The following is a 56,505-nucleotide window of genomic DNA, read 5'->3' on the forward strand; positions in this document are numbered from 1 at the left end:
CAGGCAGAAGGAACATTCGGAGTATTAAAATGGGACAGGTCTTACAAAAGATTATTTCGAAGAGGTGAGAAAAATGTAATTCTTGAACTTACGTTAATCTCTTGTGGATTTAACATCTATAAATATCATAATAAAAAGCAGCGAAAAGAAGCAGCAGCTTAAAAGCAAAGAAAAGTTACCCACATAGGCTTATTAAGTGAACCATTTTTTACAAGTGAACATCAAAAAGCAGCTATAAAAACAAGGAATCACCAGAACCGGCATTTGCCGGAACTGGCGATTCCTAATTAGGGAGTTTTTTTACAGCCCCTTTTTCCTGTGGTGTGATACTGTCGCTAATTCATAATATTGTAAAGGGATTGACAGTTGAGTCCGGCTGCGAAACCGTGATATACTGAAATTCAGTGACAGGGACGGGAGGCACAGGAGATGGGAAAAAATAAAATTCTGATCATTGAGGACGAGGAGTCGATACGGGAGCTGCTCTGCATGAATCTGGAGGCAGTGGGCTACGAGGTGGATATGGCGGCGGACGGCGTGGAGGCGGAGAGAAAGATTTTGGCGGATCAGGGAAGCTATGACATGGCGCTGGTTGATGTGATGGTGCCGGGACCTGACGGGTTTGAGCTGATAGATGGGCTGAACCGGAAGGAGATTCCCTGCATTTTCCTGACAGCCAGGGCGGATGTGGCCTCCAAGGTAAAGGGACTGCGCCTGGGGGCGGAGGATTACATGGTGAAGCCGTTTGAGATGATGGAACTGTTTGCCCGGGTGGAAAATGTGTTGAAACGCAGGAAGAAACTGAAGGATTACATACAGATAGACGGCTGCCGGATTGATTTGGCCAGCCATAAGGTCTATGAGGACGGGGAGGAGATTGGCTTAAAGCCCATGGAATATGATTTGTTTGTGTTCCTCTGCCGGAATCAGAATGTGGCATTTACCAGAAACCAGCTTCTCGATCAGATATGGGGCGGTGATTACGGAGGAGAGACCAGGACAGTGGATGTGCATGTGGCAAGTCTGCGGAAAAAGCTGAAGGCAGGGATGCGGATACAGACGATTCCCAAGCTGGGCTACCGCCTGGAGGTGTAAAAATAGATGAAGTTGACGAAAAAACTGACAGTGATTCTGACAGCGGGCCTTGCCGCCGGTTTTTTGACCGTCAGCGGGGCGGCGGTGTGGCAGATGCGCTCCCAGAGTATTGCGGTGGCGGTGGACAATTATGGGAAACAGATGGATTCCATCGCGTATGCATTTTCAGAAATCGGAGCGAGGGAAGAGTTTGAGAATCTGGGGGATATTGCGGCGGAAGCCTATTTGAAATACCAGTTCCGGCGGTGTTATAAAGATGGGTATGCCCTGCTTAAGGGAGATGAATGCCTGGTAAATCTGACGGACTATGAAGTGTTGTCACCCTCGGCGCTGGAGGGCGCCTATATGATTCAGCATCTGGGGAAACAGTCGGTGCTTTTGATGAGGAGGGAAATCAGCCAGTTTCCGGGGTACCAGGTTCTGATGACTCAGGATATCACGCCCTATTATCAGGAGATAGAGCGGCGGGGGCTGTATCTGCTCCTCCTTTGCTGTCTGATCTGGGCCGTCACGGGGGCTGGTGTGTTTGCATTGGTTCACAGGGCGTTGAAGCCTCTGCGGCGGCTGACGAAGGCGGCCGGGAGTATTGGAGAAGGCAATTTAGACGAGCGTGTTCCGGTGGAGAGCCAGGATGAGATAGGAGAGTTCGCAACGGTTTTTAACCGGATGACGGAGCAGGTGGAGGCGCAGGTGGAGGATTTACAGCTGCTTCTGGGAGCATTGGCCCATGAAATCAAGACACCGATGACGGCGGTTATCGGGTATTCGGACAGTCTGCTCCATGTTAAACTGTCCGGGGAGCAGAAGGAGCGGGCGCTGGAGCAGATTCATCATGCGGGGCTGCGGCTGGAGCGCCTTTCCTCGAAAATGCTGAATTTTCTGGGGACCTATGAGAATGGGGAGATTCAGATGGAGGAAATTGCTGTTGAAGAGCTTTTCCAGGAGGTGCTTAAGGAGACAGAACCTCTGTGGAGGGAAAAGCAGCTTGTGATGATAGAAAAGGCAGGTGAGGAGAAGGCGTCCGAAGTTCTGGCAGTCAGGGGAGACAGAGGACTTTTAATCGCCCTTCTGTACAATCTGGTACACAATGCAGTCAAGGCTTCCCGGCCGGGAGAAAGAATCTGGCTGACGGCAGAGGATGGGATGATGGCCGTCAGGGATGAGGGATTCGGGATTCCGGAGAAGGATTTGTCTCACGTGACGGAAGCATTTTACATGGCGGATAAATCCAGGAGCAGAAGTGAAGGCGGCTCTGGGCTGGGGCTGGCGCTCTGCGAGAGAATTGCGCTGCTGCATGGATTTCGGATGGAGATTCGAAGTCCCTGGGACGGCCAGGCTCTTGGAGTGGAGAAGAAGGGGAAGGGGACGGAGGTAATACTTCTGTCTTCTGTTTACAAAACGTTTACACTTTGATGAGGACTTTGATGCATCAAATGGATACAATGGGCCTATCAAAGGATAAAGGAGTGTAAAGGAATGATATTTGGACGAGGAGAAAAAGGGATGGTTTTCCTGGCCGTGGTGCTGACGGTGGGGGTGATGGCAGGTTGTGGAGTGGGCGAAGAACCCCAGGTGCTAGGGAAGAAACAGGAGACAACTGCTTTCGGGGAGAGCAATTCCGGACAGGAAGACGACGGGACAGACACGGCGGCAAAGGCCGGCGTTTCCGTAAAAGAGCAGGTGCAGGCGCCGGAGCGTTATCAGTCGGAGATGTCGGGGGATAACGTGGCGCTGAGTGCGGATGCGCCGGTGTTGGTGCCGGAGGTGGAACAGGCGGTGCTTAAAAGAGCCCGGGCGGCAAATTTTACGGAGGAAGAATTCCGACAGGTGGAGAAGGTCCTGGCAAAGGAGTTGTCCGTGAAGTGGGGAGAGAGAACAAGGGAGAGCGGTGTGAAAGCGCCGGGCGAGATACAGGCGGTCACGACATCTGCTATGGGGACGGATAGTTCGGGGGCGGCATACAATCTTTCTTACCGGACATTTGAAGGGGATAGCAAGTCGGGTCTCTCCCTGATCTGGATGAAAAATGTAGCGAATGATGGCCGAAGTTCCTCCGGTTCCGCCCATCTCTATGAGGAAGGTGAGGAGGCTGGCGGCCAACAGCCGGGGACTGGCGCGAAACTTGAGGAGAAGGCCGAAATGCTGATAAAGGAAGCCGGTTTTACTGGTTATCAGCTGTATGAAGGCAGATGGAGAGAGTCCTACTACACGCTGCGTGAAAAATCGTGGGCGGAGCTGGAGTACTGGACAATTTTTACCCCGGTGGTGGAAGGCATTGGCTGTATCAAATCGACGGTCAGTCTGCTGGAAAATGATTCTAAGAATGGTTATATGAACGGGCCTTACATTGAAGTATTTTACAATGCTGACGGAACGTTGAACGAGTTTAAAGTGATCGGAAAGAACGAGGTGGAGGAGACGGCGGGGAAGGAGGAGTTTCTGTTGCCGTTTGAGGCGGTGCAGCAGCTTTTTGAGCAGTACTGCAAAGATTATTTCACCCCCCAAAATAGTCGGCCAGCGGCGCTTCCGCCGGAAGAAGGAAATAGTGCTGTTCTTGAGGACAACTCCGGGAAATCAAAGGGAACCACAGGCCCGGAGGCTCATGTCAAGGTGAAGAAGGTGAAACTGGAATATGCCTGCGTGAATTTAGGCGACAGCCAGCGCACTTTTGAGCAGGATTTGATTCCCGTCTGGAATTTCTATGGAAGCATCGAGAAATCCCCCCAGCTGCCCGGCCAGGAGGATGTCCAGATGACAGAATATGGGACAGCCAAAAAGGAGCCGGATGGGCTGCTGCTTTCCATCCGGGCGGATGATGGGCAGATTTTGACAGATGCACCATAGTTGGAAGGAGGCGAGTGATTCGCCTCCTTTTCAATTAATTATTTGTTTTTGAATTGACTTTTATGCTTAAAAATTATATAGTTATAAGTATAGAAGTTAATTACTAGGAGGTGATAAATATGGGAGCAACAGATATTATTCTGCAGCTGGCAGAAAAGAATAATGGAATCGTCACAACGTCAATGGTAAGTGCGGCCGGGATATCAAGAGGAAATTTGAATTATCTCGTTGATATGGGGAAACTTGAAAAGACATCCCGTGGGGTTTATATTCTTCCGGAAGCCTGGGAAGATGAATTTATAAATTTGCAGAGCCGCTTTAAACGGGGAGTTTTTTCTCATGAGACAGCATTGTTTCTGTACGACTTGACGGATAGAACCCCCAATCATTATGATATGACGTTTCCGTCCCATTATAATCTTACGTCGGCCAAAAAAGAAAATGTAAGATGTACCCAAGTGACAGAGCCGTTATTTGAAATTGGGATAGAACTGGCGTATACACCCAATGGAAATACAGTTCATGCATACAACCCAGAAAGGACTTTGTGTGATATTTTAAGGCCAAGAAGCCATGTAGATATTCAGATTGTGGCAGAGGCTTTTAAATCTTATACAAAACAGAAAAATAAAAATATCCCGCGCTTGTCAGAGTATGCAAGGCTGTTCAAGGTGGAAGAGAGATTAAGACATTATTTGGAGGTGCTGCTTTGAAAAATGCAATGCAGTTAAAGGCAATGATAAAGAGTCTGGCAAAAGAAAAGAATATTTCTGCGCAGCTTGTCATGCAGAATTTTATGCTGGAACGTCTGCTGGAACGTGTGTCAGTTTCTGAGTATAAAGAGAATTTTATCCTAAAAGGCGGCTTTTTGATTGCTGCAATGGTAGGGCTTGACAGCAGGGCAACGATGGATATGGATGCTACTGTGAAAGGCATTCCGGTAAATGAGAATAGTGTCAAAAATATGTTTGAAAAATTGTGCCAGATTGATTTAGAGGATAATGTCCAATTTTTATTTTGTCGTATCGTTGAAATTCGAGAAAATAATGATTATATAGGTTACCGGGTTTCTTTGACAGCCAATTATCCACCGATGGCAGTGCCTCTTAAATTGGATATTACTACCGGGGACAGAATTACTCCGAAAGAAATAGAATACAAATTTCGATTAATGTTGGAGGACAGGGATATTTCTGTTCTGGCATATAATTTGGAAACGGTGCTTGCTGAAAAATTGGAAACAGTGGTAACCAGAGGGGACCAGAATACAAGGCCAAGGGATTATTATGATATTTACATACTGAAAAAATTACAATATGCAAATATACGGACAGAAGAGTTGGGGGCCGCTTTGTCAGCTACGGCAGAAAAACGTGGTTCTATAAAAGTCATGGCCGAATATGAAATAATTATGAATCGTGTGAAAAATAGCGAAGTCATGCAAAGACAATGGAGGAACTATCAGAAGGATTTTAATTATGCGGCTGATATCGATTTTGCAGAGTGTTGTGACAATGTTGTAGAGATTATGCGGGAACTGGGGAGAGAGGCAGTTTAAAATAAAAATGATGATTGACAAATGACGCCGAAAGGGATACAATCAGTAACAATTACTTGAATCCATATAATATTACTATGAATTAAAAGACAGGGAGGAAAATGGCGATGAATGTTAGGAAGAGCGGGATGGAGCTGATTGGGAATACGCCTCTTTTGGAGGTGGTGAATTATGAGAGGGAGCATCAGCTGGCGGCGAAGATTTATGCGAAGCTGGAATATCTGAATCCGGCGGGGAGTGTGAAGGATCGGGCGGCGTTGTATATGATTGAGGACGCGGAGGAGAGAGGGATTTTGAAGCCGGGCGCTACGATTATCGAGCCGACTTCCGGGAATACGGGGATTGGGCTGGCGAGCATTGCGGCTATGAAGGGATATAAGGCCCTGCTGGTAATGCCGGAGACGATGAGTATGGAGCGGAGAATGATTTTGAAGGCTTATGGGGCGGAACTGGTGCTGACGGAAGGCGCGAAGGGGATGACCGGCGCGATTGCCAAAGCGGAGGAACTGCAGAAAGAGATTCCTGGCTCCATGGTGCTGGGACAGTTTGTTAATCCTGCTAATGCCAAAGCCCACCGGGAGACTACTGGGCCGGAAATCTGGCGGGATACGGACGGACAGGTGGATATCTTCGTTGCCGGTATTGGTTCTGGTGGAACGATCACGGGAGTTGGAGAGTATTTGAAGAGCCAGAAGCCGGAGGTGAAAATCGTGGCGGTTGAGCCGGCTGGTTCCCCATACTTGAGCAAAGGAACCGCGGGTCCTCACGGTATCCAGGGCATCGGAGCCGGCTTTGTACCGGAGATTTTGAACCAGGATATCTATGATGAGATTATCACCGTCGCCAACGAGGACGCCTACGACACCGGCCGCCAGATGGCCACAAAAGAAGGCATCCTGGTAGGCATTTCCTCCGGCGCCGCCCTCTGGGCCGCCACCGAACTTGCCAAACGCCCGGAAAATGCCGGCAAACACATCGTAGTCCTCCTCCCGGACACGGGAGACCGTTACCTCTCCACGCCGATGTTTGCGGCGGAGGAGAAGAATTAATTAAAAATAAGACAGTTGGCAGATAGACTGGAAGTAACAGAATCCGACTCCCTTGTATCACTAAAAGGCGGTCGGATTTTTTTCTTTTCTAATCTTTATCTGTAAATTGCCAGCACCTGAACCATAAATAGATAAGAATCTTGTCATCAACCATATTGATTTCAGTATAATTCGATATTCCAATCAGAAGGTTCAGGGAATGTGCCTCATCACAGGTCAGATATGATTTTGCTGTAATTGTTAGGTGAATGGCGTCATCATTTTCCCAAAAAGAAAAGTCGGCTTCATTTTCAAGTTCCAAAGTCAAATGTTCATAAACGGCTCTTATCATTTCTTTATAATCCGATAGCAATATTCGATTATGAGTTCGCTCATATTCTTTTAATTTAGCCACTAATCTGTTAAATTCATTTTCCATGCATATACCTCCATAAAACACCTGACTATATATCGCCTCACTGTATTATACCTCACTGAATAGTGAATTACTAGATAAAGATTCATTGGTTATAATTCTGAGTAGAAAGGTGGTGAGAGTGTGGGGCATTTGCATATGCGGATTAATGAGATTTTGGAAGAAAGAGATATCAGTAAAAATGCTGTCTGCAAGGCACTCGATATTCCACGCTCGAACTTCAATAAATATTGCAGAGATGAATTCCAGAGAATGGATGCCAATCTGATTTGTAAACTGTGTGAGTATTTTGACTGCGGTGTTGGGGATTTGATTGAATATATCAAAGATTAAAAGCAAACCGGGTACTTGAAAAAATTAAGTACCCGGTTTATAATGTGAATAGAAGAAATCAAAGGATTGAACCAATGATTACCTTCGGATAAGGCGTAATTTACAGTTACGGGCTATCCTCTAGTGCGATAGAGGATAGCCCAGTTTCTTTTCTAAAATGTCATGATATCTCCACTTCCCACTACCGATAATTCTTCGTATAATGATAATTAATCTCCGCCCCAATCAACAGAATACAGATACAGATATACAGCCACAGCATCAACAGCACAATGGCCGTCAGGCTCCCGTACATGTAGGAGAAGTTGCTGAAGTGGTCGAAGTACATGGAGAAGAGGTAGGAGAAGATGGTCCAGCCGGCGGCGCTGAAGAGGGCGCCGGGGACCTGGTTTCTAAGTTTCTGGTTGATGCTGGGCAGGTAGGCGTAGAGGGCCATGAAGGCCACAATCAGGATGGCCATGGCGGCCACGGAGCGGAAGCTGACGATGAAGGAAATGATTTCCCCAATCAGCGGAAACAGCCGGTCAATCAGCCGCTGCAGCGAGCTTCCCAGCACCAGGAAAATCAGGCTGCCAACGCAGGCGAAGATAAAGACAATGGTGTATCCCGCGCAGATAATCCGCCGCACAATATAATTTCTCTTTCTGGAAATCTCATTTACCCGGTTCAAACTCCTCTCAATGCTCAACATCCCCCTGGAGGCTGACCACAGCGCCGTGATGGCCGTAATGGACACAATCGTAGCCGGAGACTTTGTATACAAATCATCGATAATCCCCACCACAAAGGAATCCAGCATATCCGGCATGATAGCCACCGTGATGGTCATCAAATCCGATTTGCTGATGTTGGGAATAAACTGAATCAAGGTCAAAAGCAGCATGATAAATGGAAAAAATGACAGCACGATAAAGAACGAAGCCTGAGCCGCGTAAACGGTGACTTCGTCTTTGGTAAACTTGTCGTATATTCGTTTTCCCTCCACAATCAATGAAACCATAGGAGCCCTTTCTTAGCATCGTTATTATAGGTATATTAGCACGGGCAATAAAAAATAGCAAGTTGGTTATTTCCATTGTTATTTTCCGCTACATTTGGTAAAATTTAATCAACATGGGACGAGGACTAGAAACCTGCGTCCCTTTTTGAAAGGAGATGGACATGGAATACGTACCCGCCAAAACCATCGTGACCAAGGCAAAGGACACCAGCTGGTTCGGGATTGATTACAATATGAATATTTACCGGGGCTGCTGCCACGGCTGCATTTACTGTGACAGCCGCTCCGACTGCTATCAGATCGACAACTTTGACACCGTCCGCGCTAAGGAGGACGCCCTTCGGATTATCCGGGACGACTTGCGGCGGAAGGTGAAGCTGGGGGTGGTGGGCACCGGCTCCATGAGTGACCCCTACAACCCCTTTGAGGGGGAAATGCAGCTGACACGCCATGCCCTGGAGCTGATCGACGCCTTCGGCTTCGGCGTGGCCATCGCCACCAAGAGTACGCTGATGATGCGTGACATGGACATTCTGGAGAGTATCAAGGAGCATTCCCCGGTCCTCTGCAAGGTGACTATCACTACGGCCGATGACGCCCTGTCCAAGAAGGTGGAGCCCCATGTGGCCTGCTCCTCGGAGCGGTTTGCCATGCTGGACGCGCTAGGAAGCCACGGCATTTACGCCGGAATCCTGCTGATGCCGGTCCTGCCGTTTCTGGAGGACTCGGAGGAAAATGTGCTGGCCATCGTCCGCCGTGCCCACGAGGCAGGCGCCAGGTTCATCTACCCGGCCTTCGGCATGACCCTTCGAAACAACCAGCGGGAGTGGTATTTTGACAAGCTAAATGAAATCTTTCCGGGCCAAAATCTTCCGGAGCAGTATATCAAACGCTACGGCAACCGCTACGAATGCCACAGCCCCCGGGCCAGAACCCTATGGAATAAATTTACACAGGAATGCGCCAAATACGGAATTTTATATGACATGAAAGACATTACCCATTCCTATAAGAAGAACTACGAAGTGACACAATTGAGCATGTTTGATTAATACCCAAAGACCGGCACACATAAGGGAGAATGAGATGGAAAAGGCGAAACTGACGAAACTGGAAAAGTACTGGATTTTATACGATGTGGGCAACTCGGCCTTTGTGCTGCTGGCGGCCACCATACTGCCCATCTATTTTAATTATCTGGCGGAGCTTGGCGGCCTGTCCGAGGTGGATTACATGGCCTACTGGGGTTATGCCGCCTCCATATCCACGCTGCTGGTGGCGGTGATTGGCCCCATATTCGGGACGCTGGCCGACACCAAGGAGTACAAGAAACCGATTTTCATCATCAGCATGATGGTGGGGGTGCTGGGCTGTGCCGTGCTGTCGGTGCCCACATCCTGGGTCATCTTCCTGGCCGTGTTCGTGGTGGCCAAGGTGGGGTATTCCGCCAGCCTGATATTCTATGACTCCATGCTGACGGATGTGACCACCCCGGAGCGGATGGACATGGTCTCCTCCCAGGGTTATGCCTGGGGGTATATCGGCAGCTGCATTCCCTTTGTGGTCAGCCTGGGTCTGGTGCTGGGATATGAGGCGGTGGGCATTTCCATGACAACGGCCATGGCCATTGCCTTCGTGCTCAACGCGCTGTGGTGGGTGGGGGTCACGATACCGCTGTTAAAGACCTACCGCCAGATACACCATGTGGAGACACAGGGAACCCATGTGATGCGGGAGAGTCTGGGGCGGCTGGTTCACGCCTTCCGGGATTTGAAGGGGCATAAGAATATTCTGGTGTTCCTCATTGCCTTTTTCTTCTATATAGATGGGGTCTACACCATCATCGAGATGGCGACGGCCTACGGAAGCGCGCTGGGGCTGGATACCCAGGGACTGCTGCTGGCGCTTTTGCTGACCCAGATTGTGGCATTCCCGTTTTCGATTCTGTTTGGGGTGCTGGCTAAGCGGTACCGGACGGACAAGCTGATTGGGATGTGTATTCTGGCCTACACCGGAATTGCCATCTTTGCCATCCAGCTTGACAAGCAGTGGGAATTCTGGGTGCTGGCGGTGTTTGTGGGCATGTTCCAGGGAGGCGTGCAGGCGTTGTCCCGGTCCTACTTTGCCAGAATCATTCCGCCGGAGAAGTCGGGAGAATTCTTTGGCATTTACGATATCTGCGGGAAAGGGGCATCCTTTATGGGGACCGCCCTGATGGGACTATTCGCCCAGATTACCGGGAAACCGGGGGGCGGCGTGGCGATTCTGGCCGTCATGTTCCTGATTGGGTATGTGTTGTTTCGAAAGGCCGCGGCTATGAACGCTTCCAAGTTCCAATAGCCAGGATAAAGATAGAAAATCAAGAGAGAAGAGGATACCATTATGGAAATGAGAAAACTGATTCAGACAATGGAGCTGGCCGAAGCTCTGAAGAATAATACCCGCCATTCCTGGACTTCAAAGGGACGGCATGAGAGCGTAGCGGAGCACAGCTGGAGACTCTGTCTTTTCGCCTATTTTATCAGGGATGAATTCCCGGAGGCGGACATGGACAAGGTCCTCCACATGTGCCTGTTCCACGACATGGGGGAAGCATTTACGGGAGATATCCCGTCTTTTCAGAAGACGGAGGCCGATGAGGTGCGGGAGGCCCAAGTGGTCTATGAGTGGGTGGACAGCCTTCCGGCCCCTTATAACACGGAACTTCGCGCCCTGTACGAGGAGATGGACGCCCTGGAGACCCTGGAGGCCAGAATCTACAAGGCGCTTGACAAGATGGAGGTCCTGATGCAGCACAACCAGTCCGACTTATCCACCTGGCTCCCCTTGGAATATGAGCTGAATCTGAAATACGGTGTGGAGCAGGCCGAGTTTCACGACTACCTGCGGGAACTCCGCCAGATGGTTTCCGATGACTGTATAGCAAAAGTAAAACAGGAAGACCCGGAGAAATACCGGGAGCTGGGCTGGGAACAGCCGTGACGCAAAGAATCCCCCGCTGTATGAGGCAGCGGGGGATTCTTTGTGTCACGGATAACCCATATAGAAAAAATGACAAAAACGAAGGCATTTTCCGGGGAAAAACGGGAATAATTTTGTATATAGTGACGAAAATGGAAAAGAAAGAAAATTTCACCAAAAATGCTATTGACGAAATCAAAGAATCATATTATGATATAGACATCAGATGAAATTAAATTTCACCAAGACAAGGAGATGTGATGAATGATTTACACTGTAACATTTAATCCCGCGCTGGATTATGTAGTAAAAGTAAATCACTTCACGCTGGGAATGGTCAACCGGACAGTTCAGGAAGACATCTATTACGGGGGCAAGGGGATTAACGTATCCACGGTGTTAAAGAATCTGGGATATGACAACACCGCCCTGGGATTTGTGGCCGGATTCACAGGTGATGAGATTGTAAGGGGAGCGAAGACTCTGGGGTTTATCCCGGATTTTATCCGGGTGGAGCACGGGATATCCCGCATTAACGTCAAGATGAAATCCGATGAGGAGAGCGAGATCAACGGCATGGGTCCGGAGATAACGCCAAAGGACGTGGAAAAACTGTTTGAGAAGCTGGAAAAGCTGGCGGACGGCGATATCCTGATACTGTCGGGAAGCATCCCAAAATCCATTGACGATGACATTTATGAGAACATCATGGCAAGGCTGGACGGAAGAGGAATCCGGATTGTGGTGGACGCGGAGAAGAACCTGCTGTTGAATGTGCTTCAGTACCATCCCTTCCTGATTAAGCCTAACAATCACGAGCTGGGCGACATGTTCGGCGTGGTGCTGAATGGCGACGGGGAGATAACGGAGTACGCGAAGAAACTTCAGGAGAGAGGCGCCCGCAACGTGCTGATATCCATGGCAGGCGACGGGGCCATCCTGGTGGATGAGACGGGGAAGACCCACCGCATGGGAGTTCCCAAAGGAACGGTCCGCAACTCGGTGGGAGCCGGGGATTCCATGGTGGCCGGATTTGTGGCCGGGTACCTGGAGCGGCAGGATTATGAGCATGCACTGAGACTGGGAAGCGCCGCCGGAAGCGCCAGCGCGTTTTCGGAAGGTCTGGCCTCAAAGGAAGATATCATGAAACTTTATCAGGAATTATCAGGGGAAACAAGGAAGGTCCACGCCTGCACAGGCAGACCTGGAAATGAGTAGGAGGGATAAGCTATGAAGATTACGGAATTATTGAAACCGGAAAGCATTGCGCTGGGCATCAGCGCGTCATCCAAAGAAGATGCCATCAACCAGCTGGTGGCTCTGATGGAAAAGGGCGGAAGACTGAACGACAAGGCTGGCTATAAAGAGGGGATTCTGGCGAGAGAAGCCCTTGGAAGCACGGCGGTTGGTGAGGGGATTGCCATTCCCCACGCGAAGGTGGCGGCTGTGAAGGAGCCGGGACTTGCGGCAGCCGTGGTGCCGGAGGGCGTGGACTATGAGGCGTTTGACGGTTCCCTGGCCAACCTGATATTCATGATTGCGGCGCCGGAGGGCGAGGCGGATACCCATCTGGAGGCCTTGTCCAGACTGTCCACCCTGCTGATGGTTCCGGGATTTAAGGATTCTCTGATTGCGGCGAAATCGAAGGAAGAGTTTTTGACTATTATCGATAAGGCGGAGAAAGAGCGGTTCGGCGAGACAGAGGAGGCCAAAGCCGGAAATGCGGACGGCGCGGCCAGTGCAGCCGGCGGCAAAACAGCCGGAAATGCTGGCGGTGCATCAAAGACAGGAAATGCAGCCGCAGCAGACAGTAAAAATACATCCACAGGCAGCAGCGCTGCCGGCTACCGCGTCCTCGCGGTAACCGCCTGCCCCACCGGTATCGCCCACACCTTCATGGCGGCAGAGAACCTGGAGAACATGGGCAAGAAGCTGGGTATCCCGGTGAAGGCGGAGACCAACGGCTCCGGCGGCGCCCAGAACGTGCTGACGAAAGAGGAGATTGCCAGCGCCGACGCCATCATCATCGCGGCGGACAAAAACGTGGAGATGGCCCGGTTTGACGGAAAGCCGGTTATCATGACCTCCGTCTCCGAGGGCATCCACAAGGGCGAAGAACTGGTGCAGAAGGCAGTCAGCGGAACGGTTCCCATCTACCATCATGCCGGCGGCAGCGATGGCGGCGAGGTGTCCGGCTCCAACGACAGCGTGGGACGTACCATCTACAAACACCTGATGAACGGCGTTTCCCACATGCTTCCCTTCGTCATCGGCGGCGGTATCCTGATTGCCCTTGCGTTCCTGTTCGACGACTATGCCATCAACCCGGCAAACTTCGGTAAGAACACGCCTCTGGCGGCTTACTTAAAGACCATCGGCGAGCAGGCCTTCGGCATGATGCTTCCGGTTCTGGCCGGTTACATCGCCATGAGTATCGCGGACCGTCCCGGTCTGGCTGTGGGCTTTGTAGGCGGACTTGTGGCGAAGATGGGCTGTACCTTTGCAAATCCCGCCGGCGGCGACGTGAACGCCGGATTCCTGGGCGCGCTGTTTGCCGGTTTTGTGGGCGGCTACATTATCGTTCTGCTCCGCAAATGCTTCAGCAAGCTGCCGAAATCCCTGGAAGGCATCAAGCCGGTGCTGTTATACCCGGTGCTTGGCATCTTCCTGGTAGGCGTTGCGACCACCTTTATCAATCCTTATGTCGGTATGATTAATGACGCGCTGAGCGGCGCCCTGAACAGCATGGGCGGCACAAGCCGCGTGGTTCTCGGCATGGTGGTAGCCGGCATGATGTCCGTGGATATGGGCGGCCCGGTGAACAAGGCAGCTTACGTCTTCGGCACGGCCCAGCTGGCGGAGGGCAACTTCGAGGTGATGGCGGCGGTGATGGCCGGCGGTATGGTGCCTCCGATTGCCATCGCCCTGTGTACCACATTTTTCAAAAACAGATTCAGCGAGAAAGACAGACAGTCCGGTCTCGTGAACTATATTATGGGACTCTCCTTCATTTCCGAGGGCGCGATTCCCTTTGCGGCGGCTGACCCGCTGCGCGTGATTCCTTCCTGTGTCATCGGCTCAGCCGTGGCCGGCGGACTGTCCATGTTCTTCAACTGTACGCTTCGGGCGCCTCACGGCGGCATCTTCGTTCTGCCGACCATTGGCAATCCGTTCGCCTATCTGGCGGCGGTGCTGGTTGGCTCCGCGGTTGGATGTGTGATACTGGCAATGCTGAAAAAGCCGTACCAGGCGTAGGAAATACGACAGGTAACTGTCTTCGTGAAAAAAATATCAAATTACAGGCAGATATGCCGGCGGGGAAATGAAATCTCTGCCGGCATTGCCGCATTTTGAAGGGGACCCCGGCCGGAAGCATTTGACGGATGCCGGAAAACTGGTTAAAATAGAGTCAATATGGAAAGAATGCGGAGGACGGGATATGGTGAATTACAACTGGGCGATGGTGGGCGCCGGAGGAATAGCGTCGGAGATGGCGGAAGCGTTAAAGGAGCTGGGAGGCGGAGTTTACGGTGTCTGCGCGTCCCGGTATGAATCGGCGGAAGCATTTTCCCGCAAGCACGGTGTTCTTCATGCGTTTGGAAGCTGTGAGGAGATGCTTGGGGATTCCAAGGTGGATATCGTCTATGTGGCGACGCCCCACAATCTGCATTACGAAGTGATCAAAAAAGCGCTTCTGGCTGGGAAGCATGTGCTGTGCGAGAAATCCATCACGGTGGATGCGGGACAGCTGGAGGAGTTGGTGGCGCTGGCGGCGGAGAGGAAGCTGATCCTCCAGGAGGCCATGACCATCTACCACATGCCGCTCTACAAGAAGCTGCGGGAGGTGGCGGCGTCCGGCGCCATCGGCGATATCAAGATGGTGCAGGTGAATTTCGGCAGCTGCAAGGAGTACGATGTGAATAACCGCTTTTTCAATAAGGATTTGGCGGGAGGCGCCCTGCTTGATATCGGCGTGTATGCGGCGGCATTTGCCAGAAGTTTCCTCAGTGAGAGGCCGGAGGAAGTGCTGACCACGGTGAAATACTTTGAGACCGGGGTGGATGAGCAGTCGGGAATCATTCTGAAAAACAGCCGGGATGAGATGGCTGTCATGGCGCTGACTATGCGGGCCAAGCAGCCCAAGCGTGGCGTCGTTGCCGGGGAGAAGGGCTATATTGAGGTGAACAACTACCCGCGGGCGGACCGGGCCGTCATCGTTTACACGGAGGATGGCAGGACGGAGGAGCTGGCGTGCGGCGAGATGGGCCGGGCTCTCTGCTACGAGGTGGAAGACATGGAGGCCGCGGTGAGTCATGGCGGCGGCCAGCTGGAACTGGAGTATACGCGGGACGTGATGCATATCCTGACGGAAGTAAAACGACAATGGGAGATGAAATAATGTACAGATGCTGCATGTTTGATTTGGATGGAACGCTGATTAACACCATTTACGCGCTGACTTACACGATCAATCTGACTCTGAAAAAATATGGTCTGGGCCCCATCGAGGACGAGCAGACCAAGGTGTTTGTGGGGGACGGATATCAAAAGTTTGTAGAGCGGGCGCTCCGCTATTGCGGCGATGTGGAGCTGGCCCACCGGGAGGACGCTCTGATGACCTATGACGCCCTGTTTAAGGAGCATTGTCTCTACCGGATTGAGGCTTACGATGGAATGAAGGAGCTTCTGGATGCGCTGAAAGCCAAAGGTATCAAGATTGCCGTTGTCACGAACAAGTCCCACGACAGAGCGATTGAAAATGTGGAAATCGTGTTCGGGAAGGATTATTTTGACAGGATTACGGGGGAGCAGGAGGGCGTCCGGTGCAAACCGGACCCGGCCATGGCTTTAGGTACGGCGAAGGCCCTGGGGGTGGACCCCTCGGAGTGTCTGTATTTTGGCGATACCAACACCGATATGAAGACTGGAATCAACGCCGGCATGGACACGGTGGGCGTCCTCTGGGGCTTTCGGGACAGGGAGGAGCTGGAGGCGTTTCACCCGAAATATATCATAGAGCATCCGGGCGATATTCTGCCAGCCATCGAGGCGGCAGAGTAACATACCGGAGGAAGGAACAGACAGAAAAAACGAAGAAAAATGACGAAAGCGGAGCCAATATCGTAGAGGTTCCGCTATTTTTCTGTAAAAATGCATAATTTCTGCAAAGAAATTTATGGAAAATATAAGAAAATTTAAAAAAATTTCCAAATTATTAAAAATGTGTTACAATGATTAAGCTACTAATTACGAAATCATGTTACCAAAGATAAAAGGATAGGAATTGGATATGAAAAAAGTAATCTATTTATGGATTGCCTGTATGCTTCTCCTGGGCGGATGTGCCAGATACGAGAGGGCGGACAGTCCGACCACTCCGGCTCCTGTGGTGGTGAGACGAAGCTCCGACGAAGTGCCGTTGGAGACGGAGACCACGCCGGTGGAGAGTGCGGAGGAAAGCACCGAGGAGAGTGTGGAAGCGGCGAGCGCCAAACCGGAGAAGCCGCGGGTGAAGGTGAAGGGCATTTATGTGTCCGAGTATGTGGCGGGAACACCGGATTTGATGGACGCCATTATTGAAAATATTGACAAGACGGAGATCAACGCGGTGGTCATTGACGTGAAGGACGACAATGGCCGGATTTCCTACGCCATGGATTCGCCCATGGTGACGGAGCTGGGGGCGGTGAAGAAGTTTATTCCGGACATGCCTGGACTCATGGCAAAGCTGAAGGAGCACAATATCTATACCATTGCCAGGGTGGTGGCCTTCCGTGACCCCTATCTGGCGGAGCAGCGGCCGGATTTGAGCCTGAAACTGGCGGACGGAAGCATTTACCGGGACAACAAGGGGCTGGCCTGGGTGAATCCTTACAAGAAGGAAGCCTGGGATTATCTGGTGGAGGTGGGGATTGAGGCCCACAAGGCCGGATTTGATGAGATTCAGTTTGACTATATCCGGTTCTCCACGGAGAAGGGGATTAACGATGTGGTCTACGAGGAAGCGGATACCCACGGGCGGACGAAGACGGAGATTATCACCGAGTTTATCGGTTACGCCTATGAGAAATTGTCGGCGGAGGGCGTGTTTGTGGCGGCGGATGTGTTTGGCGCGATTATTGGCGGCGGGCAGGATTCCGATTCGGTGGGACAGTCCTACGGAAATATGGCCAAGAGTCTGGATTATATCTGTCCCATGATTTATCCTTCCCATTACGGGGACGGCAATTTCGGGATTGAGCATCCAGATACCCAGCCCTATGACACGATTCTGGGGGCGCTGAAGAAGTCAGAGGACGATTTAAAGACCTATGAGGCTGAGGGGGAGGACCAGGCGATTGTGCGGCCCTGGCTTCAGGACTTTACGGCGTCCTACCTGGCCAATTATATCCAGTATGGGGATAAGGAGGTCCGGGCCCAGATTCAGGCGGTCTATGACGCCGGCTACGATGAGTGGCTGTTGTGGAGCGCGGCCTGCAAATATCACTGGGGCGGACTGCTGACGCCGGAGGAGGCAGAGGCGGAGGCCGCCCAGATTGCCGAGTCCCGTGCGGCAGAGCCGGAGACGGAGCCTACGCAGGAGGAGACGACGGTGCCGAGGACTTATCCGCATGCGGGGGAGGAGTAATTTTCTGGAGGTTTGTAGTGTAGAAAATCTCGATTTTATATGGAAGATGTGGGGCGGTCGTGTTATAATAAACACGACTGCTTCTTGATTTCGGTGTTTTTTAAATCAAGAAGATGCACTGCGGACGCATATAGAAAATATAGAGCAGGAGTGAACATATCATGGATAGAACACCAAGACCAGGCGAATTTTACCGCCATTTTAAAGACAAATTATATCAGGTAGTAGCCATTGCGGAGCATTCGGAGACCGGGGAGATGCTGGTGATCTACCAGGCCCTCTACGGTGATTTCCGGACCTACGCCAGACCGCTCTCCATGTTCAACAGCGAGGTGGACCGCCAGAAATATCCGGACGTAACACAGAAATACCGGTTTGAGCAGGTAGAATTTGTCCGCGGAGGAAACACGTTCGCGGCCCAGCCGCCAGTTCCCGGGATTCCGGCGGCGGGAACTGCATCGTGCGTCACTGAAATTCCAGTCGCCGGGTCAGGGGCCCCAGGCATTGGCGCCCAGGCCGCCCAGCCCCCCATTTCCGAAATCCCGGTCATCACCCCTCCGGCGGCCCAGACCCCGGACGAGGAGGACGCAGACGACGACTTCCAGAGCGTCAGCCTGCGGGACGACATGATAAAAGTGGTGGACACCACCCAGTCCGTGGATATCCGGGAGGACGAGGAAGCGTCCGCCCCCATAAACCCGGCTCTCCTGTCCTTCATCGAGGCGGAGACCTATGAGGGCAGACTGGAAGCCCTGCACAACATGCGGGGCCGTGTCAGCCAGGATGACTTAGGCATTATCTATGTGGCTCTGGATATGAAAAAAGTGGAGGGCAGCGTGGACGCCCAGTTGGACGCCGTGGAACAGATTCTGAGCATGCAGCGTCACTACGACGGCGGACATTTGAGATAGCCGGGACTTAAGACCGGACAGACATTATAGACAGACGGAGGATAGAAATTCAGATGGAAGACAAGCCCGTGTTTGATATCGAGGAAGAATTAAAGAAACTGCCGGCCCAGCCAGGCGTCTACATCATGCATGACAAAAAGGACGAAATCATCTACGTGGGCAAGGCCATCAGCCTGAAAAACCGGGTGCGCCAGTATTTCCAGAGCAGCCGGAACAAGACGGCGAAGATTGAGCAGATGGTATCCAGAATCGCCCGGTTCGAGTACATTATCACCGACTCGGAGCTGGAAGCTTTGGTGCTGGAGTGCAACTTAATCAAGGAGCACCGCCCCCGCTACAACACTATGTTGAAGGATGACAAAGGTTATCCCTACATCAAGGTGACGGTATCGGAGGATTTCCCCAGAGTGCTGTTCGCCAGAACCATGAAGAAGGATAAAAACAAATATTTCGGCCCCTACACCAGCGCGGGAGCGGTGAAGGACACCATAGATTTGATACACAAGCTGTACAAAATCAGAACCTGCAACCGGAATCTCCCCAAGGATATCGGCAAGGACCGCCCCTGCTTAAACTACCATATCAAGCAGTGCGACGCCCCCTGCCAGGGTTACATCAACAAGGAGGATTACTGGAAATCCGTCAACCAGGCGCTGGAATTCCTAAACGGCCAGTACGGCAATGTGCTGAAGGTGTTGGAGAAGAAAATGCAGGACGCCTCCGACGAGCTGGACTTTGAGAAGGCCATCGAGTACCGGGAACTTCTCACCAGCGTGAAGAAGGTGGCCCAGAAGCAGAAGATTACCAGCAGCAGTATGGAGGACCGGGATATCATTGCCATGGCCAGAGATGAGTCGGACGCGGTGGTGCAGGTGTTCTTCGTGAGGGAAGGAAAGCTCATCGGCCGGGATCATTTTCATGTGAATATTGCAACGGCGGAGGATGAGAAGCAGATTCTTACCAGTTTTGTGAAGCAGTTTTATGCCGGGACGCCTTTTGTGCCACGGGAGCTTTGGGTGCAGACGGAACTGGAGGACGCGGAGGTGATCAGCCAGTGGCTGGAGACCAAGCGGGGCCAGAAGGTGAAGATTGTGGTGCCACAGAAGGGCCAGAAGGAGCGGCTGGTGGAGCTGGCCCAGAGAAACGCGGCCCTGGTGTTGTCCCAGGACAAGGAGAAGATCAAGCGGGAGGAGCTTCGCACCATCGGCGCCATGAACCAGATCGGGGAGCTGATCGGGGTGGAGGGCATCCGCCGGATCGAGGCGTTCGATATCTCCAACACCAGCGGTTTCGAGTCCGTGGGCTCCATGATTGTCTACGAGGACGGGAAGCCGAAGCGGAACGATTATCGGAAGTTTAAGATCAAATGGGTGAAGGGCGCCAACGATTACGCCTCCATGCGGGAGGTGTTGACGAGACGGTTCACCCACGGACTCAATGAGGCCAGCCAGCTGAAGGAAAAGGGCGTGGATGAGGCCTACGGCAGCTTCACCCGGTTCCCGGACTTAATCATGATGGACGGCGGCCGGGGCCAGGTGAATATCGCGCTGGAGGTGCTGGAGGAATTGAAGCTGGACATCCCGGTCTGCGGTATGGTGAAGGATGACAACCACCGGACGAGGGGACTCTACTACAACAATGTGGAGGTGCCCATCGACAAGCACTCGGAAGGGTTCCGGCTCATCACCAGAATCCAGGACGAGGCCCACCGGTTCGCCATCGAGTACCACCGGGCGCTGCGGGGCAAGGGACAGGTGAAATCCATTCTGGACGACATCCCGGACATCGGCCCCACGAGAAGAAAGGCGCTGATGCGCCAGTTTAAGGCCATCGAGGCGGTGAAGGACGCCACTGTCGAGGAGCTGGAGAGCGCGCCGGGGATGAACCGGAAGGCGGCGGAGAGTGTATACAATTTCTTTCATTAAAAACGTTTATTAAGAACATTCATTGGGAACAGACAGGGCAGGGGGAAACATCCTCTTGTCCTGTTTCACGTCCCGATGGAGACTGCATTTCCGGGAAAATGACGAAAATTCCCATCATTTCCCTCCCATACTTGGGCGCCGCCGGCAGGAAAAGTGTGGTGACAACCGCCCCAAGATGTGATAACATGAAAGGTAGATTTAAGATACGTGAAAAAAAGGAGAGATTGTCATGTATGGCGTAACCATTGAAGAATTAATTGAGAAGATGAATCTGAAGAATGTTACCCCCGAAATTGATGTGGAGAAAGCGGTTTTGACCCACCCGGACGTGAACCGTCCCGCACTCCAGCTGGCCGGCTTTTTCGACCATTTTGACAAGGAGCGTGTGCAGATTATCGGGTATGTGGAGCAGGCTTATATCAACAACTTAAGCCAGGAGCAGAGACGGACGGTCTACGACAAACTGCTGGCGGAGAAGATTCCCTGCCTGGTGTACAGCCGGGGCCAGATGCCGGACGAGGATATGCTGGAGCTGTGCAACCACTACGACGTGCCCTGTCTCGTCTCGGACAAGACCACCTCGGATTTGATGGCGGAGGTGATCCGCTGGCTGAAGGTGAAGCTGGCTCCCTGCATCAGCATTCACGGCGTATTGGTGGATGTATTTGGCGAGGGCGTGCTGATTATGGGTGAGAGCGGCATCGGCAAGAGCGAGGCGGCTCTGGAGTTAATCAAGCGTGGACACCGTCTGGTGACCGATGACGTGGTGGAGATCCGCAAGGTCAGCGACGAGACCCTGATTGGAAGCGCGCCGGATATCACCAAGCATTTTATCGAACTGCGGGGCATCGGCATTATCGATGTGAAGACCCTGTTCGGTGTGGAGAGCGTGAAGGACACCCAGGCCATCGACATGGTCATCAAGCTGGAGGACTGGAACCGGGATAAGGAGTACGACAGACTGGGACTGGAAGACCAGTACACGGAATTCCTTGGCAATAAAGTCGTATGCCATTCCATCCCCATCCGTCCGGGCAGAAACTTAGCGATTATCGTGGAGTCCGCGGCTGTCAACTACCGCCAGAAGAAGATGGGCTACAACGCGGCTCAGGAACTGTACAAACGTGTCCAGGCCAACTTGAACAAGAAGAGCGATTTGGATTAAGAAAAAGTTTTCTGCCGGAATCAGACAAGTTTCCGGCAGAAGTGGAATATGATTCCATATGGAAGTAAAAAAGATAAGAATTACAAAGACAGAGGTGGATACATGGCAGAGTTTCTCGAACAATTAGGCAGACTACTGGAGGAAGCGTCCGTGAAAACGGATGAACGGATGGCCAACCACACCACATTCCGCATCGGCGGCCCAGCCGATTACTACGTGACTCCAAAGAACGTCGGGGAACTGAGTGCCGTGGTGCAGTTGTGCAGACAGGAGCAAATGCCCTATTATGTGGTAGGAAATGGGAGCAATCTTCTGGTCAGCGACAGCGGCTACCGGGGTGTGATTATCGCCATGACGGACAGTCTGGGGTCGTGTCAGATTGATGGAACCAGGGTGACGGCGGGAGCGGGAATCCGGCTCTACCGTCTGGCCAAAAAGATAGAGGAGGCGTCCCTTACCGGCTTTGAGTTCGCGGCGGGGATTCCCGGAACCCTGGGCGGCGCCCTGGTGATGAATGCCGGGGCCTACGGCTCGGAGATGAAGAATATTTTAACATCCGCCGACGTACTGGACAGGGACAGACGAATACTCACCCTGACAGCGGAGGAACTGGAGCTTGGCTACCGCCACAGCTGCATTCCGGAAAAGGGTTATCTGGTGCTTTCCGGCACCTTTGAACTGAGTCACGGGGAACCGGCGAACATCCGGGAGACCATGGAGGAACTGTCCCGCAGAAGGCGGGAGAAGCAGCCCCTGGAATACCCCAGCGCCGGAAGCACCTTCAAGCGCCCGGAGGGACATTTCGCAGGAAAATTAATCGAGGAGGCCGGACTTCGCGGCTTTAGCGTTGGCGGCGCCCAGGTGGCGGAGAAGCACTGCGGCTTCGTCATCAACCGGGACCATGCCACCGCCTCCGATGTGAGAAACCTGTGCCGGGAAGTGGCAAAACGGGTGAAAGAACACTCCGGGGTGGACCTGGAGATGGAAGTGAAGATATTGGGGGACATAGAATAGAAAGTCTGTCAAGGCCACACAATCGCATTTGCGGCCACAAACAGACCAACAACACGGTACAAGACAGAAAAAACGGGAGGCAACAGAGTATGAGACTGGTCATAGTGACGGGAATGTCGGGAGCCGGCAAGACCATCGCGCTGAAAATGCTGGAGGATATGGGATTTTACTGTGTCGACAACCTTCCCATTCCGCTGATTGAAAAATTTGCAGAATTATCCCTCCGGGGCCAGAACAGCTTCAAGCAGGTGGCTCTGGGCATCGATATCCGAAGCGGGGAGGAATTATCCCAGCTGGACAGTATCCTTACCGAGTGGAATGCAGGCCAGCCGGGCGCCGGCGGCGGACGATACCCATACCAGATCCTGTTTCTGGACGCCAGCGACGCGGTGTTAATCAAGCGTTACAAGGAGACCAGGCGGAGCCATCCCCTGGCGGGTGTGGGCCGGATTGACCAGGGCATCGTGAAGGAGCGGGAGAAGCTGGAATTCTTAAAGCAGAGGGCCGATTTCATCATCGACACCAGCCAGCTGCTGACCAAGGAACTGCGCCAGGAACTGGAGAAAATCTTTGTGGAGAACCACTCCTACTACAATCTCTTTGTCACCGTGCTGTCCTTCGGTTTCAAATACGGAATCCCGGCGGACGCCGACCTGGTGTTCGACGTGCGTTTCCTGCCAAACCCCTATTACATCGAGGATTTGAGACCCAGGACCGGGGAGACGAAGGAGGTGCAGGACTTCGTCATGCAGGGGGACACGGGAACCAGATTCTTAGAGAAACTGGGAAGCCTGCTGGATTTCTTGATCCCCAACTACGTGCTGGAGGGCAAAAACCAGCTGGTCATCGCCATCGGCTGCACCGGCGGCAAGCACCGCTCCGTCACCATCGCAGGTGCGGTCTACGAGCATTTGAAGACCCAGCAGGAACTGGGCGTCAAGCTGGAGCACCGGGATATTGACAGGGACAACAAAATAAAAGCAAGAACCTGAGGTGGGATGAATGTCATTTTCTTCCAAAGTAAAGGAGGAGCTGTCGCGGCAGTTAAGCCCCGCGAGGCACTGCCAGATAGCGGAAATCGCCGCGATTATCAGCCTGTGCGGCAAGATACTCATCAATGAAGAGGACGAGTATTGTATTAAAATCCATACAGAAAATGTGGCAGTTGCAAGAAAGTACTTTACATTATTGAAAAAAACATTTAATATAAATAGTGATGTCTCCATACGGAGAAACGCATATCTGAAGAAAACCCGCACTTACTCCGTTATCATACAGGAGGACGGGCAGGCCAGAAATGTGTTGAAAGCCTGCAAACTGCTGGACGAATGTGGGGAGATTGGCGAGAATCTGAGTGTGGTGAAGAATCTGGTGATCCAGAATCCCTGCTGCCGGCGGGCATTTATCCGCGGAGCATTTCTGGCGGCCGGTTCCATCAGCGCGCCGGAGAAGTTCTACCATTTTGAGATTGTCTGCACCACGCAGGCGAAGGCAGAGCAGTTGAAGAACATTATTGCCACCTTTGATATGGATGCCAAGATAGTGATGCGAAAGAAGTATTATGTGGTATACATCAAAGAGGGCGACCAGATTGTAGACATTCTGAATGTGATGGAAGCGCCTGTGGCCCTGATGGAGTTTGAGAATATCCGGATTGTGAAGGATATGCGAAACAGTGTCAACCGTCAGGTAAACTGTGAGACGGCCAACATTAACAAAACGGTATCCGCTGCTGTAAAGCAGATAGAAGATATAACCTATATAAGGGACACTATCGGTTTTGATGGTCTTCCTGAGAATCTGCTGGAAGCTGCGAAGGCAAGGCTGGAGAAGCCGGAGGCAACGCTGAAGGAGCTGGGAGAGTTATTTGACCCGCCGGTGGGCAAATCAGGAGTGAATCATCGACTGAGAAAGCTGAGTATCCTGGCAGAAGAACACCGGGAGAAATGCGGGACGTCGGAGCGGCAAGAAACCGCTCACAGGAATGAGGAGGAGAATTATGGCAAGTAAGAGTGTAACCGTTGAACTGGAGACAGGTTTGGAAGCCAGACCGGTGGCAATGCTGGTACAGGTGGCAAGCCAGTTTGAGAGCAACATTTATTTAGAGTGTGGCGACAAGAGAGTCAATGCCAAGAGTATCATGGGCATGATGACCCTGGCCCTCTGCCCGGGTGAGCAGGTCAATCTGATTGCGGAAGGCGCAGATGAGATGGCTGCTGTCGAGAAAATAGAATCTTATTTACAGGGAAAATAATCTGTAATGCGAAAAGAGGGCTGCTGCGGCATCACTGGTTATCAGTGGCGCCGAAGGGCCCTCTTTTGTGTTTTAAGTTGGAGGACAAAAGAGCATGGCATTTACACATTTGCACGTTCATACGGAATACAGCCTGCTGGACGGTTCCAGCAAGATCAAAGAGCTGCCGGCCAGAGCCAAGGAGCTGGGGATGAACAGCCTTGCCATCACGGACCACGGCGTCATGTACGGTGTGATTGATTTCTACCGCGCCGCCAGGGAGGTGGGCATCAAACCCATCATCGGCTGTGAGGTCTACGTGGCGCCAAACTCCCGGTTTGACAGGGAGACGGTCAGCGGCGAGGACCGGTATTACCATCTGATTCTGCTGGCGGAGAACAACCAGGGATATCAGAATTTGATGAAAATCGTGTCCAAGGGATTTGTGGACGGCTTTTACTATAAACCAAGAGTGGACTATGAGGTGCTGCGGGAGTACCACGAGGGGATTATCTGTCTCTCCGCCTGTCTGGCGGGGGAGGTGCAGCGCTATCTGGCCAGAGGTCTCTATCAGGAGGGCAAAGAGGCGGCGCTGCGGTACGAGGAGATATTCGGGAAGGGGAACTTCTTCCTGGAGCTTCAGGACCACGGCATCCCGGAGCAGAAGACGGTGAACCAGGCGCTGCTGCGGCTGAGCCAGGAGTTACAGATCGATCTGGTGGCCACCAACGACGTCCACTATACCTTTGCGGAGGACGCTGTTCCCCACGACATCCTGCTGTGCATCCAGACCAACAAGAAGGTGACGGATGAGAACCGGATGCGCTACGAGGGAGGCCAGTTCTACTGCAAGTCCGAGGAGGAGATGAGGGCCCTGTTCCCCTACGCCTTAGAGGCATTGGAGAACACCCAGAAAATCGCGGACCGGTGCAACGTGGAGATCGAGTTTGGCGTCACCAAGCTGCCACGGTTTGACGTGCCGGAGGGGTACGATGCCTGGGGATATTTGAACAAGCTGTGCGATGACGGCATGGCAAAGCATTATCCCGACGATGACGGGACCCTGCGGGAGCGGCTGGAATATGAGTTGGATGTGATTCATACCATGGGTTATGTGGATTACTTCCTGATTGTGTGGGATTTCATTCATTTTGCCAAATCCCACGACATCATGGTTGGGCCGGGACGTGGCTCCGCGGCGGGAAGTATCGTCTCCTACTGTCTGGGCATCACCGACATTGACCCGATCCGCTATAACCTGCTGTTTGAGCGTTTCCTGAATCCGGAGCGTGTGTCCATGCCCGATATCGATATCGACTTCTGCTTCGAGAGACGTCAGGAAGTCATCGATTATGTGGTAGAAAAATACGGCAAGGACCAGGTGGTCCAGATTGTCACCTTCGGTACCCTGGCGGCCAAGGGTGTGGTCCGGGATGTGGGCCGGGCCCTGGATATGCCCTATGCCCGGTGCGACGCGATTGCGAAAATGATTCCCGGCGATTTGGGAATGACGCTAGAGAAGGCGCTGAAGGCCAGCCCGGATCTGCGGAATGCCTACAATGAAGATGAACAGGTGAAATACCTGATTGATATGTCCATGCGTCTGGAGGGTCTGCCACGGCACACCTCCATGCACGCGGCGGGGGTGGTGATCAGCCAGACCTCCGTGGACAACTACGTGCCGTTATCCAAGGCGGCTGACGGGACCATCACCACCCAGTTTACCATGACCACCTTGGAGGAACTGGGACTGCTTAAAATGGATTTCCTGGGACTGCGGACGCTGACGGTTATCCAGAATGCGGTGTGGCAGGTGAAGAAAACCCAAGGAATCGACCTGGATATGAATGCCATCGACTACAACGACAAGCAGGTGCTGGATTCCCTGGGAACCGGGAAGAACGACGGCGTGTTCCAGCTGGAGAGTTCGGGCATGAAGTCCTTTATGAAGGAGTTGAAACCGGAGAATCTGGAGGACATCATCGCCGGCATTTCCCTCTACCGTCCGGGCCCTATGGACTTTATTCCCCGGTATTTGAAGGGGAAGAACGAGAAGGGTTCCATCACCTATGAGTGCCCGCAGCTGGAGCCAATCTTAAGCCCCACCTACGGCTGTATCGTCTACCAGGAACAGGTGATGCAGATTGTGCGGGATTTGGCCGGGTACACGCTGGGGCGGAGCGATATGGTGCGGAGAGCCATGTCCAAGAAGAAGTCCTCCGTGATGGAGAAGGAGCGGCAGAACTTTGTCTATGGAAATGAGGAGGAGGGGGTCAAGGGCTGTATCAACAACGGCATTGACGAGAAGACCGCCAACCTGATTTTCGACGAGATGATTGATTTCGCCAAGTACGCGTTCAACAAGTCCCATGCGGCCTGCTACGCGGTGGTATCCTACCAGACGGCTTACTTAAAATATTACTATCCGAAGGAATTCATGGCGGCGATTATGACCTCCGTCATGGATAACATTTCCAAGGTGTCGGAGTATATTCTCACCTGCCGGCAGATGGGCATTGAGATATTGTCCCCGGATATCAACGAGGGGGAGAGCGGTTTCTCCGTGTCGGGAGATTCCATCCGCTACGGCTTATCCGCCATCAAGAGTGTGGGAAAATCGGTGGTGGAGGTGATTATCGCCGAGCGGGAGGCCAACGGTCCCTTTGTGACCTTAGAGGATTTTGTGGGGCGGCTCAGCAACAAGGAGGTCAACAAGCGGACCCTGGAAAACTTTATCAAGGCGGGAGCGCTTGACACACTGCCCGGCAACCGCAGACAGAAGCTGCTCATCGCGCCGGATATTCTGGACCAGAAGAACAAAGAGAAGAAGACCGGCATGGAAGGCCAGATGAGTCTGTTTGATTTCGCCGGCGAGGAAGACAAGGAGAGCTTCCAGATCAGCATGCCGAATGTGGAAGAATTTTCCAAGGAGGATTTGCTGGCGTTTGAGAAAGAAATTCTCGGCATTTACATCAGCGGCCACCCCATGGAAGCCTACGAGCAGAGCTGGCGGGCCAACATCACGGCCATGGCCACGGATTTCATTGTGGACGAGGAGACGGAGAGCGCCAAAGTGAGAGATGGCGCCCAGGTGATTATCGGAGGTATGATAACCGGCAAAACCGTAAAAACTACCAAGACAAACAAAATGATGGCGTTTGTGATGGTGGAGGATCTGGTGGGTTCCGTGGAGGTTTTAGTATTCCCCAGAGATTACGATAAATACAGGGAAATGCTGATTCCGGATGCCAAGGTGTTCATCCAGGGCCGGGCATCTATCGGCGACGACCCGGTGGGCAAGGTGATCTGCGAGCGGGTCATTCCCTTTGAAAAGCTGCCAAGACAGGTCTGGATCCAGTTTGCTGATAAGGAAGCCTACACCGCCCAGGAAGCCGGGATGATGGACTGTCTGAAAATGTCGGAGGGCTCCGACAGCGTCATCATCTATCTGGCGAAGGAGAAGGCGAAGAAGGTGCTGCCGGCTAACTGGAATGTATCCGGCGGACCGGAGCTGGTGGCCGCCCTTTCGGAAATAGTTGGTGAAAAAAATGTCAAGGTTGTGGAAAAAACTATTGAAAAGATAGGGAAAATGAATTAGAATAGGCATTGTATGAAAAAAAATACTTGAAAAAAGATAGGTTCTTACAATCATAGGAGGTAAGAAAGAAGATGGCTAAAACAGTAAAGACAATCGGTGTTTTGACAAGTGGTGGAGATGCCCCCGGCATGAACGCCGCAATTCGTGCGGTGGTCAGGACCGGTATCGCAAAGGGACTTTCCGTAAAAGGCATTATGAGAGGTTACGCCGGACTTTTACAGGAAGAGATTGTGGATATGCAGGGCACCAGTGTATCAGATATCATTCACCGCGGCGGGACCATCCTTTATACGGCCAGATGTACCGAATTTACCACACCTGAAGGGCAGAAGAAGGGCGCAGAGATTTGTAAGAAACATGGAATAGACGGACTGGTGGTAATCGGCGGTGACGGATCCTTTAGGGGAGCGGGCAAGCTGTCGGCCCTTGGGATTAACACCATCGGGCTTCCGGGAACCATCGATTTGGATATCGCCTGCACGGACTACACCATCGGTTTTGACACGGCGGTGAACACGGCGATGGAGGCCATCGACAAGGTGCGTGATACCTCCACCTCCCATGAGCGGTGCAGTATCATCGAGGTTATGGGAAGAAATGCCGGTTATCTGGCGTTGTGGTGCGGTATCGCCAACGGGGCCGAGGACATTCTCCTTCCGGAGCGCTACGACGGGGATGAGCAGCGGCTCATCGACCGGATTATCCAGAACCGGAAATATGGCAAGAAGCACAACATCATCATCAACGCGGAGGGCATCGGACATTCCACCTCCATGGCGAGACGGATTGAGGCGGCCACCGGTATTGAGACGAGAGCGACCATTCTGGGCCACATGCAGAGAGGCGGAACGCCTACCTGTAAGGATCGTGTGTACGCGTCCATCATGGGTTCCAAGGCAGTGGAGCTGTTAGCTTCCGGCCAGAGCAACCGTGTGGTGGCCTACAAGGGCGGCGAGTATGTGGACTTCGATATCCAGGAAGCGCTGGCGATGCACAAGGATATTCCGGAGGACCAGTACAACATCAGTAAGATATTGACAAGATAACGGTTAGAAGAAGAGAAGAGGCAAAGAGGGGCTGGGGACACAGCCCCTCTTTGGAGGTATTAAAGGAGCGGATTTTGGAAGAGAAGAAAGTGTTGTGCGGCGCCAACTCCTATGAACAGAAGTATTATTTTAATGAAGAATTCCGGGGACTTCCTGAGGGAATCCGCCAGGAGCTTCAGGTGATGTGTGTGCTCTACACCGAGGACGTGGGCGGGATACTGACCATGGAATTTGACGAGGACGGCAGCCTGGAATTTAAAGTGACGGCCCCGGAGGAGGACTATCTGTTCGACGAGATTGGAAGCGTGTTGAAGATTAAACAGTACCAGCTGGAGAAACGGGAACTGCTGGAAGCTCTGGAGCTGTACTATAAAGTATTTTTCCTGGGACAGGAATTAGAGGAAGAGTGATTCATGAAATTAACCATTGGAAATGTGGCGCTTGACAACAACCTGATCTTGGCGCCGATGGCAGGAGTGACCGACCTGCCATTTCGTTTGCTCTGCAAGGAGCAGGGATGCGGGCTGATGTGCACGGAGATGGTCAGCGCCAAGGCGATTTATTATAAGAATAAGAACACGGCCCCTCTTCTGGAGGTACGGGAGGAGGAGCGGCCCATCGCGGTGCAGCTGTTCGGCTCGGACCCGGTGATTATGAGTGAGATGGCGAAGCAGATTGAGGATGGACCCTACGACATCATTGACATCAACATGGGCTGTCCCGTTCCCAAGGTGGTGAACAACGGGGAGGGCTCGGCGCTGATGAAGAACCCGAAGCTGGTGGAGGAGATACTCACCGCCATGGTGAAGGCGCTGAAAAAGCCGGTGACGGTCAAGTTCCGCCGGGGCTTTGATGAGACCTGTGTCAATGCCGTGGAGATAGCCAAAATTGCCGAGAGCTGCGGCGTGGCGGCGGTGGCCGTCCATGGAAGGACCAGGGAACAGTACTATTCCGGGAAGGCGGACTGGGAGATTATCCGGCAGGTGAAGGAGGCGGTGAAGATTCCGGTGATTGGAAACGGAGACATTTTCACGCCACAGGATGCCAAACGGATGCTTGAGGAGACCGGCTGCGATGGCTTGATGATAGCCAGGGGAGCCAAGGGAAATCCGTGGATCTTCCGGGAAATCAACCATTACCTGGACACGGGAGAGCTGCTGCCGCGGCCGGGAAGAGAGGAAATCCGGGAAATGCTTCTGCGCCACGCCAGTCTTCAGGTGGAGTATAAGGGCGAGTATCTGGGGATTCGGGAGATGAGAAAACACGTGGCGTGGTACACGGCAGGACTGCCCCACTCGTCAGCCCTGCGAAACGAAGTGAACCAGGTCGAAAGTTATGAGGATTTTAAAGCGTTAATCATGCATAAGATATAGAGGAAATAGGGAACATAGTTTCTTGACATTATTGGGTTCTTAAGATATAATACCTTGAATGTGATAACAGTCAGGAACAGTAGAAAAAATATAGTAATGATAAAGGAAGGGATAGCACCATGGCAGAGAAGAAAAACATATTGACATATGCCGGTCTGAAACAGTACGAGGATGAGCTCCAGAATTTGAAGGTCGTAAAACGGAAAGAGGTTGCCCAGAAAATCAAAGAGGCGAGAGAGCAGGGCGATTTGTCCGAGAACGCGGAGTACGACGCGGCGAAAGACGAGCAGAGAGACATTGAGCTTCGTATCGAGGAGCTTGAGAAACTGCTTAAGAATGCTGAGGTTGTGGTTGAGGATGAGATTGACCTTGATAAGATTAATGTAGGCTGTAAAGTAAAGGTATACGAGATTGATTTCGACGAGGAGATGGAATTCAAAATCGTCGGCTCCACCGAGGCCAACAGCCTTCAGAATAAAATTTCCAACGAGTCCCCGGTAGGCCAGGCATTAATCGGCAAAAAGGTGGGGGATGTTGTTGACGTGGAGACCCAGGTTGGAGTGATTCAGTACAAAGTACTGGAAATCCAGAGAGTATCATAATCCGAAATAATCCGAAGAGAAACAAAGGAGAGAGAACCCGTGGCAGAGAACCAGAACCAGAATCAGAATTCCCAGGAGGATTTAAACCATTTACTGAAGGTACGCCGGGAGAAGCTGGCCGAATTGCAGGAAGCCGGCAGGGACCCATTTCAGATCACTAAGTTTGATGTGACCGTGCACAGCGCGGACATCAAGGAGAACTATGCAGAGTGGGAAGGCAAAGAGGTGTCCATCGCCGGACGTATGATGTCCAAGCGTGTGATGGGCAAGGCGTCCTTCTGCAATATCCAGGATTTAAAGGGCAACATCCAGTCCTATGTGGCGAGAGACAGCATTGGCGAGGAAGAGTACAAGGATTTCAAGAAGATGGATATCGGCGATATCGTGGGCTTAAAGGGTACCGCGTTTACCACCAAGACGGGAGAAATCTCCATCCATGCCACTTCCGTGACTCTGCTCTCCAAGAGCTTACAGATTCTGCCGGAGAAATACCACGGGCTGACCAACACCGACACCCGTTACCGTCAGAGATATACGGATTTGATTATGAACGAGGACGTGAAGAAGACATTTGTCATGCGTTCCCGCATTATCAGCTGTATCCGCCGTTATCTGGATGGCCAGGGCTTTTTGGAGGTGGAGACCCCCATGCTGGTGTCCAATGCCGGCGGCGCGGCGGCCAGACCGTTTGAGACCCATTACAATGCGCTGGACGAGGATGTGAAGCTGAGAATTTCCCTGGAGCTTTATCTGAAGCGTCTGATTGTAGGCGGCATGGAGAGAGTGTACGAGATTGGACGTGTGTTCCGTAATGAAGGTCTGGACACCAGACACAACCCGGAATTCACGCTGATGGAATTATACCAGGCTTATACCGATTACCACGGCATGATGGATTTGACGGAGAACATGTTCCGCCATGTGGCCCAGGAGGTCTGCGGCACCACCACGATTCCCTATGCCGATGTGGAGATTGATTTAGGCAAGCCGTTTGAGAGACTGACTATGATTGATGCCATCAAGAAGTATACCGGCATTGATTTTGAGGAGATCAAGACGACGGAAGAGGCGAAGAAGCTGGCCGATGAGAAGGGCGTTCACTACGAGGAGCGCCATGTCCGCGGCGATATCATTAACCTGTTCTTCGAGGAGTTTGTGGAGGAGCATCTGATTCAGCCGACGTTCATCATGGATCATCCGGTCGAGGTGTCGCCCCTTACCAAGAGGAAACCGGACAAGCCGGAGCTGGTGGAGCGGTTTGAGCTGTTTATCTATGCTCGTGAGATGTGCAACGCCTACTCCGAGCTGAATGACCCGATTGACCAGAGAGAGCGTTTCAAAGCCCAGGAGGCGGCGCTGGCGGCCGGCGATGAGGAAGCCAACACCACTGACGAGGATTTCTTAAATGCGCTGGAGGTAGGTATGCCTCCGACAGGCGGTATCGGCTACGGTATCGACAGGCTGGTGATGCTGTTCACCAACAGCCCTGCCATCCGCGACGTGCTGCTGTTCCCGACTATGAAGTCGTTGGGGGGAACCGGTGACGTCAAGAAAGTGGCTGCTATCGAAAATACGGAGAGCGCCCCGGTGAAGGTTTCTGAGCCAATTGACTTTTCCAAAGTGAAAATCGAGCCTCTGTTTGAGGAGATGGTAGACTTTGACACCTTTGCCAAATCCGACTACCGCGCCGTGAAGGTGAAGGACTGCGTGGCCGTACCGAAGAGCAAGAAGCTTCTGCAGTTCACGCTGGATGACGGAAGCGGCACGGACCGCACCATCTTAAGCGGAATCCACGAGTACTACGAGCCGGAGGAACTGATTGGAAAGACTTGTATCGCCATTGTGAATCTGCCGCCACGGAAGATGATGGGCATTGATTCCTGCGGAATGCTGATTTCAGCGGTTCATGAGGAAGACGGAAAAGAGGGATTAAACCTCCTGATGGTGGATGACCGGATTCCGGCGGGAGCGAAGCTGTATTAAGAGATTGAGAAAGATGTTCTTAATATAAGGCAATACCATACAAAATCAGAATAAAAATTAGAAAGACCGGTTTTTCTTGAATAGCCAAGAAAGACCGGTCTTTCGTTCTAGGCCATATCTTCTTTCAACTGTTCCAAAAACGCCTGGGCAGCTTTTGAAAATGGCTGGTATTTTTTCCAGACAATATAGACCCCGGCGTTTAGCCCTGGCTTAAAGGGACGAAAACACAATTTACTGTCAGAAGTGCCAGTAAACAAATCAAAATCAATACAGATAGAATATCCCATTCCGTCTGCAACCATAATCGTAGCATTATAGGGCAAATCTGTTGTGGCTATAATGTTCAGTTTCTCTGGCATTTCGCCAATCCATCTGGTTAAGAATCCATATTCCATAAACTGTCTTGGCATAATGAGTGGAAGACCCCGTAAATCCTCCGGGCAGATTGCATCTTTTTGTGCAAGAGGATCGTCTTTCCTCATAATGACTCCACAAGATTCCGCAGCAGGCTGATAGAGAAAATCATATTGATTCACATCCACCGGCTCAATCAGAAGTCCAAAATCAAGAAGCCCTGCTTCCAGCCGTTCCAATATTTCCATGCTGTTGCCGCTATAGATATGAAAACAGATGTCGGGATGTTTTTCTGTCAGATGTTTGGCGGCTGTAGAGAAATAATGGAATGAGTCGAATTCTCCGGAACCAATATATACCTCTCCGCTGACGGCCTCCTCTCTTTTTGCCAATTCAGATTCCGTCTTCTTGACTAATGTTAAAATCTCATCTGCGCGTTTTCGCAGTAAAATACCGTCTTCCGTGAGGGTAATATTCCGATTGCTGCGGATAAACAGCTGCTTGCCGACTTCAAGCTCCAGCTCTTTCATCTGTCTGGATAAGTTTGGCTGTGTCAAATGCAGAGTATTGGCTGCTCCCAGAATACTTCCTTCCCGTGCTACAGCCAAAAAGTAGCTCAATGTGCGTAATTCCATAATTTTATATGCTCCTTCCACGAAATATCCTGAAGCTATATTGTTATAGTGATTATAGTATCAAAAAAAGATATACTTATCAAGTATATCTGGGTATAAAATACAAGTATTTGATATATCAACGTTTTTCTATTACAATGATTTCAGAGGTGATGGATATGTCTTATTTACCGCTTAATAGAAGGGATCTGGCGCAGACACTAACCGATTCCTGTTATCCGCCTGAAAAGATACAGCAATTTCTGGAGGCATATGATAACGGACAAAGGAAGGAATTAATTTCAGTTTTGTCTGCACACCGGAGAGCTCTTCTAAATAAGATTCATGAGCGACAAGGGAACTTGGATTGCCTGGATTATCTGATTTATCAGTTAAAGCAGCAGTCTGAAACAGCAAACAAAGACAAATCATAGGAGAGGGTCATATGGTAAAGAAGAAAAATCTGAATTATGAGGAAGTGGCAAAAAATATTATCGCTAATATAGGCGGTAAAGAGAATATCAACAGCGTCCGTCATTGCATTACCCGTGTTCGTTTCCGGCTTAAGGATGAAAGCAAGGCCGACGATGAGATTGTAAAGAATCTGGAAGGGGTGCTTTCCGTTGTTCATGGAGGCGGAGAATATATGACGGTCATCGGCGATGCGGTGGAAGATGTGTATGATGCGGTCTGTGTGCAGCTGGGAATGCAGAATGGGGCAGGGAGCGAAACAAAAGCAGAGGAAGAAAAGAAAGTGAATCCGGCCATGCGTGTACTGAATATGATTGTCGGCGCTGTTCTTCCCTGCCTGAATATGATCTGTGCAGGCGGTATCATAAAAGGATTGCAGACAGTACTTCAAATGACTGGTATGATTCCGTCCGGCAGCGGGATGGATTTAATCATCAGCGCAATGGGAGATGCGATATTTTTCTTCCTTCCGGTTTTCCTGGGAATGAATCTGGCAAAGGCGTTAAAGGGGGACGGATTTTTGGGCGCCCTTATTGGCGCAATCCTCTGCTATCCCACGATTAACGGTGTGAACCTGGAATTGTTTGGACATACAATTAACGCCACATATACCAGTTCCTTTCTGCCGGTTATCGCAGTTACGGCCGTTGCGATTCCACTGGCAAGATGGTTAAACAAATACATCCCCAAAGTGGTTGCCAATTTCGTGACACCGGTAATTACCCTGGCGGTTGTTATTCCGTTTGGATTTACCCTGATTGGACCGGCCGTCAATATGGCGGGCAGTCTGGTGAACACGGGGATTACCGCCTTGCTGGATACAGTTCCGCTGCTTGCCGGTATTATATTTTCCGCATTGTACCAGGTTATGGTTTTATTTGGTATCCATACTGCGCTGACATCATTTTCTTTCATGAGTCTTCTGGAAGGAAATCCGGACGCAGTCATGGCAATGTCCTGCCTGGTCTGCTTTGCACAGACTGGTGTTGTATTGGGGATTTACTGCAAAACCAGGGATAGAAAGCTGAAATCCATTGCACTCCCGGCGTTTATTTCCGGTCTGTTCGGGATTACAGAACCAGCCATTTATGGAGTGACTCTTCCGCGCATTAAAATGTTTGTATTGTCCTGTGCCGGAGCGGGTATTACCGGGGCCATCATTATGCTGACAGGTACGAAAATGTATAGTTTCGGTCTTGGGGTATTTGCGGTCCTTGGAATGGTGAATCCGGAAGCTCCGAATTTTATCCCTCCGCTTCTGGCCGTTGTAGTTCCGTTTGTGGTCTCATTTATGCTTGCTTACGTTTTACATAAAGATGAGGCAGTTCCTGCTTCTGACTCTGCACAGATAACTCCAGGCAGCGAAACAGCAGCCCATGAGAAATTTATCATCGAGTCTCCCGTACCGGGAAAGGTTGTTCCAATCAGCCAGGTACCTGATGAAACATTCTCCAGCGGTATACTCGGCAAGGGATTTGCGGTTGAGCCTTCAGAAGGAAAAGTATATGCGCCGTTTGACGGTACCTGCGTGACCATATTTGAAACCTTACATGCCATGGGCCTGGAATCGAGCAATGGGGTCAGCCTGCTGATCCATGTGGGACTTGAAACGGTTGGACTGAATGGGAAACCATTTAAGGCCCATGTCGGTAATGGAGATAACATTAAAAAGGGACAGCTGCTGCTGGAGTTTGATATAGATGAGATTAAGGCTGCCGGCTGCCCGGTTATTACACCAGTATTAGTTGCCAATGAAAGCGAAGTTGGCAAAGTTGCGATAGAAAATGATAAAATTGTGATTGGAGGCTAACAATATGAAATTTCCCGAAAATTTTTTATGGGGCGGCGCAGTTGCTGCTCATCAGTGTGAAGGTGGCTGGAATGAAGATGAAAAGGGGATCGGTGTTCCTGATATTATCACCAATGGGAGTCATACGGTCCCGCGGAGAGTTGATTCCAGCCTGGATCCGGAACTGTTTTATCCTACCCATGAAGCCATAGATTTTTATCACCATTACGAAGAGGACATCGCTCTGTTTGCTGAAATGGGATTTAAGGTATTTCGTCTGTCCATCAACTGGACCCGGATTTTTCCTACCGGTGAGGAAGAAGAAGCGAATGAGAAAGGACTGGCTTATTATGATAAGGTGTTTGACTGCTGCAGGAAGCATCATATTGAGCCCTTGGTGACAATTTCCCATTATGAACTCCCGTATGCGTTGGTAGAGAAATACAACGGCTGGGCTGACCGCCGTCTGATCGATTTCTATATGAATTATTGTAAGGTCATCTTCGAGCGTTATAAGGATAAGGTGAAGTATTGGCTGACGTTCAATGAGATTAACTGTGGTACGCTGTTCACTGGAACAACGATTGCAATCAGCACCATTCAGGGATATACAGGTCCTTCCCTGGAAGCTCCCGTCACAATGCAGACACGTTATCAGGCGCTGCACCATCAGTTTGTGGCGTCGGCCCGTGCTGTGAACTATGCCCATGAAAACTACCCTCAATTTAAGATGGGAAACATGATTGCATTTTTACCGGACTATCCTTATACCTGTAATCCGGATGACGTGCTGGCAGTCCAAAGCCATATGAGGATGGTGAACTGGTTCTGCTCTGATGTTCAGGTACGAGGCAGCTATCCCAGCTATTCCAGACGTTTCTTCGCAGAAAATAATGTGGAGATTCAGATGGAGCCGGGGGATTTGGAAGAACTGAAGAAGGGGACGGTTGATTTTTACACATTCAGCTATTACATGACGTTCTGTGTTTCCACCGACCCTTCTGTAGAGTGCGCCGCCGGAAATCTGTTGGGAGGGGCGAAAAATCCCTATTTGAACGCTTCTGACTGGGGATGGCAGATTGACCCCAAAGGTTTGCGCTGGACGCTGAACGAGATTTATGACCGGTACCAGATTCCGTTAATGGTGGTCGAAAATGGTTTGGGAGCACATGACGTGAAGGCAGAGGATGGAAAGATACATGATGAGTACCGCATTGATTATCTGCGTCAGCACATCGGGCAGATGGGCGAAGCGATTGCCGATGGCGTTGACTTAATCGGGTATACCCCATGGGGCTGCATTGACCTTGTCTCCCTGTCCACCGGCGAGATGGCGAAACGATATGGTTTTATTTATGTCAATAAATTTGATGACGGAACCGGTGACTTAAGCAGGGAACGCAAAGACAGTTTTTACTGGTACCAGAAAGTGATTGCCACCAATGGGAGCGACTTGAGTTAATATTGATAGAGGCTTTGTATTCTGATATAATGACATGAAAAGGGGGGCGGGAACATGGAACTTCGGGTGTTGAATTATTTTCTGGCGGTAGCCAGAGAGGAGAATTTTACAAGGGCGGCACAGATGCTCCATGTTACTCAGCCCACCTTATCGCGTCAGATTGCGCAGCTGGAGGAAGAACTGGGGGTAGAGCTTTTTACCAGAAGTAATCATAATATCATCCTAACGGAATCTGGCATGATACTGAAACACCGGGCGCAGGAAATGCTGTCCATGGCAGAGAAAACACGTCAGGAGCTGCTGCAGAGAGACGAGGAGCTTACCGGAAAAATTAGTATTGGCAGCGGAGAGTTTCAGGCCACCAGATTACTGGCTCAGATTATTTCTTCTTTTTCGGAGAAGCATCCCCTGGTCCAGTATGAGATTTACAGTGGAAATGCGGAAAACGTCCATGACCATATTGAAAGAGGGCTTTTGGACATAGGATTGATGGCAGAACCGATTGACATCCGTAAATATGATTTTGTTTCCATGCCGGTAAAGGAACGCTGGGGAGCCTGGGTATGCGCGGATTCTGACCTGGCACAAAAGGAAGGGATTGAGCCGGAGGATCTGATAGGGAGACAGTTAATCATCGCCAAAGGGGAATTTATGAAAAGCAGTATTGGAAAATGGCTTGGTGATTTAAACACCCAGGTGAAAATTATTGCGACCGGTAATCTGCTATACAATGAAGCGATGCTTGCGGAGAATCGCCTGGGTATCGTGCTTGGAATTAAGCTGAACTGTACGTTTGAACATCTGCGCTTTATTCCTCTGTACCCTTCCCTTGAAAGCAGTACAGCCCTGGCCTGGAAAAAAGAGCAGGTCTTTTCCCCTGCCGCCAGCAGCTTTATAAAATTTTTGAAGCAATACGAAAAAGTAATATCTGATGATAAAATATAGGCATTAGACATTACAACATAAAAGGATTAAGATGAGGGTGTTCCTGAATGGAGCATCCTTATTTTCATGAGTAAAAAGGGAGGTGAAACTATGACAATCAATGAAGCAAGTGAACGGTACAATATTCCGATTGAAGTTTTAAAAGAATATGAAAGCTGGGGCTTGTGTGATGAAGTGAGAAGGGTGATGGGGGTATGGCAGTACGATGACCAGGATATACAAAGGCTTAGTATGATTATGACGCTCCATGATGTTGGCTTTGACAACAGCGAGGTTGAGTCTTATATGCGCCTTCTTCTGGAAGGGGATTCAACTGAAAAAGAACGGCTGGATATGTTAAACAAAAAACGGGGAGTGACTCTTGACGAACTCCATTTTAAACAGAAACAGTTAGACCGCGTGGACTATTTGCGGTACAAAATTCAAAAAGCACTTAAGTAAGGATCAAAGAGAAGGAGGACTCTGCAATGAAAAAAATACTATCGTTTATCTGTGCCTGTTCCATGGTGTTTGCTGTGACCGCCTGCGGCAGTCAGGGAAGTGTGCCTGATCCTGGCACGACGGCACCTACAACGGTGCCAGCTTTTTCACAGGAAACCGGCAAGGAGGTACAGCAAACGGAACCTCTGCAGAGCGTCAGCGGGGAGAACGCCTCCGTTATGGAGGAAACCGGCAAGGAAGAGGGGTCTGATATTTTGGTCGCATATTTTTCTGCAACGGGAACAACTAAGACCCTGGCAGGATATATCTCAGAAGTTACCGGGGGAGATTTATATGAAATCGTACCGGAAATCCTGTATTCATCGGAGGATTTGAATTATAGTGACAATAACAGCCGAAGCACCAAAGAACAGAATGATGAAGGCGCCCGCCCTGTAATCTCCGGCAGTGTGGAGGATATGGACCAGTACGAAACAATCTTTCTGGGCTATCCCATCTGGTGGGGAGAAGCGCCGCGTATCATCGATACCTTCATGGAATCTTACGATTTCAGCGGAAAGACGATTGTTCCATTCTGCACTTCCGGAGGCAGCGGGATTGGCTCCAGCGCACGAAATCTGCATGACCTTGCAGCTTCGGATGTAACCTGGCTGGATGGGGAACGGCTTAGCAGTGATATCTCACATGAGGAAATGGTGAGCTGGATTGATGGTCTCTCACTGGATGGGATAGTCCGATGAAGACGCGGCGCTTATAATGTCGGCGTTCGTCTTGTGAGAGGAGCAGTGCCAGAGGGACTGCAAAGCTGACACCGGACGCAATGATTAGCGAGGGACTGGCGGTTAGCTATTCAGGCGGCTCGTCTCTGTCATCGGATGTGAGTACATGGCTTGAAAATAATAAGGTGAAATGAAAGATGGAAGGAGGTAAAGGGAACATGAAGATTGCAGTTTTACAGGGAAGTCCCAATAAAAGCGGTTCTACCAGTATTTTGACAGAGCGCTTTACACAGGGCGCAACGGAGGCCGGACACGTTGTTGAGAGGATTGATCTAAGGGATAAGAAGGTAAAGGCCTGCACAGGCTGTGTCGTTTGTGGGTACAACGGCCCTTGCGTTCAGAAGGATGATAACGAGCAGATTAAGGAGGCGATCCTGAGTGCCGATATGATTGTTCTGGCCACACCTTTATATTACTTCGGAATGTCGGCGCAGTTAAAAACGGTGGTAGACCGATTCTGTGCTTACAACAGCAGTATTAACAGGAAGAACATGAAATCTGCTTTGCTCACGGTTGCGTGGAATGCGGATGACTGGACATTTGATGCATTGGAGGCCCACTACCGCACACTTGTAAAGTATCTCAATTTCCAGGACGCCGGAATGGTATTGGGCAAAGGCTGTGGAAGTCCTTCCATGACAAACATTACCGGCTACCCTGAGATGGCATACGAGTTGGGGAGAAATTGCTGAAATGTGACTGCAAAATGCATGACCTTTGGGAAAAATAAGATGAGAGGAGAAAGAAAATAATGAAAAGAGCATGGCTGCTACTGCTTACGCTTCTCATAAGCATGACAATGTCTGTGACTGCGTTTGCAGGTGTTTGGAAAACCGGAGAGGGAGCAAATCAAAACCGATGGTGGTATGATAACGAAGATGGTACCTATGTACAGAATGGCTGGCAGTGGCTGGATGGAAATCAGGACGGAATTGCGGAATGTTATTATTTTGACGGTAATGGATGGATGCTTTCCAGTACCACGACTCCGGATGGATACCGTGTTAATGAGAATGGCGCCTGGATTTCGGCAAGCGGTGTGGAAACCAGGGCTGTGCAAAATACGCCTGCAGAAAATGTGCTAATTGTGTATTTCACAAGGACAGGAACCACAGAGCAGGCAGCACAACAGATCCAACAGCTAACGGGCGGGAGGCTTGTGGAATTAGAGGCAGAAACCCGATATAGTGGTTCTTACGAAACAACCCTTGACCGTGCGAAACGGGAACTTAATTCTAATGCAAGACCGGCACTGATTACCCGGATAGAGCAGATGGAAACTTATGATACGATATTTGTGGGATATCCCATCTGGCATGGAGATGCGCCTATGGTGATCGATACATTTCTGGAGTCTTATGATTTTACAGGTAAGACAATTGTACCGTTCTGCACCAGCGGTGGAAGCGGGATTGGTACAAGTATGCAGACAATACGTGGCTTGTGTCCTGATTCCACAGTACTTCAGGGAAGCCGGATTGGAAATACCAGTGAGATTCAGACATGGCTTAATCAGCTTGGGTTTTAATAATCAAGCAAGAAAAGAGGAAAAAACTAAAAAACAGTTGGAGGAAGAAATGAAAAAATTATGGAAGAGAACCTTAGCAGTTACAGGCTGTGTAGCCATGATGGCATCTATGGCGGCATGCGGTGCGAAGCCTGGGACACAGACAGAATCAGCACAGACAAAAGCGGCAGCACAGACAGAAACAACAGCACAAACAGAAACATCTGCACAGGCAGAAACGGAAGGAGATAAGATGACAATGAATTATGGGAACATGAAGGATGTCAGCATAAAAATGGAGCCAATCGAACTCACGGATGAGTGGGATAAGGTTTTTCCGCTCAGTGATGAAGTAAACCACAGAAAGGTAACATTTGTTAATCATTTCGGTATTACTCTGGCTGCGGATCTTTACGAACCGAAAGAATATACGGGAAAGCTTCCGGCCATTGCGGTCTGTGGCCCTTTTGGCGCAGTGAAGGAGCAGAGTTCCGGGCTTTATGCACAGGAACTGGCAAAAAGAGGATTTCTGGCTATCTCATTTGACCCTTCTTTTACAGGAGAGAGTGCCGGATATCCAAGGGATTTCAATTCTCCGGATATTAATATTGAAGATTACCAGGCGGCTGTTGATTTTCTTTCCACACAGGAAAATGTCGATTCTGAAAAAATTGGAATTATTGGTATCTGCGGCTGGGGTGGCATGGCAGTGCAGACTGCAGCGCTTGATACAAGAATAAAAGCAACGGCAGCAATGACGATGTATGATATGAGCAGAAATACGGCGCTGGGATATTTTGATTCTGTGGATGAAGAAGGAAGATACGAGGCCCGTGCAGCTTACAATCATCAAAGAACCGAGGACTATAAAAACGGTTTTTATACAATGGGAGGAGGACTTCCCGAAGAGGCTCCGGAAGAAGCGCCTCAATATGTGAAAGATTATGTTGCATATTACAAGACCGAGCGCGGTTATCATCCCCGTTCCGTCAATGCAAATAATGGCTGGGCGGCAACTGCCAGCGGTTCTCTGATGAATATGCGGCTGTTTGAATATGCTCCGGAAATCCGCAGCGCTGTTCTGCTTGTACACGGGGAAGAAGCACATTCTCTCATGTATAGCCAGGAAGCGTATAAGCTGTTGCAGGGAGATAATAAAGAGCTGATGATCATCCCCGGCGCTTCTCATACAGACTTATACGATCAGATGGACATCATCCCATTTGATAAATTGGAAACATTCTTTCATGACGCATTTGCACAGTAGTTACGGATTATACAGGAAGCGGTTAATTCAAAAGAGTAATGCCAGATTCCAGGTGGAACGGTGCGAATGAAATTGTATGGACTGGGAATTAAAATCACTTAGGTGAAGTTGACAGGTAACTTTAAAATTAGCAAGATACGCTATCTCTGAATTTTATAAGTAAGATAATTTTACGCTTTAAGGACATTTCCAATATTAGGAAGTGTCCTTTTTGTTTTTGGTGCTGAAGTACCAGAATCGCTTCTCTTTTTACTTGCTGGACGGGGGCGGGAGCAGTTTGCCTCCTCCTTGAACTACTCAACTTAATGGCTTAGAAACGTGTGTTTCGTCTTGCGAGTGTGACCGGTTAATAAGAAACCGTAGCCGGAACATATTGTCCTCCGTCACATGATACTGATATACCACCTTGTGCTTTGAGAAAAAGGCGGCGATACTGCGGGTACCGATGCCGTGGCCCGGTTCGTGGGTGATGGGGAAACCCTCATCGTCAAACGCCGCCTTTCCGTCACAGGTGTTGGCAATCTCAACGCAGAAATTGGGTGCGGACACCGCAGTGACCTCAATTCGCCGGGGGGTGCCCTCCGGCAGCTTTTCACAGGCGTGGATGGCATTTTCCAGTGCATTTGCAAACACGGTGGAAAGCTCCGTCTCGTCCACCGGCAGTTCCGGTCCCAGGGTCATGCGGATTTGCACTTGAATATCCCTGTCTCGCGCCAGCTCCTCATAATAGGCCAGCAGCGCGTCGAGTACAGGGCTTTTGCAGTAGTGATTCAGGGTGGTGTCGTCCAGCTTTGCATTCGATTTACCCAAATACTCCAATGCGCCGGCAGTGTTGCCCCGTTCCAGCATGGCAGTCAGCGTGTGCAGGGTGAAGCGCATATCGTGGCGGTAAAGTCGGATCTTTTCCTCGCTGCGGGCCACCATGTCCTGCTGGCGGCGCAGAGCCGACACCTGGGTTTGCAGTAATTGGCGCTCCCGCTCAATTTGTGCATTGCGGCGGGTATCCTGGAAGAAAAAGAGGATGACCATATAGGCCGCAATTACCATGGCGGAGGTCACTAAAATATCCACCAGATTTCCTGTCCTCTCTCCCGGCGAAACCTGCATAGCATAGACGTAAAGTGATGCGTAATAGGCCAGCGGAACAATGGAAAACAGAAACCAGCCACGGCATAAGGCTTCTTGCATATCAAGATAAAGCCGGCGCAGGCGCAGATTCAGCGCGATAAGAAGCCCCGCTGCGGCGCAGCGCCCCAGTAAATCCACGCCGGGATTGCCGCAAAACGGCAGCGCACAGAGCATTCCCGCCAGCATAACCAGCGCGCTTTCGACCATGAGCGTCATCAGCGTGAAGAGCATTCTGCCGTCCCGGTGGCGTGAGAGCCAGCCAAAGAGGACAAAGACGGGCAGATTGAGCAGCAGGGGCGTAAGGCGCATATAGAGCTTGCCTCCCAACAGGGCTGCCAGCAGAAAATTTACGATAATCACCGCTGCGATCCATGCCGCCATGATGAGTTGGGTGCGGTGTTTATTCAGCCGGGAATCTAAAAGCGTGTAAAGAAAGACCCCGGCCAGTACGGTCATCCCCATGGCTCGAAGCATATAAAAAAGAGAGAGAAGGCCGTGTCCTCCCTCTGTGAATAAAGCCGTCATAAATTCAGCCCCCTTCTCAGGCTGAAATCCAGAAACCGATCCCGCACCTCGCTGCGCTTTAAGCGTGGAATCAGGATTTTACCGCCCTCCTGCATCAAAAAGCAGCCCTGTTCCATGCTGTCCACATAGAGCATGTTCACAAGAAATGATGTGCCGACCCGCAGGAAACGCTCATCGTTCAAAAGCGGCGCCACCGCTTCATGAAAGGAACCACGCTTTGTGGCGGTAACAGTCCGCTCTCTGGAAAGATAAAAAATGGCGGTGTGGTTCGTTCCCTCCACATAGCGGATGTCAGAGGGGCGGATCAACGAAACACGGTCTCTTGTCTTCATCGTCAGCACTCCCTGCTCCCAGGAAAGCTTATTCAGCACCCGGTCCAACTGTGCAAACAGCGTCGCACGCTCTATAGGCTTTAGGAGATAGCCGGACGCCTGCACGCTGAAAGAATCCACTGCGTAGTCCGGGGAACTGGTGAAATAGATGATCACCGCGTCGGGATCGTCCTCCCGGATGACCGCGCCGAGTGCAAGCCCATCCAGATCTGGCATCATCACATCCAGCAGATAGATAGGGAAGCTGCCTTGCGCACGGATATATTCCAGCAGGATATGGCCGGACTGGAATGGCCGCAGCTCTAATGCCGCTTCGGGATGGAGGCGGGCGTATTCGGCAAGCAAAGTTGTCACCTCATTCAGTTCCTGTATTTGATCGTCGCAGATAGCGATTTGCAGCATGAGCCGCACCTCCTTTTCTAAAAATCAAAGGCCAAAAGTCTGCTGAAGGAGCCATGGGTGGGCATCTGCTTCTGGCCGAAAAAGCAAAATGACTGAGCAAGTGTATCTTTGTATGCTTGTATAAAGTAATACTCTATTTTAGCGCGAACCTGCGCATTTTGTCAAACCGAAGCAAGGCTATCTGCCTTTTACAGAACGGAGGTGTCTGAAAATTGAACTTTAACCGTTTGGTTTATCCGGCGTTCCAACGGAATATGAGATGTATCCGCCACAAAACGCGCCGCCCGCCCCACGGTGGCAGAAAAGAGCAGTTACAAAACACCTTTGCGGATGCCGCAACGTGGGAAACGCTGCTTTTTCAGATATCCTTTGTATGAAGTTTTAACCAATCTTTAAAATAAATACCGGCATCTATGGTATGATGACATTAGACTACAAAAGGGGGGAAACCTATGAGTGTGTATGAGAATCCGATGATAGAAGCAAAGAAAAAGAAGGGCCGGACGGCACAAAGAAATCCAGAAAACAAGGCTGCCAATAAAAATCTGATGATTTTAAAAAATGGAAATAACAACATCGTTCAGAGAATTCAGCCAATCCTGCAGACGGGATCCAATTGTGGAATGTATGCCATGGCCATGGCTTTGGCTGACCTGTTGGGATTGGATGGACATTGGCTTGCAGCGGGATTGGAAACATATGCCATAGAAAATAGTCTGTCAGCTATTGGAGAAGCATTTGACGCAGAGGAACTAGCTATGGCAGGACGGGGATATTGCGAACAAACTTTCCCCGCAGTCCCCCTGGTGTTTCGGGTACTTGAGTTTACAACTCAACAAGAAATGACTGCAATTTTAAATCAATCCCTGTTAGGAGAGGTGTATGTTCTAATTCCATTTTTAACCAACGGTCGTAGTGCGATGCCGGCAAGGCGGAGGGATGGAGTAGATGCAGTTGCCGCTCCCCTTGAGATGACAAATGCGCACTGGTCGGTGGTGGAAGATAGCGGAGCTGGTGATAACCGAATTTTTGAAGGGAATCAGGATTCATTCGAAGATGGGAGTCACACGCTCACGGAGTCCCGTCAGGAGGATTTATTTCAAGCAAATCAACGTTTAGGAAATATCCTGGATTGGAGTGAATATATAGGACGTACCCACATCTATCTCGAAGATAGTGGAGCCCATGACAGAGACTTTCACGATATGGTCAATTGGGGCAGTTCACAACGGATAGGGACGAAAATACAGTTTGGTGAGGAATGGCAAATCACAGAAGATGTAAACTTACGTGGCCGGGCAATCATGGTAGGTTACAGTGCTGCTGTTGGGGCTGCTCTTGCATCATTGGGAATAATTGCGCCAGGAGTTCATTAATCCCTCCTTTTCGAAAAAGCCAAGGGTAAAACAGTCAATTTTCGTACATTCGAGTGCAATTTTCGAACAACATTCCACAAATCACACTTTTTTTGCTAAAATACAAAGTAGGAAAACTTCGGCGAACAGGAGGGATTTGACGATGGGAACAGACATGGGAACGAATGGTTTTGCCGGGGATCATCTGCTGAAGGAGCCAAGGGTGGGCGGGAGCGTCTGGCCGCTCCAATGCTGTCCGGTATTCACACCCCGCGCAGCCGCACTTCCAGGGGAACGGGCCTGCTGGTATTGCAAATATGCGGATTTTCACTTGAAGGAACGGAGGTCCTTGGATGTGGGCATCTGCTGCTGGTCGAAAAGGCAAATCGACTGAGGAAGCGTATACGTATAATAGTAAAAACTACCAAGGAGGAATCAGGTTATGGATTTAATGCTGCAAAGATTGGTACGCTTTGGCAAAAAGCGCAAGGTAAATTTACCCCTTGCTCTGATTTGCGTCCTTTTCCTGTACGCCGTTTCGGTGATGGGAGATTGTGCGGAGCGTCTGGGAAAGGCACTGCGGGGGAAGCCCGCGCGGCGGCTGGCGGCAGCGGCGCTGTCGCTCTGCCTGGTGTTTCACTTTGCGCCGGTGACGGCGCTGGCCGATGTACCTGACGCATCGACGACGCCTAAAATACAGGGGGGGGGTATTATGCGACGGCGTTCGCCAGTACACTGGACACATCCGCAAGCAGGATATGCGGGCATGCCCACGATGAAGAATGCGGTTATATCGAAGCCGTGGAGGGCGCTCCCTGTTCTCATCAAAACGAGGACGGCAGTTATAGCTGCGCCCCTGTCCGAGGCAGCGACGATGAGAACAGTGACAACGCCACGCTGATCAGCGAAGATTATGTATGTAACCACCGAGACGGCTGCGGTTATGTGGAAGCGGTGGAGGGCGAGGATTGTACCCATTCCTGCGAGTTGTGTACCGGGTCGGTGGACACCTACTTAGAGGAATCTTCGTCAGAGAAGTCCTCGTCTGTGGAATCTCCAACCGAGGAATTCCCAACCGAGGAACTCCCGTCCGAGGAACTTCCAACTGAGGACTTCCCATCCGAGGAACTCCCGTCCGAAGAACTCCCGTCTGAGGAACTCCCGACCGAGGAACTCCCACCTGGACAGAATGGTGGTATCACAGCTGACTGTATTTGCGATACGCTCTGCACAGAGGGCTCCGTGAACCCCGATTGCCCGATTTGTTCAGCAGAGGGAGCAGATTTCACAAAGTGCGTTGGAACGGAGCAGGAAAGATCATTTACCTACAATGAAGTAGTGGCCCTGTTTCAAGCACTCCCAAAGGCAGCCAGCATCACGAAGGAAACGACTGACGAGGAAAAGGACGAACTAATGGTGCAAATCAACGCCACACTGGCCGCACTTGATGCCCTTTCGGATGAGGACTTTGCCAAATTTACCAAGAAAAATTCCGACCTGTTGAAGGCGATGATGGCACTGCAGGCGGCATTGATAAACGATACTCCCACGGTGCTTGTAGAGGCCCCTGTTGTGGAAATTTTGCGCAATGGTGTCGAGGGTGACCCCAATGGCGAATTTGACAACCTGGCTGATGCCATCACGGCGGCACAGTCAGGTGATACGCTGAAAATCATCGACGATATCACCCTGAGCAGAGGCGTGACCATCAGCGGTAAGTCCCTCACTCTGAACCTGAACGGCAAAACCATTACATTCAGCGGTAGCAGCCAAGCAATCGCACTGTCAGACGGCGCAGGGCTTACGGTAACGGACAGCGAAAATGGAGGCACAGTATTGGCAACCGGTTTCTTGAGCACTACCATCTCCAACGAATCCACCGGCACAGTCACAGTAGCAGGCGGTACGGTATCTACAACCGGTTCATCGGGAATTGGCATCCACAATGCCGGCCGTGGTATAGTCAAGGTAACAGGTGGCAAGATAGAGGCAACCGACTCGGATGGAGTTGCCATCTGGAACAACCTAAACGGCAAAATAGTGATCAGTGATAATGCGGTTGTCACTAGTGCGAATACATCTACAGAAGAGGGCACGATTCACATCGTAGGGAGGCCAGACCCCGCCGCTATTGTGCTGGAAATCACTGGCGGCACGGTAGAAAACACGGAAGCCGATGGCTATGCGGTGTATTTTGTTGCCGCTGGTGTGACCTCCGCCAATTTAAGCAACTATTACAGCCACACCGACGGCACCGTGGGCCGGGTTCATCCAGAACCGCCTGCAGCCCCCACGCCTACGGTGGTAAAAACCAACTTCTACACCTACATCTACGCCAACGGTGCAGAAATCAACATTGTGGCAGGTACTACGCAGGGGTATACCAACATCCTTTACGATCAGAATGGAGACGGCACGATTGAGGCTACCGAATATCTGAAAATCGGCGATAGTGACCCAACGGATGCGGGCTATGACTTGCAATTATGCGACGTGTACGGTGGCTGCAAGGGAAAGGAACTGATTGGAGACACAAAAATCACCATGACTGGCGGTAATGTAAAGAATGTCTTGGGAGGTGGCAATGGCGAGAATGCTAAAGAGAACGACGGTGTTAGAGATATCGATGGAATTGTCAACGGAAACACCCATGTTATCATCAACGGAGGAATTGTGACGGCCACGGTCTGTGGCGGCGGCAGAGGAACCAGCCAATCCGAAACGGAGACCAGCGAAATCGGATTGGTGACCGGAAATACCCGGGTTGAAATAACCAGCACCGGCGAGGTGGGAGGCAGCGTATATGGTGGAGGATATGGCGTCAATGTGGGTGGCAATACTAACGTCGTCATCAGTGGTTCAGTCACAGGGAACGTCTATGGTGGTGGAAGCGCCAGAAGATACCCGAATGGTAACGTGGCTGGAACCGCTACTGTTCAGGTCACCAGCACTGGCAAGGTGGGAGGCAGCCTTTATGGAGGCGGTGGAAGAGAAGCAGCCCTAGTCGATGGCGAGGTGGGAAGCGCCTCTGTCACCATCAGCGGCGGTGCCAAAATCGGCAGTACCAACAAAGGCATCATTATCAACGGCGGCACAGCCAACGTTACAAACGGCGTGGACAACTTTACGATTGACCCTGCCCTTGTCGGCGATACCGACAGTATCTGTGTCCTCCTCCCCGCAGGCTACACCACCGGAACCATCGCCACGGGAGCGGTAGCGACAGACGTGTCCAGAATCAAGTTGGTCGGAGCAGGTGCAGAAGGCAAGGAAGCTTATCTGGTCGGCACAGATATCAAGGTATTCAACGACGAACAAAAGATCGCATTGGCGAAACAAGCGATTGAGACGGCACTGGCCAATCTGACCGTTACAAACGCCACCACAGCCCAGGAGATTCTGAATGTGGCTAATGGGGCAACGCTATTTAATGTAACCGTTACATGGGATAGTGCAGACGGATTCCAAAAGACGGAGGCTACTACATCGGCGGCAGGTTCCATGACCGGCACGCTCAAGCTGACGCTGAATAGCGAGAGCGATACCGTTGCGGTAAATAAGGTCATTGCCAAGCTGCCCGCCGATACAGGCGGCAGTTCCGGCGGCAGCAGTGGTTCCTCAAGCAGCAGCGGTTCCTCAAGCAGCAGCAGTTCGGTAACCCCGCCCGCCGAAGCGAAACCAAGCGCCCTCACCGAGGGCCAAATCAAGGTGGAGGGCACCGTGGATGCAAGCGGCAACGTGACCGTCACCCTCCCGGGAAATACCGTTGACGAAGCCATCAAAAAAGCAGAAGATGAGGCCCGCAAAAACGGAAATCTGTCAGGCGGCGTCACCCTTGCACTGAATATAAGCACAGGAAGCGGGAACCCAGACAGTGTCACCGTCAACCTGCCAAAGCTGACACAGGAGATCATCATCAACAAAAAGATTGCCAACACGGTCATCATGGTAGATAAACCGGATATAAAAATCGCCATTGATCTGCCAGCGGTACAGTCCATCAACAACCAGGCAAACGCTGATGTAAATATCACGGCCACCAAACGGAACGGCGCAGAACTTACAGGAGCGGCAAAAGCGACCATCGGCTCCCGTCCGGTCTTTGACTTCAAGGTACACTACGGCGGCGGGAAACAGCTAACCAGCTTTGATAGCGGCAGTGTCAGCGTGGCGATCCCATACATTCTTGGCGCAGGTGAAAAAGTGGGCGGCGTATCCGCCGTTTATGTGGACAATGACGGAAATGTGAATTATTTAACAAAGTCAGTCTACGACAGTGTAAACAATGTGCTTCGTTTCTCCACCAATCATTTCTCCACCTACGGCGTAGGCTATCAGGCTCCGGCAGAGTTTACCGATCTTTCAGGACACTGGGCCAAGGACGATATCCAGCTGGTAGTCAACCGTGGACTGATAAACGGCACGGACGCCACCACCTTCAGCCCCGATGCACCTATGACAAGAGGGATGTTCGTCACGGCCCTCGGCAGAATGGCAGGAGTGGACGTAAGCAGTTATAAAGAGAGCAGTTTCACGGATGTGAAAGCAGACGCCTACTACATGGGCTACGTGGAATGGGCGGTGAAACAAGGGATTGTGAAAGGGACAACAGCCAATACCTTTGCGCCAGATGGCGTTGTCACCCGGGAACAGATGGCGGATATGATGGCAAATTATGCAAAGGCCATCGGATACAACCTGCCAAAAGCCCACGAACAAAATACCTTTGCAGATGCCGCAGCCATTTCCACCTGGGCAGCAGACTCTGTGAAAGCCATGCAGATGGCCGGAGTCCTTGCAGGCAAGAACGGAAACCAGCTTGTCCCCCGAGGCACAGCCACCAGAGGCGAGGCGGCAGCAACCCTTCGCCGTTTCATGGGACTGATGATTGATGTCTCCACCGTCCAGGGCTGGATGCGCAACGACGACGGCCAGTGGATGTACTACGAAAACGGAAGACCCGTCAAGAATACCCACAAGAATGTGGACGGCGAGGATTACGGTTTCGATGCCTATGGCATTACCCTGGACTTCCCGAAAAAGAAAATAGGCCTACCACAGTAAAAAACAGATGGTAACGCCGACAAAAGCCACAGGAAGCGGGCATGGAATGAGTGGAAAATTTGACAAATGGAGTAACTTGATATATAGTAGTTGACCTGATTGGGGTAGGAAAACCAATCTGCTATTCAAAAATGGGTTGCGGTTTACGCAACTCATTTTTTTGCAGAAAGAGAGAACAGTATGTGCAAAAAACAAATGATTTAGTTGATTTGTTACGGGTATATCAGCTTAGACTGGTGCAATGGTTTCGATTTCCTTAAATTCTTTGTTGTGTTAATCTAAAATCGAAGTGAAAGTTTTATAAACATTCCTGGTACGAACTTGAAGTTTTCTGAAGTTTGCGTTACGATACAACTAATACGGATATGGCAAACAGCCACAAAATTGGGAAAGCCAGGAGGAAATGAAAGTATGAAGGAAGTAAAAAGTCCCAAAAAGCCACTAATCTATTATTATGTCATCGTTCTGTTGATATTGTCCCTGTTTAATATGCTGGTGTCCCCTCTTCTGATGAAGCATCAGGTTCAGGAAGTTGATTATGGGGTCTTTATGGAGATGATTGAGAATAAGAATATCGGGCAGGTGGAAGTTGATAATTCCAAGATCGTTTTCACGGATAAGGACAACACGACCATCTATAAAACGGGGGCCATGAATGACCCGACGCTGACGGAGAGATTATACAAATCCGGGGCGAAGTTTGGCGCCAATATTGAGCAGGCCCGCTCGCCGATTCTAACTATGCTGCTGACCTTTGTGCTGCCGATGGTGATTTTCATCGGGCTGGGGCAGTATATGAGCCGGAAACTGATGCAGCAGATGGGCGGCAAAAATTCCATGAGCTTTGGCATGGGCAAGAGCAACGCGAAGGTCTATGTGCAGTCCACGGAGGGCATTCATTTTGACGATGTGGCCGGGGAGGATGAGGCGAAGGAAAGCCTGGCTGAGATTGTGGACTATCTGCACAATCCGAAAAAGTATACGGATGTGGGCGCTTCCATGCCGAAGGGGCTTCTGCTAGTGGGGCCTCCAGGAACCGGTAAAACCATGCTGGCCAAGGCTGTGGCCGGGGAGTCCAACGTCCCCTTCTTCTCCATTTCCGGTTCGGAATTTGTGGAAATGTTTGTGGGCATGGGGGCTTCCAAGGTGCGCGATTTGTTCAAGCAGGCCAAGGAAAAAGCGCCCTGTATCGTCTTTATTGATGAGATTGACGCCATCGGCAAGAAGAGAGACGGGCAGATGGGCGGCAATGATGAGCGGGAGCAGACGTTGAACCAGCTGCTCACCGAGATGGACGGATTTGAGGGAAATAACGGAGTAATTATCCTGGCGGCCACCAACCGGCCGGAATCGCTTGACCCGGCGCTGACCCGTCCGGGGCGGTTTGACAGGCGGGTGCCAGTGGAGCTTCCTGATTTGCAAGGGCGTGAGGCGATTTTGAAGGTTCATGCGACGAAGATTAAACTGGCGGACGATGTGAATTTCCACACCATCGCCCGTATGGCTTCCGGCGCTTCCGGGGCGGAGCTGGCCAATATTATCAACGAGGCGGCACTCCGGGCTGTGCGGAGCAACCGGCAGGTGGTGAACCAGGCGGATTTGGAGGAGAGCATTGAGACAGTGATTGCGGGTTACCAGAAGAAGAATACGGTTCTCTCCGACCAGGAGAAGCGGGTGGTGTCCTACCATGAAATCGGTCACGCCCTGGTAGCCGCGATGCAGAGCCACTCGGCTCCGGTGCAGAAAATCACCATAATTCCCAGGACGTCCGGCGCCCTGGGGTATACCATGCAGGTGGAGGAAGGGGACAAGTATCTGATGACCCGGCAGGAGATTGAAAACAAGATTGTCACCTTTACCGGCGGCCGGGCGGCGGAGGAAGTGGTGTTCGGTGAGATAACCACAGGAGCGTCCAATGACATTGAGCAGATAACCAGGCTGGCGAGAGCGATGATTACCCGCTATGGTATGAGTGAGGAGTTCGATATGGTGGCGATGGAGACCGTGACGAACCAGTATCTGGGCGGTGACACCTCCCTGGCCTGCTCCGCGGACACCCAGAAGGAGATTGATAAGAAGGTGGTGGAGCTGGTCAAGAGACTGCATGAGAAAGCGAAAACCATTCTGTCGGAGAACCGGGAAAAGCTGGACGAGCTGGCCCAGTTCCTCTACGAGAAGGAGACGATTACCGGAGACGAATTCATGGCGATTCTGAACCAGGGAGGTGAGAAGTCATGAGAAAACGTTCTGCGTTTGGATGGATGGAACTGATAGTGGGAATCGTGCTTGTGATTCTTGGAATCTTTGTCATCACTCGGACGGACGCGGCGTTGACCGGGGTGGTCATGCTCTACGGCCTGATTGCCGCCATCACGGGAATCTTCGATATCGTGCTGTATGTGAAAACAGAGCGATATATCGGCTTTGCCCCGGCCATCGCCCTGATTTCCGGCATGTTCAGTGTCATGGCCGGCATCATGCTCCTGGTCTATCCCAGCGCCGGGAAGTGGATTATCGCCCTCCTCCTCCCCATCTGGTTCATCGCCCACTGCATCTCCCGGCTGTCGCATTTACATATGATCCGCATTGCGGTGGGGAGTTTCTATTATTATGTGACGCTGATTGTGAACATTCTGGGGCTGGTTCTAGGCTGTGTAATGATAATCTGGCCCGGGATTTCTCTGTTTGCGGTGGGAGTTTTGATTGGAGGGTATTTGATACTGGCGGGGATTGACAGTATTGTGATGGCGGTCAGCAATATTGGCTGCTAGTTAGTGGAGACAGAGTCTGCAATAAGCATACCTTGAAACGGCGTACATTCTTAGCGGGAGGTCGCCGTTTCTATTTTATTTTTTCAGTTGGTCATGCATCATGTCGATTCCTTTTCGGACAACATCGGAGCGGGATGTGTCAAGTTCCCGTGTACATTCATCAAGTTTTTCTATGGTTTCTTTACTTACCCGTACAAATATCCTATCCGTCATGGTATCGTCAGAGGGTGGACGGCCTATTCTTTTCTGCGCCATCTTTTCACCTCGCTTTCTTGTGTGCACTTTAATTATATTCCTGTGCGCACGAAAAATCAACATATAAAAAGTCAAGTTCATATAGAACGAAAAAAGGCAATACATCAAAAAAATGACTATACTGGCAAATTGTTGATATCTATGTTATTCTAATAGTGATAGATCTGATTGAGAAAAAAGAAGCGATCAAGAGACTTCGCTATGAAAAACCGAATCTTCAAATGTGCTTCCGCACACAAACATTGATTGAGAAGTATTTAACATTCATAGAAAGTGAGGAAATCTGATGGAAGCTAATCCAATCCTATTGCAAAAAAATATTCCAGAATCATAGATAAATTTGCACGGACTGTCGGAATAAATGGGCGTGAGGCGCTGGATTTTTTCTATCATTCCATTACCTACCAGGATATGAGCGAAGGGGTGTCGGATATGCATTGCAGAAGTGATGAATATTTGGTGCAGGAACTTCAGGAGGAGTTTGGGAAGGTATCACAGAGAGAAAATTTGGTTTAAATATTATGTAAAATCATAGCTACGAGCAAGGACACATTTCCAGGTACATCTGGCAAAATGTGTCCTTGTTTTATGTCTATTTATCGATGCTGCTCCTCAAAGTTCTTACAATAAATCTCCCCCGCATGGATCACCCTAGCGATTTCCTCGTCGGGGACGCCGATGTCGAAGAGGTAGTGGGCGACCAGGATGGAGACGATCTGCTCGCGGGTCAAATCCAGTTCGTGGCGGTAGCGGCGGATGACCAGGGTGCGCTCGGTTCCCTTCATGACGCAGAGATAGAGGGAATTCTCCTCCTCTGTCACATTTAAGTTATAGTGCCGGATGGTGTTCCAGCTGTCGCTGATAAAGGATGCATTGTACGACGTGTCCATGGCATCGGTGGATTCCACAAATTCATAGTAGAACCGGGAGATGTCCGGGTCCTGTTCCAGCAGATACCAGACAAGGACGGAGGAAACATACATCCGCTCTGGAGCCGGCATGGACAGAAGAGATGGAAAATATTTCTGGTTCAAATGCTCCATTAAATCAATGGACACCTGCCTCGCAAGGTTAACCTTTGTGGAAAAATAGTAGGGTATCAATCCCAGATTGACGCCAGCCGCCTTGGCGATGTCCCGGGTGGTTGCCGCCTTGTACCCGGTCTTTAAGAAATATTCGGTTGCGGCCTCCAGTATCTTTGCCTTGGTGTCGTTGGAGGCGCCCTGCATGTTGTCCGGCATATATTTTTGATATCTCAATGTCTCCCCTCCTTTTTATCATATATGAACTAGAATGATTCTAATCCCATCT

49 protein-coding genes are annotated in these 56,505 nt (G+C 50.9%); 42 read left to right on the forward strand and 7 right to left on the reverse strand.

The genetic code is table 11. The annotated features are described in order from the left end of the window. From HMPREF9473_RS28725 to cysK, 7 genes are all read left to right on the forward strand, one after another. Window positions 1–162 (forward strand): transposase (locus HMPREF9473_RS28725; RefSeq protein WP_187388697.1); only part of this gene is annotated, 162 nt, incomplete at its 5' end. 267 nt (window positions 163–429) lie between these two features. Beyond that, on the forward strand, window positions 430–1,095 hold the full coding sequence (locus HMPREF9473_RS09590; RefSeq protein ID WP_006779900.1) for a response regulator transcription factor: 666 nt from the start codon (window positions 430–432) through the stop codon (window positions 1,093–1,095). 6 nt (window positions 1,096–1,101) lie between these two features. Then, on the forward strand, window positions 1,102–2,508 hold the full coding sequence (locus tag HMPREF9473_RS09595) for a sensor histidine kinase (RefSeq protein ID WP_006779901.1): 1,407 nt from the start codon (window positions 1,102–1,104) through the stop codon (window positions 2,506–2,508). Window positions 2,509–2,571: 63 nt separating this feature from the next. Further along, entirely contained in the window at window positions 2,572–3,939 is a 1,368-nt protein-coding gene (locus tag HMPREF9473_RS09600; RefSeq protein ID WP_138669311.1) for a DUF6034 family protein, read from the forward strand. Window positions 3,940–4,058: 119 nt separating this feature from the next. Beyond that, entirely contained in the window at window positions 4,059–4,652 is a 594-nt protein-coding gene (locus HMPREF9473_RS09605; RefSeq protein ID WP_006779903.1) for a type IV toxin-antitoxin system AbiEi family antitoxin domain-containing protein, read from the forward strand. Beyond that, window positions 4,649–5,497, forward strand: coding sequence for a nucleotidyl transferase AbiEii/AbiGii toxin family protein (locus tag HMPREF9473_RS09610; protein WP_006779904.1), 849 nt, complete (start codon window positions 4,649–4,651; stop codon window positions 5,495–5,497). Before HMPREF9473_RS09605 ends, HMPREF9473_RS09610 begins: the two co-directional genes overlap by 4 nt. 107 nt (window positions 5,498–5,604) lie before the next feature. Further along, window positions 5,605–6,546: a cysteine synthase A gene (cysK, locus tag HMPREF9473_RS09615; RefSeq protein WP_006779905.1), complete on the forward strand. Its 942-nt coding sequence runs from the start codon at window positions 5,605–5,607 to the stop codon at window positions 6,544–6,546. Window positions 6,547–6,634: 88 nt separating this feature from the next. Here the strand turns inward: cysK and HMPREF9473_RS09620 are convergent, their stop codons facing one another. After that, complete coding sequence (locus HMPREF9473_RS09620; protein ID WP_006779906.1) at window positions 6,635–6,964, reverse strand: hypothetical protein; 330 nt, start codon at window positions 6,962–6,964, stop codon at window positions 6,635–6,637. 120 nt (window positions 6,965–7,084) lie between these two features. Between HMPREF9473_RS09620 and HMPREF9473_RS09625 the strand changes: the two genes are divergently transcribed. Continuing rightward, window positions 7,085–7,294 carry a helix-turn-helix domain-containing protein gene (locus tag HMPREF9473_RS09625; RefSeq protein ID WP_006779907.1) on the forward strand — a complete coding sequence of 70 codons (210 nt, stop codon included), beginning with the start codon at window positions 7,085–7,087 and terminating at the stop codon, window positions 7,292–7,294. 181 nt (window positions 7,295–7,475) lie between these two features. Here the strand turns inward: HMPREF9473_RS09625 and HMPREF9473_RS09630 are convergent, their stop codons facing one another. After that, window positions 7,476–8,294 (reverse strand): YihY/virulence factor BrkB family protein, encoded by an 819-nt coding sequence (locus HMPREF9473_RS09630; RefSeq protein WP_006779908.1) that lies wholly within the window; start codon window positions 8,292–8,294, stop codon window positions 7,476–7,478. A gap of 161 nt (window positions 8,295–8,455) precedes the next feature. Here HMPREF9473_RS09630 and HMPREF9473_RS09635 point away from each other — a divergent pair, with 161 nt between their 5' ends. The 21 genes from HMPREF9473_RS09635 (at window position 8,456) to lysS (ending at window position 33,733) form a co-directional block, all read left to right on the forward strand. Further along, entirely contained in the window at window positions 8,456–9,346 is an 891-nt protein-coding gene (locus HMPREF9473_RS09635; protein ID WP_006779909.1) for an SPL family radical SAM protein, read from the forward strand. Between the two features lie 34 nt (window positions 9,347–9,380). Beyond that, a complete protein-coding gene (locus HMPREF9473_RS09640; protein ID WP_006779910.1) occupies window positions 9,381–10,634 on the forward strand; it encodes an MFS transporter in 1,254 nt (417 codons plus the stop codon). 42 nt (window positions 10,635–10,676) lie between these two features. Next, window positions 10,677–11,276 carry an HD domain-containing protein gene (locus HMPREF9473_RS09645; protein WP_006779911.1) on the forward strand — a complete coding sequence of 200 codons (600 nt, stop codon included), beginning with the start codon at window positions 10,677–10,679 and terminating at the stop codon, window positions 11,274–11,276. 243 nt (window positions 11,277–11,519) lie between these two features. Continuing rightward, window positions 11,520–12,473 carry a 1-phosphofructokinase gene (pfkB, locus tag HMPREF9473_RS09655; protein WP_006779912.1) on the forward strand — a complete coding sequence of 318 codons (954 nt, stop codon included), beginning with the start codon at window positions 11,520–11,522 and terminating at the stop codon, window positions 12,471–12,473. A 12-nt stretch (window positions 12,474–12,485) separates the two neighbouring features. Next, window positions 12,486–14,510, forward strand: coding sequence for a PTS fructose transporter subunit IIABC (locus HMPREF9473_RS09660; RefSeq protein ID WP_006779913.1), 2,025 nt, complete (start codon window positions 12,486–12,488; stop codon window positions 14,508–14,510). A gap of 184 nt (window positions 14,511–14,694) precedes the next feature. Continuing rightward, window positions 14,695–15,654 (forward strand): Gfo/Idh/MocA family protein, encoded by a 960-nt coding sequence (locus tag HMPREF9473_RS09665; RefSeq protein ID WP_006779914.1) that lies wholly within the window; start codon window positions 14,695–14,697, stop codon window positions 15,652–15,654. Further along, window positions 15,654–16,316 (forward strand): HAD family hydrolase, encoded by a 663-nt coding sequence (locus HMPREF9473_RS09670; protein ID WP_006779915.1) that lies wholly within the window; start codon window positions 15,654–15,656, stop codon window positions 16,314–16,316. Before HMPREF9473_RS09665 ends, HMPREF9473_RS09670 begins: the two co-directional genes overlap by 1 nt. Before the next feature lie 229 nt (window positions 16,317–16,545). Then, complete coding sequence (locus tag HMPREF9473_RS09675) at window positions 16,546–17,883, forward strand: putative glycoside hydrolase (protein ID WP_006779916.1); 1,338 nt, start codon at window positions 16,546–16,548, stop codon at window positions 17,881–17,883. 161 nt (window positions 17,884–18,044) lie between these two features. Beyond that, window positions 18,045–18,794 carry a DUF1653 domain-containing protein gene (locus HMPREF9473_RS27670; RefSeq protein WP_006779917.1) on the forward strand — a complete coding sequence of 250 codons (750 nt, stop codon included), beginning with the start codon at window positions 18,045–18,047 and terminating at the stop codon, window positions 18,792–18,794. Window positions 18,795–18,862: 68 nt separating this feature from the next. Further along, window positions 18,863–20,719, forward strand: coding sequence for an excinuclease ABC subunit UvrC (gene uvrC / locus HMPREF9473_RS09685; RefSeq protein WP_034859093.1), 1,857 nt, complete (start codon window positions 18,863–18,865; stop codon window positions 20,717–20,719). Between the two features lie 229 nt (window positions 20,720–20,948). After that, on the forward strand, window positions 20,949–21,884 hold the full coding sequence (gene hprK / locus HMPREF9473_RS09690; protein ID WP_006779919.1) for an HPr(Ser) kinase/phosphatase: 936 nt from the start codon (window positions 20,949–20,951) through the stop codon (window positions 21,882–21,884). Window positions 21,885–21,986: 102 nt separating this feature from the next. Continuing rightward, on the forward strand, window positions 21,987–22,898 hold the full coding sequence (gene murB, locus HMPREF9473_RS09695; protein ID WP_006779920.1) for a UDP-N-acetylmuramate dehydrogenase: 912 nt from the start codon (window positions 21,987–21,989) through the stop codon (window positions 22,896–22,898). 89 nt (window positions 22,899–22,987) lie between these two features. Further along, window positions 22,988–23,890: an RNase adapter RapZ gene (gene rapZ / locus HMPREF9473_RS09700; RefSeq protein ID WP_006779921.1), complete on the forward strand. Its 903-nt coding sequence runs from the start codon at window positions 22,988–22,990 to the stop codon at window positions 23,888–23,890. A gap of 10 nt (window positions 23,891–23,900) precedes the next feature. After that, the gene (whiA, locus tag HMPREF9473_RS09705; protein ID WP_006779922.1) at window positions 23,901–24,908 is read left to right on the forward strand and encodes a DNA-binding protein WhiA; all 1,008 of its coding nucleotides are present in this window, start codon (window positions 23,901–23,903) and stop codon (window positions 24,906–24,908) included. Continuing rightward, window positions 24,898–25,152, forward strand: a complete 255-nt coding sequence (locus HMPREF9473_RS09710; protein ID WP_006779923.1) for an HPr family phosphocarrier protein — start codon at window positions 24,898–24,900, stop codon at window positions 25,150–25,152. Before whiA ends, HMPREF9473_RS09710 begins: the two co-directional genes overlap by 11 nt. Window positions 25,153–25,246: 94 nt before the next feature. After that, entirely contained in the window at window positions 25,247–28,729 is a 3,483-nt protein-coding gene (locus tag HMPREF9473_RS09715) for a DNA polymerase III subunit alpha (protein ID WP_006779924.1), read from the forward strand. 71 nt (window positions 28,730–28,800) lie between these two features. Continuing rightward, window positions 28,801–29,775: a 6-phosphofructokinase gene (gene pfkA / locus HMPREF9473_RS09720; protein ID WP_006779925.1), complete on the forward strand. Its 975-nt coding sequence runs from the start codon at window positions 28,801–28,803 to the stop codon at window positions 29,773–29,775. Between the two features lie 74 nt (window positions 29,776–29,849). Further along, window positions 29,850–30,185: a DUF6145 family protein gene (locus HMPREF9473_RS09725; protein ID WP_006779926.1), complete on the forward strand. Its 336-nt coding sequence runs from the start codon at window positions 29,850–29,852 to the stop codon at window positions 30,183–30,185. A gap of 3 nt (window positions 30,186–30,188) precedes the next feature. Continuing rightward, window positions 30,189–31,148 (forward strand): tRNA dihydrouridine synthase DusB, encoded by a 960-nt coding sequence (gene dusB / locus HMPREF9473_RS09730; RefSeq protein ID WP_006779927.1) that lies wholly within the window; start codon window positions 30,189–30,191, stop codon window positions 31,146–31,148. 119 nt (window positions 31,149–31,267) lie between these two features. Further along, entirely contained in the window at window positions 31,268–31,750 is a 483-nt protein-coding gene (gene greA, locus HMPREF9473_RS09735) for a transcription elongation factor GreA (protein WP_006779928.1), read from the forward strand. A gap of 39 nt (window positions 31,751–31,789) precedes the next feature. Next, complete coding sequence (gene lysS, locus HMPREF9473_RS09740) at window positions 31,790–33,733, forward strand: lysine--tRNA ligase (protein WP_006779929.1); 1,944 nt, start codon at window positions 31,790–31,792, stop codon at window positions 33,731–33,733. 107 nt (window positions 33,734–33,840) lie between these two features. Here lysS and HMPREF9473_RS09745 read toward each other — a convergent pair whose 3' ends face one another. Further along, window positions 33,841–34,722 (reverse strand): LysR family transcriptional regulator, encoded by an 882-nt coding sequence (locus tag HMPREF9473_RS09745; protein WP_006779930.1) that lies wholly within the window; start codon window positions 34,720–34,722, stop codon window positions 33,841–33,843. Window positions 34,723–35,146: 424 nt separating this feature from the next. On the opposite strand from HMPREF9473_RS09745, the gene HMPREF9473_RS09755 reads away from it, so the two are divergent. The 8 genes from HMPREF9473_RS09755 (at window position 35,147) to HMPREF9473_RS09790 (ending at window position 43,362) form a co-directional block, all read left to right on the forward strand. Continuing rightward, window positions 35,147–36,982 carry a glucose PTS transporter subunit IIA gene (locus HMPREF9473_RS09755; protein WP_006779931.1) on the forward strand — a complete coding sequence of 612 codons (1,836 nt, stop codon included), beginning with the start codon at window positions 35,147–35,149 and terminating at the stop codon, window positions 36,980–36,982. A 4-nt stretch (window positions 36,983–36,986) separates the two neighbouring features. Next, window positions 36,987–38,423 (forward strand): glycoside hydrolase family 1 protein, encoded by a 1,437-nt coding sequence (locus HMPREF9473_RS09760; protein WP_006779932.1) that lies wholly within the window; start codon window positions 36,987–36,989, stop codon window positions 38,421–38,423. Between the two features lie 54 nt (window positions 38,424–38,477). After that, complete coding sequence (locus HMPREF9473_RS09765) at window positions 38,478–39,368, forward strand: LysR family transcriptional regulator (protein ID WP_006779933.1); 891 nt, start codon at window positions 38,478–38,480, stop codon at window positions 39,366–39,368. 90 nt (window positions 39,369–39,458) lie between these two features. Beyond that, window positions 39,459–39,809: a MerR family transcriptional regulator gene (locus HMPREF9473_RS09770; RefSeq protein ID WP_006779934.1), complete on the forward strand. Its 351-nt coding sequence runs from the start codon at window positions 39,459–39,461 to the stop codon at window positions 39,807–39,809. 26 nt (window positions 39,810–39,835) lie between these two features. After that, window positions 39,836–40,549, forward strand: coding sequence for a flavodoxin (locus HMPREF9473_RS09775; RefSeq protein WP_006779935.1), 714 nt, complete (start codon window positions 39,836–39,838; stop codon window positions 40,547–40,549). A 197-nt stretch (window positions 40,550–40,746) separates the two neighbouring features. After that, entirely contained in the window at window positions 40,747–41,280 is a 534-nt protein-coding gene (locus tag HMPREF9473_RS09780) for a flavodoxin family protein (protein WP_006779936.1), read from the forward strand. A 59-nt stretch (window positions 41,281–41,339) separates the two neighbouring features. Beyond that, on the forward strand, window positions 41,340–42,116 hold the full coding sequence (locus tag HMPREF9473_RS28125) for a flavodoxin (RefSeq protein WP_006779937.1): 777 nt from the start codon (window positions 41,340–41,342) through the stop codon (window positions 42,114–42,116). A gap of 49 nt (window positions 42,117–42,165) precedes the next feature. Next, on the forward strand, window positions 42,166–43,362 hold the full coding sequence (locus HMPREF9473_RS09790; RefSeq protein ID WP_006779938.1) for an alpha/beta hydrolase: 1,197 nt from the start codon (window positions 42,166–42,168) through the stop codon (window positions 43,360–43,362). Window positions 43,363–43,659: 297 nt separating this feature from the next. Here the strand turns inward: HMPREF9473_RS09790 and HMPREF9473_RS09795 are convergent, their stop codons facing one another. Continuing rightward, the gene (locus HMPREF9473_RS09795) at window positions 43,660–45,015 is read right to left on the reverse strand and encodes a sensor histidine kinase (protein ID WP_006779939.1); all 1,356 of its coding nucleotides are present in this window, start codon (window positions 45,013–45,015) and stop codon (window positions 43,660–43,662) included. Then, window positions 45,012–45,749, reverse strand: a complete 738-nt coding sequence (locus HMPREF9473_RS09800; protein ID WP_006779940.1) for a LytR/AlgR family response regulator transcription factor — start codon at window positions 45,747–45,749, stop codon at window positions 45,012–45,014. Before HMPREF9473_RS09800 ends, HMPREF9473_RS09795 begins: the two co-directional genes overlap by 4 nt. Before the next feature lie 452 nt (window positions 45,750–46,201). Here HMPREF9473_RS09800 and HMPREF9473_RS09805 point away from each other — a divergent pair, with 452 nt between their 5' ends. The 5 genes from HMPREF9473_RS09805 (at window position 46,202) to HMPREF9473_RS09830 (ending at window position 54,939) form a co-directional block, all read left to right on the forward strand. Beyond that, window positions 46,202–47,125 (forward strand): hypothetical protein, encoded by a 924-nt coding sequence (locus HMPREF9473_RS09805; RefSeq protein ID WP_006779941.1) that lies wholly within the window; start codon window positions 46,202–46,204, stop codon window positions 47,123–47,125. A gap of 142 nt (window positions 47,126–47,267) precedes the next feature. Next, window positions 47,268–47,498 carry a hypothetical protein gene (locus HMPREF9473_RS09810; RefSeq protein WP_006779942.1) on the forward strand — a complete coding sequence of 77 codons (231 nt, stop codon included), beginning with the start codon at window positions 47,268–47,270 and terminating at the stop codon, window positions 47,496–47,498. Window positions 47,499–47,905: 407 nt separating this feature from the next. Next, window positions 47,906–52,168 (forward strand): S-layer homology domain-containing protein, encoded by a 4,263-nt coding sequence (locus HMPREF9473_RS09820; RefSeq protein ID WP_157140212.1) that lies wholly within the window; start codon window positions 47,906–47,908, stop codon window positions 52,166–52,168. Between the two features lie 411 nt (window positions 52,169–52,579). Then, the gene (gene ftsH / locus HMPREF9473_RS09825; RefSeq protein WP_006779945.1) at window positions 52,580–54,406 is read left to right on the forward strand and encodes an ATP-dependent zinc metalloprotease FtsH; all 1,827 of its coding nucleotides are present in this window, start codon (window positions 52,580–52,582) and stop codon (window positions 54,404–54,406) included. Then, complete coding sequence (locus HMPREF9473_RS09830; protein ID WP_006779946.1) at window positions 54,403–54,939, forward strand: HdeD family acid-resistance protein; 537 nt, start codon at window positions 54,403–54,405, stop codon at window positions 54,937–54,939. The genes ftsH and HMPREF9473_RS09830 overlap by 4 nt, the downstream gene beginning before the upstream one ends. 75 nt (window positions 54,940–55,014) lie before the next feature. Here HMPREF9473_RS09830 and HMPREF9473_RS28515 read toward each other — a convergent pair whose 3' ends face one another. Next, on the reverse strand, window positions 55,015–55,299 hold the full coding sequence (locus HMPREF9473_RS28515) for a ribbon-helix-helix protein, CopG family (protein ID WP_347508781.1): 285 nt from the start codon (window positions 55,297–55,299) through the stop codon (window positions 55,015–55,017). A gap of 491 nt (window positions 55,300–55,790) precedes the next feature. Further along, on the reverse strand, window positions 55,791–56,453 hold the full coding sequence (locus HMPREF9473_RS09840) for a TetR/AcrR family transcriptional regulator (protein ID WP_006779948.1): 663 nt from the start codon (window positions 56,451–56,453) through the stop codon (window positions 55,791–55,793). Between the last annotated feature and the right edge of the window lie 52 nt (window positions 56,454–56,505).

The sequence above is a fragment of the Hungatella hathewayi WAL-18680 genome, assembly GCF_000235505.1.
In the GTDB taxonomy this organism is placed as follows: domain Bacteria; phylum Bacillota; class Clostridia; order Lachnospirales; family Lachnospiraceae; genus Hungatella_A; species Hungatella_A hathewayi_A.

Bases quoted from the DNA above. Each gene is read 5' to 3' on its own strand.
- cysK (WP_006779905.1), top strand. From the start codon at position 5,605: ATGAATGTTAGGAAGAGCGGGATGGAGCTGATTGGGAATACGCCTCTT.
- HMPREF9473_RS09675 (WP_006779916.1), top strand. From the start codon at position 16,546: ATGAAAAAAGTAATCTATTTATGGATTGCCTGTATGCTTCTCCTGGGC.
- HMPREF9473_RS28515 (WP_347508781.1), bottom strand. From the start codon at position 55,299: ATGTATTGCCTTTTTTCGTTCTATATGAACTTGACTTTTTATATGTTG.
- HMPREF9473_RS09595 (WP_006779901.1), top strand. From the start codon at position 1,102: ATGAAGTTGACGAAAAAACTGACAGTGATTCTGACAGCGGGCCTTGCC.
- HMPREF9473_RS09775 (WP_006779935.1), top strand. From the start codon at position 39,836: ATGAAAAAAATACTATCGTTTATCTGTGCCTGTTCCATGGTGTTTGCT.
- pfkB (WP_006779912.1), top strand. From the start codon at position 11,520: ATGATTTACACTGTAACATTTAATCCCGCGCTGGATTATGTAGTAAAA.
- HMPREF9473_RS09600 (WP_138669311.1), top strand. From the start codon at position 2,572: ATGATATTTGGACGAGGAGAAAAAGGGATGGTTTTCCTGGCCGTGGTG.
- HMPREF9473_RS09780 (WP_006779936.1), top strand. From the start codon at position 40,747: ATGAAGATTGCAGTTTTACAGGGAAGTCCCAATAAAAGCGGTTCTACC.
- HMPREF9473_RS09765 (WP_006779933.1), top strand. From the start codon at position 38,478: ATGGAACTTCGGGTGTTGAATTATTTTCTGGCGGTAGCCAGAGAGGAG.
- HMPREF9473_RS09660 (WP_006779913.1), top strand. From the start codon at position 12,486: ATGAAGATTACGGAATTATTGAAACCGGAAAGCATTGCGCTGGGCATC.
- HMPREF9473_RS09810 (WP_006779942.1), top strand. From the start codon at position 47,268: ATGGGAACAGACATGGGAACGAATGGTTTTGCCGGGGATCATCTGCTG.
- ftsH (WP_006779945.1), top strand. From the start codon at position 52,580: ATGAAGGAAGTAAAAAGTCCCAAAAAGCCACTAATCTATTATTATGTC.
- HMPREF9473_RS27670 (WP_006779917.1), top strand. From the start codon at position 18,045: ATGGATAGAACACCAAGACCAGGCGAATTTTACCGCCATTTTAAAGAC.
- HMPREF9473_RS09795 (WP_006779939.1), bottom strand. From the start codon at position 45,015: ATGACGGCTTTATTCACAGAGGGAGGACACGGCCTTCTCTCTCTTTTT.
- HMPREF9473_RS09800 (WP_006779940.1), bottom strand. From the start codon at position 45,749: ATGCTGCAAATCGCTATCTGCGACGATCAAATACAGGAACTGAATGAG.
- HMPREF9473_RS09745 (WP_006779930.1), bottom strand. From the start codon at position 34,722: ATGGAATTACGCACATTGAGCTACTTTTTGGCTGTAGCACGGGAAGGA.
- HMPREF9473_RS09630 (WP_006779908.1), bottom strand. From the start codon at position 8,294: ATGGTTTCATTGATTGTGGAGGGAAAACGAATATACGACAAGTTTACC.
- pfkA (WP_006779925.1), top strand. From the start codon at position 28,801: ATGGCTAAAACAGTAAAGACAATCGGTGTTTTGACAAGTGGTGGAGAT.
- HMPREF9473_RS09710 (WP_006779923.1), top strand. From the start codon at position 24,898: ATGGCAAGTAAGAGTGTAACCGTTGAACTGGAGACAGGTTTGGAAGCC.
- HMPREF9473_RS09755 (WP_006779931.1), top strand. From the start codon at position 35,147: ATGGTAAAGAAGAAAAATCTGAATTATGAGGAAGTGGCAAAAAATATT.
- HMPREF9473_RS09715 (WP_006779924.1), top strand. From the start codon at position 25,247: ATGGCATTTACACATTTGCACGTTCATACGGAATACAGCCTGCTGGAC.
- HMPREF9473_RS09620 (WP_006779906.1), bottom strand. From the start codon at position 6,964: ATGGAAAATGAATTTAACAGATTAGTGGCTAAATTAAAAGAATATGAG.
- hprK (WP_006779919.1), top strand. From the start codon at position 20,949: ATGTATGGCGTAACCATTGAAGAATTAATTGAGAAGATGAATCTGAAG.
- HMPREF9473_RS09635 (WP_006779909.1), top strand. From the start codon at position 8,456: ATGGAATACGTACCCGCCAAAACCATCGTGACCAAGGCAAAGGACACC.
- HMPREF9473_RS09805 (WP_006779941.1), top strand. From the start codon at position 46,202: ATGAGTGTGTATGAGAATCCGATGATAGAAGCAAAGAAAAAGAAGGGC.
- HMPREF9473_RS28125 (WP_006779937.1), top strand. From the start codon at position 41,340: ATGAAAAGAGCATGGCTGCTACTGCTTACGCTTCTCATAAGCATGACA.
- murB (WP_006779920.1), top strand. From the start codon at position 21,987: ATGGCAGAGTTTCTCGAACAATTAGGCAGACTACTGGAGGAAGCGTCC.
- whiA (WP_006779922.1), top strand. From the start codon at position 23,901: ATGTCATTTTCTTCCAAAGTAAAGGAGGAGCTGTCGCGGCAGTTAAGC.
- HMPREF9473_RS09640 (WP_006779910.1), top strand. From the start codon at position 9,381: ATGGAAAAGGCGAAACTGACGAAACTGGAAAAGTACTGGATTTTATAC.
- HMPREF9473_RS09645 (WP_006779911.1), top strand. From the start codon at position 10,677: ATGGAAATGAGAAAACTGATTCAGACAATGGAGCTGGCCGAAGCTCTG.
- HMPREF9473_RS09605 (WP_006779903.1), top strand. From the start codon at position 4,059: ATGGGAGCAACAGATATTATTCTGCAGCTGGCAGAAAAGAATAATGGA.
- dusB (WP_006779927.1), top strand. From the start codon at position 30,189: ATGAAATTAACCATTGGAAATGTGGCGCTTGACAACAACCTGATCTTG.
- greA (WP_006779928.1), top strand. From the start codon at position 31,268: ATGGCAGAGAAGAAAAACATATTGACATATGCCGGTCTGAAACAGTAC.
- HMPREF9473_RS09590 (WP_006779900.1), top strand. From the start codon at position 430: ATGGGAAAAAATAAAATTCTGATCATTGAGGACGAGGAGTCGATACGG.
- HMPREF9473_RS09770 (WP_006779934.1), top strand. From the start codon at position 39,459: ATGACAATCAATGAAGCAAGTGAACGGTACAATATTCCGATTGAAGTT.
- HMPREF9473_RS09830 (WP_006779946.1), top strand. From the start codon at position 54,403: ATGAGAAAACGTTCTGCGTTTGGATGGATGGAACTGATAGTGGGAATC.
- HMPREF9473_RS09665 (WP_006779914.1), top strand. From the start codon at position 14,695: ATGGTGAATTACAACTGGGCGATGGTGGGCGCCGGAGGAATAGCGTCG.
- HMPREF9473_RS09760 (WP_006779932.1), top strand. From the start codon at position 36,987: ATGAAATTTCCCGAAAATTTTTTATGGGGCGGCGCAGTTGCTGCTCAT.
- HMPREF9473_RS09670 (WP_006779915.1), top strand. From the start codon at position 15,654: ATGTACAGATGCTGCATGTTTGATTTGGATGGAACGCTGATTAACACC.
- rapZ (WP_006779921.1), top strand. From the start codon at position 22,988: ATGAGACTGGTCATAGTGACGGGAATGTCGGGAGCCGGCAAGACCATC.
- HMPREF9473_RS09790 (WP_006779938.1), top strand. From the start codon at position 42,166: ATGAAAAAATTATGGAAGAGAACCTTAGCAGTTACAGGCTGTGTAGCC.